Source organism: Flavobacterium sp. PLA-DH12, from assembly GCF_059511845.1.
In genome coordinates, this window is record NZ_JCAMPD010000001.1 from 173,015 (window position 1) to 230,685 (window position 57,671).

The 57,671-nt window shown below is 32.4% G+C and carries 50 protein-coding genes (1 of these 50 cut by a window edge); 13 read left to right on the forward strand and 37 right to left on the reverse strand.

Annotation, left to right across the window (positions count from 1 at the left end):
- Position 1: 1 nt before the first annotated feature.
- From hisG to AC5ZCW_RS00860, 3 genes are all read right to left on the reverse strand, one after another.
- On the reverse strand, positions 2-859 hold the full coding sequence (hisG, locus tag AC5ZCW_RS00850) for an ATP phosphoribosyltransferase (RefSeq protein WP_198855693.1): 858 nt from the start codon (positions 857-859) through the stop codon (positions 2-4).
- A gap of 314 nt (positions 860-1,173) precedes the next feature.
- Complete coding sequence (locus AC5ZCW_RS00855) at positions 1,174-2,574, reverse strand: sensor histidine kinase (RefSeq protein ID WP_343544140.1); 1,401 nt, start codon at positions 2,572-2,574, stop codon at positions 1,174-1,176.
- 4 nt (positions 2,575-2,578) lie between these two features.
- Positions 2,579-3,241 carry a response regulator transcription factor gene (locus AC5ZCW_RS00860; RefSeq protein WP_343544141.1) on the reverse strand — a complete coding sequence of 221 codons (663 nt, stop codon included), beginning with the start codon at positions 3,239-3,241 and terminating at the stop codon, positions 2,579-2,581.
- Between the two features lie 198 nt (positions 3,242-3,439).
- Between AC5ZCW_RS00860 and AC5ZCW_RS00865 the strand changes: the two genes are divergently transcribed.
- Complete coding sequence (locus AC5ZCW_RS00865) at positions 3,440-5,575, forward strand: LTA synthase family protein (RefSeq protein ID WP_496117284.1); 2,136 nt, start codon at positions 3,440-3,442, stop codon at positions 5,573-5,575.
- A 78-nt stretch (positions 5,576-5,653) separates the two neighbouring features.
- Here AC5ZCW_RS00865 and AC5ZCW_RS00870 read toward each other — a convergent pair whose 3' ends face one another.
- Positions 5,654-6,652 carry a zinc dependent phospholipase C family protein gene (locus AC5ZCW_RS00870; RefSeq protein WP_496117286.1) on the reverse strand — a complete coding sequence of 333 codons (999 nt, stop codon included), beginning with the start codon at positions 6,650-6,652 and terminating at the stop codon, positions 5,654-5,656.
- A 176-nt stretch (positions 6,653-6,828) separates the two neighbouring features.
- Here AC5ZCW_RS00870 and AC5ZCW_RS00875 point away from each other — a divergent pair, with 176 nt between their 5' ends.
- The gene (locus AC5ZCW_RS00875; RefSeq protein WP_496117288.1) at positions 6,829-7,779 is read left to right on the forward strand and encodes a hypothetical protein; all 951 of its coding nucleotides are present in this window, start codon (positions 6,829-6,831) and stop codon (positions 7,777-7,779) included.
- A gap of 153 nt (positions 7,780-7,932) precedes the next feature.
- Here the strand turns inward: AC5ZCW_RS00875 and AC5ZCW_RS00880 are convergent, their stop codons facing one another.
- The 20 genes from AC5ZCW_RS00880 to AC5ZCW_RS00975 form a co-directional block, all read right to left on the reverse strand.
- Positions 7,933-8,898: a YeiH family protein gene (locus AC5ZCW_RS00880; protein WP_496117290.1), complete on the reverse strand. Its 966-nt coding sequence runs from the start codon at positions 8,896-8,898 to the stop codon at positions 7,933-7,935.
- A 75-nt stretch (positions 8,899-8,973) separates the two neighbouring features.
- The gene (locus tag AC5ZCW_RS00885) at positions 8,974-9,870 is read right to left on the reverse strand and encodes a LysR family transcriptional regulator (RefSeq protein WP_496117292.1); all 897 of its coding nucleotides are present in this window, start codon (positions 9,868-9,870) and stop codon (positions 8,974-8,976) included.
- A gap of 17 nt (positions 9,871-9,887) precedes the next feature.
- Positions 9,888-10,229, reverse strand: a complete 342-nt coding sequence (locus AC5ZCW_RS00890) for a hypothetical protein (protein ID WP_496117294.1) — start codon at positions 10,227-10,229, stop codon at positions 9,888-9,890.
- A 295-nt stretch (positions 10,230-10,524) separates the two neighbouring features.
- A complete protein-coding gene (locus AC5ZCW_RS00895; protein WP_496117296.1) occupies positions 10,525-12,552 on the reverse strand; it encodes a hypothetical protein in 2,028 nt (675 codons plus the stop codon).
- A 109-nt stretch (positions 12,553-12,661) separates the two neighbouring features.
- Positions 12,662-13,408 carry a 3-oxoacyl-[acyl-carrier-protein] reductase gene (gene fabG, locus AC5ZCW_RS00900; RefSeq protein WP_111369193.1) on the reverse strand — a complete coding sequence of 249 codons (747 nt, stop codon included), beginning with the start codon at positions 13,406-13,408 and terminating at the stop codon, positions 12,662-12,664.
- 481 nt (positions 13,409-13,889) lie between these two features.
- Entirely contained in the window at positions 13,890-15,254 is a 1,365-nt protein-coding gene (locus AC5ZCW_RS00905; RefSeq protein WP_343544149.1) for a DUF4302 domain-containing protein, read from the reverse strand.
- A 12-nt stretch (positions 15,255-15,266) separates the two neighbouring features.
- Complete coding sequence (locus tag AC5ZCW_RS00910; RefSeq protein WP_343544150.1) at positions 15,267-16,127, reverse strand: substrate import-associated zinc metallohydrolase lipoprotein; 861 nt, start codon at positions 16,125-16,127, stop codon at positions 15,267-15,269.
- A gap of 19 nt (positions 16,128-16,146) precedes the next feature.
- Positions 16,147-17,625 carry a RagB/SusD family nutrient uptake outer membrane protein gene (locus AC5ZCW_RS00915; RefSeq protein ID WP_343544151.1) on the reverse strand — a complete coding sequence of 493 codons (1,479 nt, stop codon included), beginning with the start codon at positions 17,623-17,625 and terminating at the stop codon, positions 16,147-16,149.
- A 9-nt stretch (positions 17,626-17,634) separates the two neighbouring features.
- Positions 17,635-21,360: a SusC/RagA family TonB-linked outer membrane protein gene (locus AC5ZCW_RS00920; RefSeq protein WP_343544152.1), complete on the reverse strand. Its 3,726-nt coding sequence runs from the start codon at positions 21,358-21,360 to the stop codon at positions 17,635-17,637.
- 231 nt (positions 21,361-21,591) lie between these two features.
- On the reverse strand, positions 21,592-22,707 hold the full coding sequence (locus AC5ZCW_RS00925) for a FecR family protein (RefSeq protein WP_496117299.1): 1,116 nt from the start codon (positions 22,705-22,707) through the stop codon (positions 21,592-21,594).
- 90 nt (positions 22,708-22,797) lie between these two features.
- Entirely contained in the window at positions 22,798-23,403 is a 606-nt protein-coding gene (locus AC5ZCW_RS00930) for an RNA polymerase sigma factor (RefSeq protein ID WP_281632557.1), read from the reverse strand.
- A gap of 456 nt (positions 23,404-23,859) precedes the next feature.
- Positions 23,860-24,288, reverse strand: coding sequence for a hypothetical protein (locus AC5ZCW_RS00935; RefSeq protein ID WP_343544154.1), 429 nt, complete (start codon positions 24,286-24,288; stop codon positions 23,860-23,862).
- A gap of 142 nt (positions 24,289-24,430) precedes the next feature.
- Complete coding sequence (sucD, locus tag AC5ZCW_RS00940; RefSeq protein ID WP_057118027.1) at positions 24,431-25,303, reverse strand: succinate--CoA ligase subunit alpha; 873 nt, start codon at positions 25,301-25,303, stop codon at positions 24,431-24,433.
- Between the two features lie 86 nt (positions 25,304-25,389).
- A complete protein-coding gene (locus AC5ZCW_RS00945) occupies positions 25,390-25,752 on the reverse strand; it encodes a nuclear transport factor 2 family protein (RefSeq protein WP_281632555.1) in 363 nt (120 codons plus the stop codon).
- 1 nt (position 25,753) lies between these two features.
- The gene (locus AC5ZCW_RS00950; RefSeq protein ID WP_496117302.1) at positions 25,754-26,683 is read right to left on the reverse strand and encodes a UDP-3-O-(3-hydroxymyristoyl)glucosamine N-acyltransferase; all 930 of its coding nucleotides are present in this window, start codon (positions 26,681-26,683) and stop codon (positions 25,754-25,756) included.
- Positions 26,684-26,805: 122 nt separating this feature from the next.
- On the reverse strand, positions 26,806-27,372 hold the full coding sequence (gene efp, locus AC5ZCW_RS00955) for an elongation factor P (protein WP_095929274.1): 567 nt from the start codon (positions 27,370-27,372) through the stop codon (positions 26,806-26,808).
- 92 nt (positions 27,373-27,464) lie between these two features.
- Positions 27,465-28,250: an acyl-ACP--UDP-N-acetylglucosamine O-acyltransferase gene (gene lpxA / locus AC5ZCW_RS00960; protein ID WP_091497682.1), complete on the reverse strand. Its 786-nt coding sequence runs from the start codon at positions 28,248-28,250 to the stop codon at positions 27,465-27,467.
- 74 nt (positions 28,251-28,324) lie between these two features.
- The gene (locus AC5ZCW_RS00965; RefSeq protein WP_008464039.1) at positions 28,325-29,713 is read right to left on the reverse strand and encodes a bifunctional UDP-3-O-[3-hydroxymyristoyl] N-acetylglucosamine deacetylase/3-hydroxyacyl-ACP dehydratase; all 1,389 of its coding nucleotides are present in this window, start codon (positions 29,711-29,713) and stop codon (positions 28,325-28,327) included.
- Positions 29,706-30,749: a UDP-3-O-(3-hydroxymyristoyl)glucosamine N-acyltransferase gene (lpxD, locus tag AC5ZCW_RS00970; RefSeq protein WP_496117305.1), complete on the reverse strand. Its 1,044-nt coding sequence runs from the start codon at positions 30,747-30,749 to the stop codon at positions 29,706-29,708. The genes AC5ZCW_RS00965 and lpxD overlap by 8 nt, the downstream gene beginning before the upstream one ends.
- Before the next feature lie 39 nt (positions 30,750-30,788).
- Positions 30,789-32,018, reverse strand: a complete 1,230-nt coding sequence (locus AC5ZCW_RS00975) for an HD domain-containing protein (RefSeq protein ID WP_281632552.1) — start codon at positions 32,016-32,018, stop codon at positions 30,789-30,791.
- 224 nt (positions 32,019-32,242) lie between these two features.
- Between AC5ZCW_RS00975 and porX the strand changes: the two genes are divergently transcribed.
- The 4 genes from porX (at position 32,243) to AC5ZCW_RS00995 (ending at position 36,140) form a co-directional block, all read left to right on the forward strand.
- The gene (gene porX / locus AC5ZCW_RS00980) at positions 32,243-33,796 is read left to right on the forward strand and encodes a T9SS response regulator signal transducer PorX (RefSeq protein ID WP_496117307.1); all 1,554 of its coding nucleotides are present in this window, start codon (positions 32,243-32,245) and stop codon (positions 33,794-33,796) included.
- 175 nt (positions 33,797-33,971) lie between these two features.
- Positions 33,972-34,379 carry a tRNA (adenosine(37)-N6)-threonylcarbamoyltransferase complex ATPase subunit type 1 TsaE gene (gene tsaE, locus AC5ZCW_RS00985; protein ID WP_496117309.1) on the forward strand — a complete coding sequence of 136 codons (408 nt, stop codon included), beginning with the start codon at positions 33,972-33,974 and terminating at the stop codon, positions 34,377-34,379.
- 151 nt (positions 34,380-34,530) lie between these two features.
- Entirely contained in the window at positions 34,531-35,730 is a 1,200-nt protein-coding gene (locus AC5ZCW_RS00990; RefSeq protein WP_306155242.1) for an alanine dehydrogenase, read from the forward strand.
- A 35-nt stretch (positions 35,731-35,765) separates the two neighbouring features.
- Positions 35,766-36,140, forward strand: coding sequence for a DUF4258 domain-containing protein (locus AC5ZCW_RS00995; protein WP_343544159.1), 375 nt, complete (start codon positions 35,766-35,768; stop codon positions 36,138-36,140).
- Positions 36,141-36,281: 141 nt separating this feature from the next.
- Here AC5ZCW_RS00995 and AC5ZCW_RS01000 read toward each other — a convergent pair whose 3' ends face one another.
- The gene (locus AC5ZCW_RS01000) at positions 36,282-36,950 is read right to left on the reverse strand and encodes a uracil-DNA glycosylase (RefSeq protein ID WP_496117312.1); all 669 of its coding nucleotides are present in this window, start codon (positions 36,948-36,950) and stop codon (positions 36,282-36,284) included.
- Positions 36,951-37,063: 113 nt separating this feature from the next.
- Between AC5ZCW_RS01000 and AC5ZCW_RS01005 the strand changes: the two genes are divergently transcribed.
- Positions 37,064-39,229, forward strand: a complete 2,166-nt coding sequence (locus tag AC5ZCW_RS01005; protein ID WP_496117314.1) for an endonuclease MutS2 — start codon at positions 37,064-37,066, stop codon at positions 39,227-39,229.
- A gap of 286 nt (positions 39,230-39,515) precedes the next feature.
- A complete protein-coding gene (locus AC5ZCW_RS01010) occupies positions 39,516-39,929 on the forward strand; it encodes a thiol-disulfide oxidoreductase DCC family protein (RefSeq protein WP_496117316.1) in 414 nt (137 codons plus the stop codon).
- A gap of 274 nt (positions 39,930-40,203) precedes the next feature.
- Here AC5ZCW_RS01010 and ettA read toward each other — a convergent pair whose 3' ends face one another.
- Genes ettA through holA form a run of 3 tightly spaced genes read right to left on the reverse strand, consistent with a single transcriptional unit; the run spans position 40,204 to position 43,189 of the window.
- Entirely contained in the window at positions 40,204-41,895 is a 1,692-nt protein-coding gene (gene ettA / locus AC5ZCW_RS01015; protein WP_281632544.1) for an energy-dependent translational throttle protein EttA, read from the reverse strand.
- 46 nt (positions 41,896-41,941) lie between these two features.
- Complete coding sequence (locus AC5ZCW_RS01020; RefSeq protein WP_035643908.1) at positions 41,942-42,124, reverse strand: CAL67264 family membrane protein; 183 nt, start codon at positions 42,122-42,124, stop codon at positions 41,942-41,944.
- A 60-nt stretch (positions 42,125-42,184) separates the two neighbouring features.
- Positions 42,185-43,189, reverse strand: a complete 1,005-nt coding sequence (gene holA, locus AC5ZCW_RS01025) for a DNA polymerase III subunit delta (protein ID WP_281632543.1) — start codon at positions 43,187-43,189, stop codon at positions 42,185-42,187.
- Positions 43,190-43,257: 68 nt separating this feature from the next.
- Here holA and AC5ZCW_RS01030 point away from each other — a divergent pair, with 68 nt between their 5' ends.
- From AC5ZCW_RS01030 to AC5ZCW_RS01040, 3 genes are read left to right on the forward strand one after another with little or no spacing between them, the layout of a single operon-like run.
- On the forward strand, positions 43,258-43,710 hold the full coding sequence (locus AC5ZCW_RS01030) for a type I restriction enzyme HsdR N-terminal domain-containing protein (RefSeq protein ID WP_496117319.1): 453 nt from the start codon (positions 43,258-43,260) through the stop codon (positions 43,708-43,710).
- 22 nt (positions 43,711-43,732) lie between these two features.
- On the forward strand, positions 43,733-44,752 hold the full coding sequence (locus AC5ZCW_RS01035; protein ID WP_496117321.1) for a glycosyltransferase: 1,020 nt from the start codon (positions 43,733-43,735) through the stop codon (positions 44,750-44,752).
- A gap of 32 nt (positions 44,753-44,784) precedes the next feature.
- Positions 44,785-45,618 (forward strand): OmpA/MotB family protein, encoded by an 834-nt coding sequence (locus AC5ZCW_RS01040; protein WP_281632540.1) that lies wholly within the window; start codon positions 44,785-44,787, stop codon positions 45,616-45,618.
- Between the two features lie 187 nt (positions 45,619-45,805).
- Here AC5ZCW_RS01040 and AC5ZCW_RS01045 read toward each other — a convergent pair whose 3' ends face one another.
- The 3 genes from AC5ZCW_RS01045 to AC5ZCW_RS01055 all read right to left on the reverse strand — a co-directional run bounded on the left by AC5ZCW_RS01045 (position 45,806) and on the right by AC5ZCW_RS01055 (position 49,926).
- Positions 45,806-46,426: an L-threonylcarbamoyladenylate synthase gene (locus AC5ZCW_RS01045; protein WP_281632539.1), complete on the reverse strand. Its 621-nt coding sequence runs from the start codon at positions 46,424-46,426 to the stop codon at positions 45,806-45,808.
- An 83-nt stretch (positions 46,427-46,509) separates the two neighbouring features.
- Entirely contained in the window at positions 46,510-48,846 is a 2,337-nt protein-coding gene (locus AC5ZCW_RS01050) for an ATP-dependent helicase (RefSeq protein WP_496117338.1), read from the reverse strand.
- 312 nt (positions 48,847-49,158) lie between these two features.
- A complete protein-coding gene (locus AC5ZCW_RS01055) occupies positions 49,159-49,926 on the reverse strand; it encodes a sulfite exporter TauE/SafE family protein (RefSeq protein ID WP_496117340.1) in 768 nt (255 codons plus the stop codon).
- Positions 49,927-50,050: 124 nt separating this feature from the next.
- Between AC5ZCW_RS01055 and AC5ZCW_RS01060 the strand changes: the two genes are divergently transcribed.
- Positions 50,051-50,575, forward strand: a complete 525-nt coding sequence (locus tag AC5ZCW_RS01060; protein ID WP_343544169.1) for a DUF7935 family protein — start codon at positions 50,051-50,053, stop codon at positions 50,573-50,575.
- 71 nt (positions 50,576-50,646) lie between these two features.
- On the opposite strand, the gene AC5ZCW_RS01065 is transcribed toward AC5ZCW_RS01060, so the two are convergent.
- Positions 50,647-51,555 carry a patatin-like phospholipase family protein gene (locus AC5ZCW_RS01065; RefSeq protein WP_496117342.1) on the reverse strand — a complete coding sequence of 303 codons (909 nt, stop codon included), beginning with the start codon at positions 51,553-51,555 and terminating at the stop codon, positions 50,647-50,649.
- Between the two features lie 134 nt (positions 51,556-51,689).
- Entirely contained in the window at positions 51,690-53,750 is a 2,061-nt protein-coding gene (locus AC5ZCW_RS01070; protein ID WP_496117344.1) for a M1 family metallopeptidase, read from the reverse strand.
- 95 nt (positions 53,751-53,845) lie between these two features.
- On the opposite strand from AC5ZCW_RS01070, the gene AC5ZCW_RS01075 reads away from it, so the two are divergent.
- A complete protein-coding gene (locus tag AC5ZCW_RS01075) occupies positions 53,846-54,589 on the forward strand; it encodes a Dph6-related ATP pyrophosphatase (protein ID WP_496117345.1) in 744 nt (247 codons plus the stop codon).
- Positions 54,590-54,669: 80 nt separating this feature from the next.
- Here AC5ZCW_RS01075 and AC5ZCW_RS01080 read toward each other — a convergent pair whose 3' ends face one another.
- The 4 genes from AC5ZCW_RS01080 to AC5ZCW_RS01095 all read right to left on the reverse strand — a co-directional run.
- Entirely contained in the window at positions 54,670-55,071 is a 402-nt protein-coding gene (locus AC5ZCW_RS01080) for a DUF4348 domain-containing protein (protein ID WP_343544173.1), read from the reverse strand.
- The gene (locus tag AC5ZCW_RS01085) at positions 55,071-55,610 is read right to left on the reverse strand and encodes a DUF1697 domain-containing protein (RefSeq protein WP_343544174.1); all 540 of its coding nucleotides are present in this window, start codon (positions 55,608-55,610) and stop codon (positions 55,071-55,073) included. Before AC5ZCW_RS01085 ends, AC5ZCW_RS01080 begins: the two co-directional genes overlap by 1 nt.
- 31 nt (positions 55,611-55,641) lie before the next feature.
- Positions 55,642-57,408, reverse strand: coding sequence for a hypothetical protein (locus AC5ZCW_RS01090; RefSeq protein WP_496117346.1), 1,767 nt, complete (start codon positions 57,406-57,408; stop codon positions 55,642-55,644).
- 135 nt (positions 57,409-57,543) lie between these two features.
- Positions 57,544-57,671: the final stretch of a hypothetical protein gene (locus tag AC5ZCW_RS01095; RefSeq protein ID WP_496117347.1), read on the reverse strand. The gene runs 304 nt beyond the window's last position; 128 of the gene's 432 nt are visible here — the last part of the coding sequence; its start codon lies beyond the right edge, outside the window; it ends in the stop codon at positions 57,544-57,546.

Consider the following 57,671-nt stretch of genomic DNA (forward strand, 5'->3'; position numbering starts at 1 on the left):
TCTACAGAACCATTTTCTCGATTGGGCAAACTAGAATTCCTTCTGCTCCTACTTCTTTTAATTGGTCTATTACATCCCAAAAAGTATCTTTATCAATTACCGAGTGAACACTGCTCCAGCCTTCTTGAGCCAAAGGAAGAACTGTCAAACTTCTAAGAACTGGAAGGATTTTTCCAACAGCATCAATTTTATCATTTGGAACGTTCATTAAAATATATTTCGAATTTCTAGCTCTTAAAACTGCCTGAATTCTGAATTTTAAAGTATCTATGTGTTTTTGGATTTCAGGAGAAACTTTTGGAGAAACCGCTAAAACTGCCTCACTTTTCAAAATAACTTCAACTTCTTTTAAATTGTTCTTGAATAAAGTACTTCCGCTTGAAACAATATCAACAATCGCGTCAGCAAGACCAATGTTTGGCGCAATTTCTACAGAACCAGAAATCTGATGAATATCAACACTTAAACCAAATTTACTGAAATATTCGTTAACTGTATTTGGATAAGAAGTAGCAATACGAAGTCCAGCTAAATCCTGAACCGAATTGTATTCAAAAGTTTTAGGGACTGCCACAGAAACTTTACATTTTGAAAATCCTAGTTTCTGAACCACTTCAATTCCTTTTCCTTTCTCCACCAAAAGATTATCGCCAACAATGGCTAAATCTACTACTCCGTCAATCAAGTATTGAGGGATATCTGAATTTCTAAGGTATAAAACTTCAAGAGGAAAATTTGAAGCTTCAGCTTTTAATTGGTCGATTCCGTTATTAATTGAAATACCGCAGTCTTTTAGAATTTGAATGCTGTCTTCGTTTAAACGACCCGATTTTTGAATTGCAATTTTTAAAGTACTCATTTTTTTAGTTGTTTGTTGGATTAATAGTTTGAGTACAAAGAGAGCTTGAATTAAAAAACCCGTTTGATGTACTCAAACGGGTTTTAAAATATGATGATTTACACACATACCATTAACACATCGCTTGAGAGCAATAATGTAAATGATGATGATGTAATTGAATTGAAATCATGATTTGTTTTTATTTTTTTACTTCTTTGATTCGGTTGCAAATATACTAGATAAATTAATTAAAAAGCAATTTTTATTTTAACTTAACGATAGTTTATTGTTAAAAATCGCTACAGACAGCATTATGCTTAAGAATTTTAAAATTACTTTAACGAATTATCATATTCATCAAAAACTAATAAAACTTTGGTCCCTTTTCCTATTTCGCTTTCAATTTTAAATTTAATTCTAAGTAAATCGGTCATTCGTTTTACAATAAACAATCCAAGTCCAGTTCCTTTAATTTCTGCATGATTCAGCGAATCTGACCTGAAAAAAGGATTCAAAATTGAATCGAGATCTTTTTTTACAATTCCGATTCCTTGATCTGAAATATTACATATAATCTTATGGTTTTCTCTTGATATTGAGACCTTAACTTCACTATCTGGTTTTGAATATTTTACAGCATTTGAAATAATATTTCTGAGAATGGTTATGACTAAATAATTATCAGAATAGATATAAAACTCTTCTGAAGCTTCCAATATTACATTAATTCTTCCCGTTTTAATTTTCTCTGCATTCAATTTCAAAACATCCAAAACTGCTGCATTCAGATAAACATTTTCTTTATGAATATTTTGTTTTTGGTTCTCAAAACGAGCCATTAGAAGTAGCTGATCTACAAGCGAATTTAAGTGGTCGACTTCATTAATGCAGTAATTAATTTTTTCTTCGTACTCCTTGTTATCTCTAGGCTTACGTATTAATACTTCAAGTGTTCCTTTAATAACAGTAAGAGGAGTTCTTAACTCATGAGATGCATCCGAAGTGAATTGTTTTTCACGTTCAATTGCTTCTTCAATTCGATTCAAAAGACTATTAATTGTTTTAGAAAGTACAAATAGTTCGTCTCTTGTTTTAGGGATCGGAATTCGTGCTTTTAAATTGTCTTTTGTAATGATTTTAGAGGTCTGAATAATATTATTTATTGGTCTTATACTTCTTCCCGCATAAAATCTCGCTAAGAAAAACAAAATAATTAGAATAATAGGAAAGGTAATCAATAAAGCATCCATCAGATTATCCAAAACTTTTGAAGAATCAGAAAGCGACATTGCAATTATCAAATAACCCACTTTCTTAGATTGCACATGAAGCGGTACTTGTATCTGGCGGATTTTATTCCCTAATAATTTCGTATCAAAAGGATGAAAATGTTCTTTCCTTTCATGAAAAACGAGTTTCTCATTTTTTAAATTAGGAGATTTTTCGATAATTTTCTTGTTCAAATCCAAAAATTGGACAAAAATGGGATTTACATCGACTGAATTGTGTTCTCTTTCCTCCCATTCTTCGGCATCCATAAAAACAACAGCGCCTTTTTCTATTCTTAGCTCTTTTAAATGATCCTGAATTTCTATATTAAGATTTTCATCAATATGGTTGTAAACCGTTAGTTTGACAATAAAGTAAATAGCAGAAAAGACCGCCAAAACCAAAAGCCCCGTTCCCACAATATAATTTAAGGCAATTCTATTTTTAAAGGATAATGATGTCATCTTATTAATCATTGGCGATATATCCAATACCTCGAATCGTTTTTATATAATCTTCTTCAATTTTAAGGTTTAGCTTTTTTCGAATTGCATTCATAAAAACATCAATAACGCCAGTATCATATTCAAAATTGATTTCCCAAACATCACTCAAAATCTGATTTCTTGTGCAAACTTTCCCTTTATGTTCTATTAAATAAGCCAACAGCTCAAATTCGCGCTGAGTAAGTGAAATTTCTTCTTCTCCTTTTAATACAATATGCCTGGATAAGTCCATAGTAATGTTTCCAAGTATTAAGGTTTCAGTTTGCTTTTTATTTCTAAAGTGAACTTTAATACGTTCCACCAATTCCTCAAAACTAAAAGGCTTCTTGATATAATCGTTTGCACCAGCTTTTAACCCTTCTATAGTTTCCTGAACTGTATCTTTTGCAGTCAAAAAAATAATTGGTGTAGTCTGGTCTTTGACTCTAATAGCTTTGCAGAGATCAAGACCATTTATTTTTGGAAGCATCCAATCTAACAAAATCAGATCAAATTTTTGTTCCTGCACCAGTTCAAAACCTTTAGAACCATCGGCTGCAGTGGTAATTTGATAGCCTTCTTCCTGTAGACCTTGTTTTAGAAACTGGACGATACCTACTTCGTCTTCCACTATTAAAATATGCATTTATCGTATATTATTAAAATTCGAATTTCATTATCTATCATCAAAGATAAATAATTTAGTTCTGAGAAATAATCCAAACTCTAATAAATAAAAGAAGTAATATCTTAAGCAAATATTAAGTTAATGTTAAGTAAGGTAAAAGTTGAACTTAATCTGAGATTAATTATTCGAAAGTAATTTTGCAAAAAAATAAATCTGATGAATTTTTCAAAAAAACTTTCTCCTTTTTACAATCTTGGTTTACTTTACTTTATTGTTAGTTTCACCCTAAGAATAGTATTGCTTTTTCATCCGATCACCCAAAGCTCATTCACCTTTTCTGAAAGCTTAAAAATCTTCTCATTGGGTCTCCTTTCTGACTTTTTTGTATTTGTTTTAGCTTCAGCATTCTTGTGGCTTTATTTAATTTTTATTTCCAATTCAAAATACACCAAACCGTATGGATATATTATTCTCGGAGGTTTTGTAGCACTTCTAATCTATATCGCTTCTGGAAAAAGTATATTTGATGAATATGGTGGTGCTCTACCTAAGATTGTTTTGATTTTTGTTGGGATAAAAACACTACTATTTGCTCTTTTTCTTTTTCTTCCAAAGTATAAGAACAAAATAAGGTTCTGGCTTTTTGCCTTTGTAATCTTTCTATATGTTTTATTGATTCTTCAAAATGCTATAAGCGAGTTTTTCTTTTGGAATGAATTCGGTGTCAAATACAACTTCATAGCAGTTAATTATTTAATATACACAAATGAGGTTATCGGAAATATTATGCAATCGTATCCTGTAGTTCCTATATTTTCTGCTTTATTTATTGTAACAGGAATTATTACTTATTTTATCATCAAGAAATCAAGAAATTACATTGATGAGATTCCTAATTTTTCTGAGAAATTAAAAATCACTGCCTTATACGCTGTTCTATTTACTGTTTCTCTACTGGCTGTACCAGGCTTGGCAAAAACAGAAAATTCAAAAAACATCTTTGTTAATGAATTGCAATCTAATGGAATTTATAAATTCTATCTTGCTTTTCAGAACAACAAATTGGACTATTTTAAATTCTATAAAACGATTCCAAACGATAAAGCTTTTGCAATTTTAAGACAAGAAATACCTTCTATTTCAGGAAAAAACACTTTACGAGAAATAAAAGAAGATTCACTAGAGCAACGCAAAAATGTGGTTTTAATTACTATTGAAAGCTTAAGCGCCGATTTCATGAAAATGTATGGAAATGAACAAAATATCACTCCATTTCTAGACAGTCTTGCTCAAAAAAGTTTACTTTTTACTAATGTATATGCTGCAGGAAACAGAACAGTACGTGGTCTTGAGGCTGTGACTTTATGCCTTCCTCCAACAGCTGGTGAAAGCGTTGTGAAGAGAGAAGACAATAAAAATAAATTCTCAACTGGATCTGTTTTTCTTAAAAAAGGGTACAATGTAAAGTTCATGTACGGCGGAGATGCTTTTTTTGATAATATGCAAGATTTCTACTCCGGAAATGGTTATGAGATTATTGACAAGTCGAGCTTTGCTGAAAACGAAATTACATTTTCTAACGTTTGGGGAGTTTGTGATGAAGATATGTATAATAAAGCCATAAAAATCATGAATGCTGAAGCTAACCAAAATAAGCCTTTCTTCAATCATATCATGACAGTTAGCAATCACAGACCTTTTACATATCCTAACAATAAAATTGATATTCCTGGAAATATCAAATCACGTGATGGTGGTGTGAAATACACAGATTATGCACTTCGTCAGTTTTTTAATCAGGCTTCAAAACAGCCTTGGTTTAAGAATACTGTTTTCGTAATTGTAGCCGATCACTGTGCGTCGAGCGCAGGAAAAACTGAGCTTCCGTTAGACAAATACAGAATTCCAGCTTTGATATACACGCCAGATATGAAGCCTGAAAAATACACCAAACTGATGTCGCAAATTGATGTAATGCCAACTTTGTTTGGATTGCTAAATTTTGATTATCAAAGTAAATTCTTCGGTCGTGATATTTTTAAATCTGATTATCAGCCGAGAGCTTTTATAGCAACGTATCAAGATTTAGGGTTAATTAAAGATGGAGTTTTAACTATTTTATCTCCAAAACAACAGATAAAACAGTTTCAATTAAAACTAAATCCTACGCCTGGTATTGCTCCAGAATTCCAAATTCATTACGATGAAATTCCTTTAAAATCAGAAAACGAAAGTTTAATTGACCACACCATTTCTTATTACCAAGCAGCTTCGTATGTATTGAAAGAGAAAGAATACCAGCACAGCGGTTTAACAGGTAAAAATGATAAATTGTACGCAAAAGTTCGCTAAAACATAAATAATAAAAAAAGTCGCAAATTCAAGGAATTTGCGACTTTTTTTATTTATTTATTTCAAGAGATATAAAAACTAATCGTTTTGGTTTTTCATTCCAAATAAATCTCCTTTTTGGTATAATTTTAAATCATCCTGCAAAAATTGATAATTTCTTTGTGTAACAGCTGGTGAGTCTAAATCACTTAAATCAGGTTTACCTGCATTTATCCAAGCAGTATACCAAAAACTTGCCGTTGCAGCAATTGCTTTTCTCATTTGGCTTTCAACCATTCCGTTCAATTGTTCGTGTAATTTTCTAGCATATTCATCAGAGAATTTAGAAGTATTGTATTTTGTTTTTGCGATTTTACCTTCTGCATCCATTTCAAAAACTTTATTCTCTGGAGTTGCAACCCTTAATTTCTTATCAATATCCAATAAAGGTTGTGCTAAAGTATGAGTATCATTAATCATATCCCAAATTGCTTTGTGAACATTAGCATAATACTGCGCTTCAGGAACATTTAATTTGTAATTTTTAACGAACAATTCCGGCAATCTGCTTTCCCAAAGCGAGTGAATTCCTTTTTGATCAGTCAATTGCCCATCGTGATTTTTAGAAGTATGCAATGGCATATGAGCATCACCAATATAATGACCTAAATCTGCTGCAAGAAATAAGATTTCAGCTCTGTTTTTTTCTTTAAAAGCTTTAGTCAATTTCGCCATCATATCTTCAATATACCAAGGCAAAATTCCATTATCGCTTAAAAATTTAGCGTCATATTTTTGTTTTGCTTCTTCTAATGTCTGTGGATAAGTGTCAGCCGAACCAAAGTTTTCCATATCAAAATAATGCCTTGGCCCTTCTTCTTTATAATTTAAAGCATACTTACGGATATCTGGAACCGAAGCTTCTTGTGTAATAAAATCAATGTGATTGTAAAAAAAGATCTGTAATTGTTTTGGTAAAGCCATTACAGCTGCTTTGTTAATACGCTCATGGCCAACATTTCCCCATGAAAGCATAATAAACCCAATAACTAAAGCCCCGAAAGCGATTAGTTTTGGTCTCATTTGGATTTTCTTCATTTGTTTTTTTTATTAGAGGGAGCAAATTTAGTTTTAATTAAAGAATACGCAAAAAATACTGTAATTAAGATTTACAAAATTTAGATTTTTGAGATTTTTCGCTCTAATAACAACAGAAGCTCATATTAACAATAATTTTCTTTATACATTTGTTTTCATAAACAAATACACTTTTTATGCGCCAGATTGTTTTAAATCTCTCCCTGCTAATTTCTTCTTTTTGCTTTGCACAAGAAACTGATTTACAGTTAAAAAATATCAGTGACACTATATTGAATCCAAAACGAACCCTCAAGGTTTCTGATCCATTTGACAGTGCAAAAACGACGCAAAAATTGTTTCCTGGCAACTTGTATCATCTTTCTGATAAAAACACCTTTATAAGCTGGAAATGTAAATCTTGTAAATCCGCTCCTTTTCTAGACGTAAACGGCGTTGAAGGAGATCAGCTGTTTCCATATACTGAAGGTGTTGCGACAAGGCTTTTAGCAAATATTAACTATTCAGACTCAAAAGGCAATCAATTTAAAATATTGGCATTTAACCATTCTGTACATGATGAAGACGGACTCCAGACAGGACGTTTTTCTGGCGGATTATTAGGCTTGGCAAAATTTGCCAAAAATGGCAACTATTGGGAAATGAAATCTTTTCAGCCAGCAATTGCTGCATTTGGGGCCTTTGCGCACTGCCCAATTCCAAAATTGGTTGAAATTGGAGAAGACCAATATGCTATATCGCTTTTACATGCAAACGGTGGCGCAGGCGCTCCTTACAACAGTTATTTTTATATAATTGCAGGATTTGACGGAAAATACCAACCTTTAATGGAAGTAGACAATTACTCACTTACAAATAGTGCAAGTTCAGAATGGTCAAGTTCTTACACTGTGATTAAAGATAATAATAAAAAGTTTTTTAGAGATTTCAAAATTATTACAACAGGTTCGTACAAAAAAGCCAAAGGAACGGAAGATGATTTTGAAGTTGATTTACCCGCAGAACTTACAGAAATGGCAAAAACTAAAAAGCAGTTTAACTTTGTAATTGAGAGACATTATTCATTCAAAGGAAAATTTTATAAAATGATTGACAAACCAATTGTAAAATTCTCCAATGTAAAGTAATATAGTTATAAACTTTGAGTATAGTTTTACCGCAAAGAACGCAAAATTTATTTTATTCCTATTTTTTAGAAGTGAAAAGTTCGCAAAGCTAGATACATAAAAACTTTGCGTACCTTAGCGCGAAACCTTGCGCTCTTTGCGGTTAAAAAAACATTAGCCTAGGTAAACAATTGATACTAAAGCCAAAACTGCTATAAAAATCCAAAGAAAAACACCTTGAAGCAAAGGCTTCACTCCTACTGTTTTTAAAGTGGCAAAGTTTAAAGTTGCGCCAATTAGAAACAAAGTTATGGTTAAACCGATTTTTGCAATACCAACAAGATGTCCTGTAAAAACAGCTGTTGACGGAACGTAAGTATTTACAAGCATTGCTATAATAAACAAACCAATAAAATAAGGAATTTTGATTTTTGAATTCTTGCTTTTAAAAAGAAAAGCGGTCAAGATTGAAATTGGGATAATCCACAAAGCTCTCGCCAATTTTACTGTTGTAGCAACTTGCAGTGCTTCTGCTCCATATTTATTAGCAGCACCAACTACAGAACTAGTATCGTGAATCGCAATGGCACACCATAATCCAAAATCTTTTTGTGATAAGTCTAATTGATGCCCGATGAACGGAAAAACAAATAAGGCAATAGAATTCAATATAAAAATAACTCCCAAGGCAATTGAAGTCTGGTTTTCGTTTGATTTTATTACTGGTGAAATAGCTGCAATGGCACTTCCTCCACAGATTGCTGTTCCGCAAGAGATTAAATGAGACGTTTTTCTTTCTGTTTTAAGCCACCTTCCTAAAAGTAATCCGAAAAGTAAAGTGCTAAAAATTGAAAAAACAGTTAGAACAAATCCTTCTTTTCCTGCTGAAACTGCGCTATTAGCGTTCATTCCGAATCCTAAACCAACAACCGAAAACTGCAATAAAAACGTAATAGCTTTGTGATTGAATTCTACAAATGGATTCCCGAAAAGATTTACAATTAAAACGCCCAATAAAAGCGCAATTGGTGGAGAAATGATCGAAAATAAACATAATAGAATTACGGCAAGAAAAAGTACTTGCTGTACAGATTGATTAATTTCAAATAATTGTGCTGTGGTTTGTTCTTTTGTTTTCAAAATAAATGGGTATTGATATTATGTTGCAAAGTTCTGCCGTTTATATTGAAAACACCAATCGTAAATTACAATAGGCTATAACTTCAAGTTATAATGATTTGCTAAATTTTGAATAAATAGTTCTGATAAAGAATCTGATTTTCCTTGCAAGGTGATTATGTAAAAATATCTTTCTACAGATAATTTCTCTACATCCAATATAATCAATTCTTTGTTTTTCAACTCCTTACTTACAGCATGAATGGACATAAAAGCAAAACAATCTGAGTTTAATAAATATGATTTTATACTTTCTGTGCTTCCAAGCTGCATTTCGATTTGTAAATCTGAGAATTTTAAACCAGCTTTTTTTAAGGCAAATTCTATAACTTCAAGTGTTCCCGATCCGCGTTCCCGAGTTATGAATTTCATTGATTTTAAATCGTTTACCGAAATTTCATTTTGTTTCACTAAAGGATTATTGCTATTGCACACTAAAACCAATTCATCTTTTAAAAACGGAATGTATTTTATCGATTGATTTTTAGATTGTCCTTCTACAATTCCGATCTCAATTTCTTTATTGATTAAAGCATTTTCGATTTGCTCTGTATTTCCATTCAGCAAATTGACTTTTATGTCTTTTTGCTTTTGATGAAAACTAGCCAAAACTGGAGAAATAATATATTGCGAAATGGTTGTACTCGCACCTAGTCTAAGCAAACCTTGGCGTTCTGTATTAAACGAACTCATTTCGAAATCTATTTCGCGATAAATATCAAAAATACTTTTAGTATATTTTAAAAGGATTTTTCCAGCTGGGGTTAAAGCAATTTTAGAACCGTTTCGTTCGAAGAGTTTGGTTTTATAGGCTTCTTCTAATTCTTGGATATGTTTGGAAACTGCCGGCTGAGTAATATACAATTCTGTTGCCGCTTTAGTAAAGTTAAGGCGGAGCGCAACGGTATAGAAAACTTTTAGCCTGAAGTCCATATATTATTTTTATATAATTATTGCCAGTCTATCGGAAACATTCCCGATTCATTTAACAATAGCACTAATTTATATTTATCTGTTTTTTTGTCTTTTCTGTAAATATATACTTTTTTTGAAAATGCTCTTTTTACTAAGCTGTCTTCTTTTTGAACATCTATTTTATAAGAATTAAAATTTCCAAAATCAAATTCGGTTGCACTATCACTAACAGTCACCATACCTTTTGCATTCTCGTTAATTTTAGTAATTACAAAATGATAATCTTTTCTGTTTTCTCTTCTTACATTTATATAAATTAAAGAACAAATAACAATAAAAAACATTCCAAAGAAAATTAAAATCTTTTTCGGGGACATAGTGAAATCGTTTTTAAAATGACTTTCGATTTATATTTAGTCCCTAAGGGACAATTTAACTTGGTGTACATATTTTTTCTACCGACCTGAAACTCCTAGCGGAGTTTTTCATCATAAATAGCTCTATAAAAATGATTTCTCCTCCAATCCAAGATTCCTAACGAATTTTTATCTAACAAAATTGTTTGGCAAAATCCCATAAAAAAATCTCGTAGAGATTAAATATTGGTAAACAATCAACATTTCAAACATAATTTTGTCCCGTAGGGAACTTTATGTAATAATGTATATAAAACTACAAAAGTCCGTTATATTTTCTAACAAACCATTCCGTCGTTAATAAAGCTACAATTAAAATCAATAACCAAACCCAATCAATAATTGGAGTTTTGCTTGAGATATTTTTTTCGATTGATTTGTATTCTTTATTTTCCAAAAGTGTATTAATCAATTGATCAGCTTGATCTTCAAAGAACGCTTTTCCGCCAGTCTGTTGCGCTAATTGTTGCAATTTTTGTACATCTGGATTTACGAATTGCTTTTCGATATCAAAATCTAAGATTTCAAAATGGCTTGCGTATGAAGTATTTGAATTCAATTCTTTTACTGTAAAATTATATTTTCCAGCTGGAAGTCCTTCTAAATTGGCAGAAAAAGAATTACTTCCTTTCAGTAAATCGTAATTTTTAGTTTGCTTGGTTGCAGCATTTACAACAGTAATTGTAAGTCTGGCTTTTTCGTCAAACTCATAATTTTTATTGAAATATTGTGCATTGATAATAATCTCTTCTCCAGAGTTATAAAAACTTTCGTGTGTAACTACCAAAGATTTTTTTGAAGCCGATGATGCTAAATATTGAACGATTTTATCAATAAAAACATCATACTTTTCAAATGATTGATTATCAACGTGACTTTGCAAACGCCATTTCCAGCTGTTTTCTCCAATAAGAAAAGCAGTTCTTTTTCCTTGATTTTCGGCGAAAGCCAATAATGGAGCATTTGTCGAAACGTTTCTGATTTTTGACGAAAGTAAAACAGATACATTTCCGTTTGTACTTATGTTTCCGAACGGATTTTGTAAAGGCGGGAAATTTTCAAAACCAATATCGTCGATGGCAAAGAGATTAAAATCGGAGTGGAATTCGCTAAGGAAATCTTCTCGCTGATTACTCATTTTAAAAACCAGATTGTTTTGCTGCTGATTTAAAAAATTAAAATCGGTATTGTTTCCTGTTATAATAAAGCTATTTATTCCTTTTAATCTATTATTGTCAAATATCGGTTTAAAAACTGTTGTTGGTTGATATAAAACTAAAACAGAAACATCCTGTAAGTCACTAACCTGATTTGGTTTAACCAATATCACTTTACGCTGAGCATTAACTTCAATTGAACGTTTTAAGGCTGCAATATCTGGATGATTTATAGCCGAAACAATCGCAATGGTTGATTTTTGATCGATAATTTCAACTGCGAAATTTTTGATGTTGTTGTAGCTGTTTTTTTCTTTAGCTGAAGATTGAATGCTGGCTTTATAAATCTGAAATCCGATTTTATCTGCGGGCAACAATAAATTTAAAGAAGCTGTTTTCTTTGATGGCGAAAACGAAAGTTTTTCTTTTGCCACAACAGTATTTCCCTGCGAAATAGTAAATTCTGAATTAGCAGTTTTGTCGCCAGCATATTGCAGAAAAACTTCGACAGGAAATTTATTTTTATGAAAAGCGTATTTGTTTACGTTGAGCTGATTGATTTTTAAATCAAAAAAAGTAGTTGTATCTCCCACAACCAAAGGATAAACTTTATTGACAGGATCGAATCTATACACATAGTCGTTTCCTGTAGTTTGATTTCCGTCTGTAATAATTACTGTCGGGAAAATCAGATTTTTGTTGATGCTTTTTAAATTCTTTGCAGCTTCGTCTAAATTGGTTTGATTTCCTTTAAAATCAAATCTATCTGAAGTTTTAAAATCGTTGTCAAATTGATAAGACTGTATTTCAAATTTTTCTTTTAAAGCTGGATTTGAAACTAGTTTTTGATATAATTCGACTGCTTTTTTATCCGATTTTAAAGCTACAATTGAACTTGAGTTATCGACAACAATTGCCAAAGGCGTTTTGGTAATCTCTAAGGAGTTTTTAGAAATTATCGGATTAATCAATAAAACCAATAAACCGAAAATGGCTAAAAAACGTAAAAAAGCCAAAAGCACGATCACATTGGATTTACTTTTGGCTTTGAAAAAATATTGAAAGTACGATAAACCACCAGCAATTACTAAAGAAAGCAATAATAAAAGAATCGTGTTTGTCGTCATATTTATTTAGTATTCAGTACCAGTTTGCAGTAAGCAGATAAAAAATTGTATTCTGTTTCTAAGTCAGCTTAAAAAACTTAGTGCCTCAGAATCTTAGCAACTTAGAATCTTAGGTAAGCATTCCTCCGCAAACATTAAGAACTTGTCCTGTAATGTATCCGCTCATATCTGAAGCAAGGAATAAACAAGCATTTGCTACGTCTTCTGGAGTTCCTCCGCGTTTCAACGGAATACCTTCTCTCCATCCTTTTACTACATCTTCTGATAATTTAGCAGTCATTTCAGTTTCGATGAAACCTGGAGCGATTGCATTGCAACGAATGTTACGAGAACCTAACTCAAGAGCTACAGATTTTGTAAATCCTATTGCACCAGCTTTAGAAGCTGCATAGTTTGTCTGACCTGCGTTTCCAGAAACTCCAACAACAGAACTAATGTTAATAATAGATCCTGCTCTTTGTTTCAAGAAAGTTTTCTGAATCGCTTTTGTCATATTGAAAACCGATTTCAAATTGACATCAATTACTTGGTCAAAATCTGCCTCAGACATACGCATCAATAGGTTGTCTTTTGTAATTCCAGCATTATTGATTAAGATATCTACAGTTCCAAAATCTGCCAAAACAGCATCAACAAAGGTTTGAGCCTCGTTAAAATCTGCTGCGTTAGATTGGTATCCTTTCGCTTTTACTCCTAAACTATTTAATTCTGCTTCTAAAGCTTCCGCAGATGCAGCAGATGAGCTGTATGTAAAAGCAACGTTTGCTCCGTGTTTAGCAAAAACTTCAGCAATTCCTTTTCCAATTCCACGGCTTGCACCAGTAATAATTGCAACTTTTCCTTCTAGTAATTTCATATTAAGGTATTCGTTTTATTTTTTGAATTACAAATATAGATTATTTGAGCGTTTAATAAAATTTGTAATATTAAAATTTGGCCTAAGATTTTTTTAAGCACTAAAACAAAAAAACAGCTCATAAAAATGAGCTGTTCCCCCCAAAATAAAAAAACAAAACTAAAAAAGTTTAAATGTGATTTTGTTTCGTTATGGAATTACAATTATCAAAGGTATCAACTGTAATCTTTTGTATTTATTGATCTTTATCCTCCTTAATCTTATCAAAAACTACATAGCAAATTGCACCTATTATAGTGATATACAAGTAAATCCTTAAATATTCATAGAAGTACTGATTTGTAATAAGCAGCCCTATTCCCCAAAAAAAGATTGTAATAATTCTTGGATTTAAAACCTTTTTAATCATAATTAAAGATTAAGAAATTTGACGATTAAATTTAAAAGCAACTCAAAAACGAGTTGCTTTTAACAATAGATACTAATTTATAATATAGGTTGTTATTCTAAAACCACTATCTGAAGCGCTAGTAAAGGTGTAAATAACATTACTAAATGTAATCTTGAAATTTTCTTTTTTAACATATAGACCTTTCGGATTTGTAAATTCATCATCAATTTCTTTCAAGTAAGCTGGTGGCGTAATTCCTCCAGCCCAAAAATCATGACTAAGAATTATGGTTTTGTTTACCGCATCTTCTGTTGATTTTACCACATGAATTACAGAAGCTTTACCTCCATTGAAATTATAGCTAATATAAGTCTGATTTGCTGCTGTATTAAAATACATATAAATACTCGCAATAGACTGATTAGCTGGTAATGCTGCATTTGCTTTAGCTACCAAGCTTTTAAAATAATTACTTGTTGTAGGTGCAGTAGCTAAATTGGCAGGTATATAACCAAAATATTTATAAGGATTTCCTTTTCCGCTTAGTAGAAATTTATAATCATCTGTTAAGACTAAAGGCTTGTTAGAATATTTTATAGTTGCGCTTACCCCATTTGTACCTGTAGAAGTAAAACTACCATCTGCGTCATTGTACACAAAATTGCTTAGTTTTTGACCTCCCACTTCTAGAGCTGGATTCACGACAATACCTGTAGGCGTATAACCCACTCCCAATTCATAGCTAAATGAAAAACCTGCTTCTACAGAATTTGCTTCTGCAAAACGAGTAACTGGAGAAAAACTAAAATCAAATTGGTGTTTAGTAGTTCCGTCATTTGTCTCTAAAAGTCTAAATATTGGTCGTGTAGAAGAACCTATAACATTTGGTATCATGTCATAGTTTTTAGACAAATTATCCCAATCTGCTTTTGTTGCTTTTACAAAACGTATTTCTTGCTTATTTCTGTTGGCTTTAAAAACAATTTCACCATTTTCTTGTCCATAATACAAAAATTGAAAATCACCTAAATATCCCTTAGAGCGCAGTCCTGGTATAGGATAATTGTCTGATTCAGATAAAAGATGTATCCAGTTATTTGTAGTAAATGTTAAGCTTACTGTACTTCCTAATTGTATCTGATATTCGCTTTTACGAATTTCATCAGTATCCATGCTTTGATCAAAATCAGAAGCCATTTCAACCGTACCGTCAGCAGCAAATTTAAAAAAATGAGTATACCCCCCCAGAATTGTATTGTCTGTAAAATAAATTGCTTTCCATCCTTCTGGAGAAGAAAGCAATAATTGTTGCAGCTCATCCATTTGAGCATTTAGACGCTCAGTTGGTGTTTTATCAAATAGAGGTTCAGCTTCTGTACTGTCGTTATTACAGCCAGTTAATTGCAACATTAAAAAAGCTGCAAATAAGTATTTAATTATATTTTTTACTTTCATAATACGTTTTATTTAGTTATTAACTACTGCAGTTGTATTTTTCTCTGCTTCATCACGCAAAGCATAAAAATCCATATTGTAAGCCTCTTTAAAATATTTTACTACCAAAGCCTCTTTTGCTTTTATTGCCGCTACAGCAGTCGCGCTTTTAATGTTAGCTAAAAATTTCGCATACTCTGCTTTTGAGCTGATTAAGATCATCGCTGCTGTTTCTGCAAAATCTTCATTAATATTTAATCTTGCATAACTAGTTATAAAACCAATTTCATTGGAAACTGGAATTTCATAATTATACCAATCTGCCGTATAACCCGCTGGAGTAATTGCTGCCCAGGCTTTTTCATCAAATGGTTTATGCTGATTTAAAATGTGAATATATTCGTGCTGAATGGTATGTATAAATTCAGTAACACTGCTACGATCAGTTTTATCAATATAATCTGTTTCAAACAAAGTTACTCTCTGGCCTCCTTCAGCCAAACCAAGTGTTCTTGTTCCTACACTGTTTAAATTTACACCTCCAACCAAAACAATTTCTCTTGGCGCAATCTTTTTCACAAAATCAGCACCGCCAATTGTAGCATAACTTTTCAGCCAAATAGTCTGAACAATTTCTAATGCTGGCTTTACTTTATCTATTGTAGGAGGAAACAAAAATCTGCTGTTATCAACCGTATTTTGATTCCATTTGTATTGCACATTAATATTATATGGGTTTAAATAATTAGTATCTATCCAATTATCCAAAACAGTTTTTGTAGGCTGATTAAAATCTAACTGACTTTCGGTAGGCTGATCTTCATGAACACATGAAAATGAAAATACAGAAACCAATGCCAGAATAGCTATTTTATTATATTTTAAAAGTTTCATAAGAATTGATTTTTTTAGATTATCTAGGATTTAACTCAACACCTGTTGCCGATGCATGAAGAGGAATCTGCAAAGCGCGGCGCTTATCATCTTTCACTAAAATATTAGTTGGCTTATTATACGTCTCATGCGTTACCACTATATTGAAACGTTTTACATCAAACCATCTCATACCTTCATGCACAAAATCTCTACGTCTTGTTTCTGCAATAGCCTTAACATAAGAAGTTTGAACAGGCGTCATTGTATAGAATGGCGTGTACTCATCTGCAATAACAGGATATTTTGCTACAACTTTAGCCTCGGTTAGTTTATCTGTAGTTGCATTATAACCTGTAGTTCTTGTAGATAAGAAATACTCTAATTCGTCATTTGCTAAAGCAATTTGTCCTTTCATGACATGAGCTTCAATTCTATTTAAGAAAAACTCATCATTGCTTAATAAAACTTCGGCTGTAAAAGGTTCTCCAATTCCAGCAGTCACGTTTGTATATTTAAAATACTCATAAAACTTAGGCACATAAACTGTTATACTACTATTTGAAGAATAGAAGCTATACAACCATGTTTTATTAAAAAGACTGGTAGCTGATCCAAAAATCTCCGGATATCTTGCTGCAGAAAGGTAAAATCTATTTTGAGATTGCGATCTACGAACAATTGAATTTGGAGAAACAATTAATAAGTTAGTTTCTTCATTTATACTTGCATAAGCAATTCTTTGATTATCAAGAGCTAAAAGTTTATAAGCTGCATAATCTCTTAATTTTCCAACTGGTCTAGTCGCAAAATCATCTGATAAAGCAATTACTTTATCCCAATCTCCTTTAATCAGATAAAAACGGCTTGCAAAAGCTTTAGCAGCATTTTTATTAAAATGAAACTTTGGCTCTTTGTAATCATTTGTAACATACCTTAAGCCTTCTTCAATGTCTTTTTCAATAAATTCAAATACTTCCGCTACTGAATTACGTTTGTATTTTACAACTAATTCTTTTTCCGATTTTGTTATATACGGAATCCCAAGATCTGTCCCTGCTGTCGCTGGATTATAACGTTGTGACCAAAATGAAACCAGCATAAAATGAGAATAAGCTCTTGCTAATAATGCTTCTCCTTTTTGTGGATTTAAAGTTGCAGGATTTCCTAATTCTTCAATAGCCTCTAGTGCTTTGTTGGCATGAGCAATTGCTTTGTAGCATGCATCCCAATAATAAGCTTGAGTATCTATTTGAGAATTTTCGGTTTGCATTTCCCAGTTGTAATTCTGCTCGTTTTTCAAAATTGTTTCTGCTAGTTGGCTGTCAAAAACGTTATCAGACATTGTTTCAGCAATATCAAAGTAACTCATTAGCGGATATGCGCTTACTAACAATTCTGAGATTTTTTCTGGAGTATCTATTTCGGTTCTATTATCTGGCTTTTCAGAAAGAAAATCATCACAGCTTATAATACTTGTAAGTACTAAAAGAGATAAAGCTATTTTAAGTTTTTTCATATTTTTAAATTATAATGAAACATTTAAAGTAAAAGTATATTGAGAGGTAACTGGCAATGCAACTCCTCCAGAATTACGGAATTCAGGATCTTGACCATTTAGTCTTTTATCAGAATAAATTAACCAAGGGTTTACAGCAGAACCTTTTAATGTAAACGTGCTAAGTCCAAGTTTTTTCTTGAAATCCTTAGGGAATTCCCAGCTTAATGAAATATTTTTCAATCTCACAAAATCACCATCCGCAATACGAACATCAGAATAGTTATAAGTATTATAAGCTCTTGCTAATGTACGTGCTCCACCATAATTTGAGTTTAGACGTTTATCTGCAATTACAGGAATATTAGTGTATTGCTCATCTCCTGGATTAATCCAACGATTAGTAAAATCTTTTGTAAAAACTGTTAAATCATCATACGTACTATCATAAACTGGGTTTAAACGAACTTTGTTTCCTCCAGAACCAACAATAAACACATATAAAGACCAATTTTTATAAGTAAATGTATTTGCGAATCCTATTGATTTATTTGGTTCAATTGAGCCTTCATATTTCAAGTACTTTGTAACATCAATATTATCTTGGAAATCTGCACCTGTAATATTACTATCTGCACCATCTTGCATCTTGAAGGTCGGAAGACCTTCAAAATTTAAACCTGTAAATTGATAAGAATACAACGAGTTACGAGGATGTCCAACTGTATTTCCTCCATTAGCATCAACCAAATCAAAAGCAGTAGGCGTATTTTGCAATTTTGTAATCTTCTGATCGTAAACAGAAAAATTCAATGTCGTAGACCATTTAAAGTCTTTTGTATCAATATTTTTCGTTGTAAAACCAACCTCAATACCTTTAGTCTCCATATCAGCATTATTTCCTTGTCTGATTCTTTGTCCTCCAATTCCAGAAGTGATTACATAATCAACCAAATCAAATGCTTTACGTCTATAAACGTCTGTTGTAAGCTGTACTCTATTATTGAACATTCCTAAATCAAGTCCAATGTTGGTCTCAAATTGTTTTTCCCAAGTAAGGTCTCCATTCTGTAATTCCTCAATGTTAATTCCAGATTCTCTATCATCTAAATTAAAACGATCGGTAATATAACTTTTGTAGATAGCTAAAGAGTTTGTAGCCGGCCCTGCTGTAGCAGTTAAACCGTATGAAGCTCTTAGCGCTAATGTATTCACTGATTCTACATTCTTCATGAATTTTTCTTCAGCCACATTCCATTTCCCACTAAAAGTATAAGTTGGAAGCCATCTAGAAGAATCACTATTTCCTTGTCTGTTAGAACCATCATAACGACCTGTTACAGAAGCTGTATAACGACGATCGTAAGTATAACCCACTTTACCAAAGAAACCAACTGTTCTTTCTCTTTCTGCATTGAATCCGTAGTAAGAATCTCCTCCGTTGATAATTTTTTCAATTAATCTAGGATCTGTAAAAGCAGTTAAACCTCTGTCGTATTGTAAACCAGCCGCAGTAAAATTATCGCTGTTTCTATCTACAACTCTCATTTCTGTTCCGAATAAACCTTCTAATTCATGTTTATCATTGAATGTATTTCTATAATTTACACTATTTCTTAAATTATAAGAAGTCATGTCATTTGTGAACTTTCTAAGAAAACCACCATTTGGCAATACTGAAACCTTTGGCGCAGATAAATCAGTTGGATCTTGATATAAAAAGATATTATCATTACGAACCAGTGTATTTACACCATCTTCACCTTCAGGAGTACCTGCTTTGTAAGCTCCAACAACATTTGAAGCTTCCATAATTTTATGTTCACGGCTTGTATTGGCATAACGAGCAGAACCTGTTAAATTATAGTTCCAGTTTTTATTAATTTTATAATCCAAGTCCAATTGAAAACGAATATCTTTAACTTCAATTTCCATAAAGTTATTTTCTAATTCGTTGATGATATTCATCTTAGCCCAGTTATTTCTATAATATTCTAAATTTCCGTTTTCGTCATATGGTCTTAACGTTCTACTTGTATTTAAAACATAATTAAACGGATTGATATCAAAGTCACGTGTTACTTTTCCGAAAACGACGTCTTTTTCACTTTCGTAACTTCCAGGTGCACCCTGATCACGAACAGATGCTAAAGTAGAAAGTGTAATATTTAATTTGTCATTAACGTAAAATGTTCCTTTAATGTTTGAAGATATTTGTTTTACATCATCAGCAATTGTCCATCCCGGATCTGTATAATATCCTAAAGAAGCATAAAATGTATTATTTTTTCCTCCTCCAGAAAAACTTAAAGAGTGATTTTGGGTAATAGAAGGTCTAAATAAAACTTTAAACCAATCTGTATTTGCTAATTCATATTTTTTCAAAAAGTTATTTCTGCTTACAGGATCATTATTAACCAAATACCCTCCTGTTTCAGGATTGTAAGTATTAATGGCTCTACCCAAAATATTATAAACACCTCCGTATCTTCCATTTACTGTTGTAGGTAGGTCCAAATATCCTTTTGATTCCATTTCCTTTAGAATACTCATGGTTTCTTGAGAATTCAAAATATCATATTGGCTATAGTTAGGAACTGTTCTTACTGTTTGCTCTAAACCGTAGCTAATTTTTAATGGTGAATCTCTTCTTCCTTGTTTTGTTGTTACAACTACAACTCCATTTAACGATCTAGAACCATAGATTGAAGTAGCCGATGCATCTTTAAGAATTTCAATGCTTTGAATGTCGTTAGCATTTAATCCTGCAACAGAAGAACTTAATAAAGTCTCTGAATTCCCAGATGCCAAATCAGCAAATGACATATTGATGATATCTTCTTGAACCACCCCATCAATAACCCATAATGGTTTTGTATCTCCAAAAATTGAAGAAGAACCACGAACAGTAATTTTAGGAGCTGTACCAAAAGTACCTGTAACATTTTGTACTGTAACCCCTGCTGCTTTTCCTTCGATCATTCGGCTTACATCAACTACACCATCAATTTTTAATTCTGCACCAGAAATTTTACTAATTGCTCCAGTAAATGTTCTTTTTGAAGTTTTCTCGTAACCAGTTGTTACTACAACCTCTTTAAGATTTTGCCCTGCCTCTGTTAAAACAATGGTCGGAGTTGTATTATCAATTCCTATTTCTTTGGTTTCCATACCAACATAAGAAATAACTAAACGATCTACATTAGCAGGCATTTCAATAGAAAAATTTCCATCAAAATCGGTTAATACAGCAGTTTTTGTTCCTTTTGCCATTACAGTTGCACCTGGAAGAGGCGAACCTAATTGGTCTGTTACTTTTCCTTTAATGATTGGGCCAAAAGCCAAAACTTCAAACAGAGAGTCATGATTGTTTGCATAAGAAAACGAAGTTGCCGAATTCTTTTGAAGCACAATCTGATTGCTTACTTCTGAAAAAGTGATATTAAAAGGAACCAAGATTCTGCTAAGTACACTAGCCAAAGTCTCTTGATTTGCTTCTATACTAACCTTCTCACCAAGCTGAGGAAGTCTTGAGTTATAGGAAAATTTTACATGAGCAGATTTTTCAATTTTCGATAAAGCATTGTCTAAAGTTAAGTTTTCAACTATAATAGTAACTTTTGTATCTAATTTTTTCTGCCCATTTACATTATTTGCGAGAGTAACGCTTGAAAACACAAGCGCTAACACAAACTGAAACAGCGTTATTTTCATGATTTGGTGAAGTAATCGTTGCTTGACAACAGGTTTTTTCATAATTTTGGTTTGTTTTGATTAATACTATTCGAGTGTATTTTAAGAAACATCATAAATTACTCTTTACAGAGAGTGATTTATTCAGATTTAAGTGTCGATAATGTTACAGCATTCTCGGCACTTTTTTTTATATATTCATTTTTACATAGGCAGTTATAAATTATTTTTATTAGTTTTAATTAGTTAAGTTTTGGATTTTATTTGTTTTTATTTTTAATCGAATTAACAACTCTAGTTACAGCCAGAAGTCGTAATTACAATCTGATTTCCGTTCATTTCATAATTAGTATCGTTGCCAATACTTTTACAAATTATTTTCAGCTTTTCGGCTAGTGGTTGATCACTTAACGAAGTGGTTAATCGGCAGTCTTTCAATTTGTCGTGAGGAAAATCAATATCTACTAAATAAGCCTGCTCAATGGTTTGAAGAATTTGTGCTACAGGTATATCTGTAAATTCAAAACTCAATTGCTCAATGTTACGAACGCTGCTTACTAAAATTGGATCTTGGGTAATATTGGTAATTTTATTAAAAACCAATTCTTTACGAGCGAAACGCAATGCTTGATTTGGCAGAAGAACAATCTCTTCTTTTTCGGCACTTCGAACCAAATCATTAGACTTTACCTTAACTTTACCGGTGCGAACAAGAACTTCAACATTTTGTTGATCTGGATAAGCCTTTATTCTAAAACTTGTACCAACAACACGAGTTACAATTTCGTTAGCGTAAACAAAAAAAGGCTTTTTAGGATTTTTACTAATTTCAAAGAAACCTTCGCCGGATAAATACACCTTTCTTTCGTTTCCGGTAAAGATTTTAGGGTAACTTAATTTACTATTTGGCTGTAATAAGACGGAACTTCCATCTGATAAGGTAATAATCTGTGATTTTTCAGAATTGTTGGTTTGCTCTACTAAACCTTCATTATTATCCAGAATAAGTTCGTTATAAGTAACTACATTATCAGTAGTTGCTATATTATTTTTAAAAAACCAAACAGAAATCATACCAACTAAAACAGCTGCTGCAACACCGCTGATCCAATATCTCTGTATTTTAAGTTTTTTAATTTTTGAAGTGTTTTGAGAAAGTTTTTCTCTTTGTTCAATCTTTCGCCAAGTTTCCTGCAAGGCTTCATGAACTTCGTTTGAAGACAACTGAGATTTTGGAGCTCTCATTGCTAATAGGACAAGTCGTGCATCTTCAACAAGTTTTGCTCTCTGAAGATTTTCCAGTGTCCATTCCTCCCAGCCTTGCTCATCAACTTTAGATAAAATCCATAATTGAAAAGATTCATCAGCCAAGAAGTCCTCTATTTCGGTATAATTGTTACGTTTTTGCATCTTACTATTAAGGTTACAAAAACATAGAGGACAGTTTTTTTATTATATACTCACCTATTTAAGATTTTTTTTTGATTTTTTCTTAAATATTTAAAAAACCCCTGAAGATATAAGGACTAAAAGCGGAATACTGCCTTTCCATTCCTTGCGAAGACTCAGCAAACCGCGATGAAGAAGATTACTAGCTGATTGATAATTAACATCTAGTAAATCTGCTATTTGATCTACACTCAATCCTTGGTGGTAGCGCAGATACAAAGCCTCTTTCTGACGACCAGGAAGATCATTTAATAATTTATTTAAAAGAAGAACACGTTCGGCTGTGACTTCATCTTCAACCAAATCATTTTCTATAGAAAAATCAAAAAGAAATTCCAAAACATCTGTAGTTGTCGTTTTTCTAAACACATGATCTCTTTCGTGCAAACGCGCAATCCTCTTTCTAACGCTAGAAAGTAAATACGCCTTAACTATAACATTATCCTGTAGAGAATCACGATAAAGCCAAATATCAGCAAAAACATCCTGAATACAATCTTGCACCTTTTCCGCATACGGACAAAGTGAATTACCATAACTGATTAAGTCTTTATAGTATTTTTCAAAAAGTAAAGAAAATGATTTCTCATTACCGTTTTTTACATTATTCCATAGAATAAAATCATCTAAAATTTTATTTTTCAAAATTTGGCTCATATAAAAATACTTTAAGGCGTAAATATCAAATCATTTCAAGTAAAATCTTAAATGACTATTAATTACATTGGGTTAAATAGATCTTTAAAATTCTAATCTTTTTCAGAATTTAAATTGAGGCAAAAAACTTAAATTTAACAAAACATAAACAAGTATTTTACACTCACCACCTTCAATTCACATTTAAAAAGAATTAAATTTTAACAATATTTTTTGTTTTTGTGCGATAAATATAGAAAAGCAAATGATTAAAACCCAATATTTCTCTAAAATTCTCTTCTTTTTTCAAATTCATCAGTATTTATCTTGTTTTTTTAACTAAACTTAAAATTTACCATACTTTAAACTTTTATTAACATAATTGAATTTAAGGGTAGCATTTCAAAAAATATTATTGAAAATAAAAAAGCCTTACTGTTCCAGTAAGGCTTTTATTTCATTTTTTTTTTTTATTACTTAGAAAGCTACATTCCATCTTGGCAATCTTCCATTTTCATCTAAGAAATTTTGTAAAACTTGCCCTTCAACAGCCGTCGGAATTGCTTTTACATCTTCAGTAAAAGTTTCGTACCAAACTACTTCTAATCCTTCAATATTTTCTAATTTCATTTGAGCTGGCCAAGAATATTTTCTTCCTGTTTTAGCAAACTGATGTCCGTTTACGATTTTGTCGTAAAGTCCGCCGTTTTTACTTTTTAAAGTTCCATCATTCTGAACGGTTCCTGTAGAACCAACCATAATTAATTCTTTTGCATCACCTTCAACAGCGTATACCACAAATATTCCAGCACTTCCTTCTGGAGCATTGCAAGCTTCTTCTAAACTATCATTTACAGTAAAAGTAAAACTGTTTGTTGCTTTAAATTTTTCTAATTCTTTGTACATATTTTCTTTTTAAGCTTCTAAGATACTGAGGTTCTAAGATGCTAAGTTTTTTTCATTTACGCCTCAGCCTTTAAAATGTAAAAAAGTCTCAACAGGATATTGAGACTTTTTTTTTGGAATTTGTTATTTTGAATATTAGCAATTACCCTAATACTTCTTTTACTTTTTTACCAATTTCAGCTGGCGAATCAACAACGTGAATTCCGTTGTCTCTCATGATTTGTTTTTTAGCAGCAGCTGTATCGTCAGAACCACCAACAATTGCACCTGCGTGGCCCATTGTTCTACCAGCAGGAGCAGTTTCTCCAGCGATAAATCCAATAACTGGTTTACGGTTACCATCAGCTTTTACCCATCTTGCAGCATCTGCTTCAAGCTGACCTCCAATTTCACCAATCATGATGATAGCTTCAGTCTCTGGATCATTCATTAATAATTCAACAGCTTCTTTAGTTGTAGTACCAATAATTGGATCTCCACCAATTCCGATAGCTGTAGTGATTCCTAAACCTTGTTTTACAACTTGGTCAGCAGCTTCATAAGTTAAAGTTCCTGATTTAGAAACGATACCAACTGTACCTTTTTTGAAAACGAAACCTGGCATAATACCAACTTTAGCTTCTCCTGGAGTAATTACACCTGGGCAGTTTGGACCAATTAATCTTGAATTTCTTTCTTTAACATAATTATTTGCTTTAATCATATCTGCTACAGGAATTCCTTCTGTAATAGCAATAATTACTTTAATTCCAGCATCAGCAGCTTCCATAATTGCATCAGCAGCAAAAGCTGGCGGAACAAAAATGATAGAAGTATCAGCACCAGCTTGGTCAACAGCATCTTTTACTGTGTTAAAAACTGGACGATCTAAATGGCTAGTACCACCTTTTCCTGGAGTAACACCTCCAACAACATTAGTACCGTACTCAATCATTTGAGAAGCATGGAAAGTACCTTCGCTTCCTGTAAATCCCTGAACAATTATTTTGGAATCTTTATTAACTAAAACACTCATGATATATATTTTATGTAGTTTTTAAATTTGTGTTGCAAAAATAAGGTTTTGTAATGTATTTTGCCTCTTTTATTGTCAAAAAAATATTAAGAAAATTGACTCATTTGATAACCTCTATAAAGTTTATCATCTTTTATCTGCCAAATGGTAGCAAAATGTGCTAAAAGCATTTCTTCTCTTGGATTCTCGATTGTTTTTACAAAATGAGAGTAACGCACTGATACTAAATCATCTTCGCTAATAATATGGCTAATTCTAACTTTAGAGCGCACATAGGCACGGCTAAGCTCATTGGCCATTTCAATCATCGAATCATAATCCATCTGAATAAAACCTTTACTGCTGTTCCATTCAAGCGTAACATCAGGATGCAGATATGTTTTTAAAATTTCGCTATCAATTAATGCATCTGACTTATAAAATTTCTGAACAAATTCTTTAATAGACATATTACTTCAATTTACTTAAAATTTCAGGAATCTTCTTGATATTGGCAAGTTGTTTCAATTTTTCTCTGGATTCTTCAATCGGAGTACCAAAATATGATTTTCCACCTTCAACAGATTTAGTTACACCAGTCTGCCCCATTACAACTGCTTTTGAACCAATTGTAATACCGCTTGTAGTTCCTACCTGTCCCCACATTGTAACTTCATCTTCAATAATTACGCAACCAGCAATACCCGTCTGCGAAGCAATTAAACATTTTTTACCGATTACGGTATCATGCCCCACGTGCACTTGATTGTCCAGTTTTGTTCCCTCACCAATTGTAGTATCTCCAGTAACACCTTTATCAATTGTACAAAGTGCACCAATACCTACATTATCTTCAATAACCACTCTTCCCCCAGAAATCAATTGATCAAAACCTTCAGGACGTTTTTTATAATAAAAAGCATCAGCTCCTAAAATAGTTCCCGCATGAATAATTACGTTATCACCAATTATAGTGTGGTCATAAATAGAAACATTCGAATGAATTAGGCAATTTTTCCCAATTTTCACATGATTGCCTACAAAAGTATTTGGCTGAATCACAGTGCCCTCACCAATTTCTGCAGATGGTGCTATAGCAACATTAGCAAATTGAAACGGTTTAAAATGTTTTGTAAGAATATTAAAATCTCTAAACGGGTCATCAGAGATTAAAAGAGCTTTTCCTTCTGGACATTCTACTTCTTTATTTATCAAAACAATTGTAGCAGCCGATTGTAAAGCTTTATCATAATATTTCGGGTGGTCAACAAAAACAATATCTCCAGGCTCCACAACATGTATCTCGTTCATGCCTAAAACTTGAAAGTCTTTGTCTCCAATAAATTTGCAATCAAGCAAATTGGCAATTTCTTGTAAAGAATGACTCTTTGGAAATTTCATATAGTATAATTAGAAAATCTGTCAATTAGAAAATGAGTCAATTAGAATGTGAATATACAAAATTATGTCGACTCACTTAGCATCTAATTGACTCATTGTCAAATTTATCTTAATTAAAAAAACTACTCTTTTACACGCTCCATGTAAGAACCTGAAGCTGTATCGATTTTAATTTTATCACCTTCGTTGATAAACAAAGGAACATTTATGTTTGCTCCTGTCTCTACTGTAGCATTTTTAGTAGCGTTTGTTGCTGTATTTCCCTTTACACCTGGCTCGGCATAAGTAACTTCAAGAATTACAGATGCTGGCATATCTACTGATAATGGCAAATCTGTTTCTGTATTGATTTGCACCATTACGTTTGTTCCTTCTTTTAACAAATCTGGAGCATCCAAAATGTTTTTGTTTAAAGAAATTTGCTCAAACGTTTCAGCATTCATAAAGTGAAACTCATCACCTTCTGGATATAAATATTGAAATGTATGCGTTTCAACACGAATAACGTCAATTTTGTGACCTGCTGAAAAAGTATTATCTAATACTTTACCAGAAGTTAAACTTTTCAATTTTGTTCTTACGAAAGCCGGACCTTTTCCAGGTTTTACGTGAAGAAATTCAATGATTTTATAGATATCGTGATTAAATTTAATGCACAATCCGTTTCTAATATCTGATGTAGATGCCATTTGTATTTGTTTTATTTTTTTGTTTAATCGTTTAACCGTTTAACTGTTTCTTCGATTAAATGATTAAACAAATAAACAATTAAACTCAATTTTTAATAATTTCCTGAGTAACCTTTCATAATTCCTCGAGAAGAATTTCTAATAAAATCTAGAATTTCATCTCTTTCAGGAGTCGCTTCCATTTCAGCCTCAATAATACTTAAGGCTTGAGTTGTATTGTAATTCTTTTGGTATAAAATTCTATAAATTTCCTGGATTTCTCTAATTTTTTCAGTAGTAAATCCTCTTCTTCTTAAACCAACAGAATTAATTCCTACATAAGACAAAGGCTCTTTTGCTGCTTTTGTAAATGGCGGAACGTCTTTTCTAACCAAAGAACCTCCAGAAATCATAGCATGATCTCCAATATGAATAAATTGGTGAATTGCTGCCAAACCGCCAATAACCGCATGATTTCCAACAACTACGTGTCCAGCTAAAGCAACACCATTCACAATAATTGCATTGTTTCCAATCTCACAATCGTGTGCAATGTGCGCATATGCCATTACTAAACAATTATTACCAATAACAGTCTGACCTGAAGCAATTGTCCCTCTATTTATAGTAACACATTCTCTAATTGTACAATTATCACCGATAATAGCAAGAGAATCTTCACCTCCGAATTTTAAGTCTTGTGGCACCGCAGAAATTACAGCTCCTGGAAAAATATTGCAATTTTTACCAATTCGAGCTCCTTCCATAATGGTCACGTTTGAACCAATCCAAGTACCATCACCAATAACAACATTATTGTGAATTGTTGTAAATGGCTCTATTACAACGTTTTTAGCGATTTTCGCGCCTGGATGAACATATGCTAATGGTTGATTCATCTGTATGTTTTATATTTTTAATTAAAATATTCTAATTTGAAGCAACAAACCTAAACAATAAATTTGATAATTTATTATTGTTTTCTTGCTATTTGTGCCATTAATTCTGCTTCAGTTACTAATTTACCATTTGCATAAGCATTAGCCTGCATATGGCAAATCCCTCTTCTGATTGGAGAAATTAACTCACATTTAAAGATTAAAGTATCACCTGGCAACACTTTGTGTTTAAATTTAACATTGTCAATTTTCATGAAATATGTCAAATAATTTTCAGGATCTGGAACTGTACTTAAAACCAAAATACCTCCTGTTTGTGCCATTGCTTCAACAATTAATACGCCTGGCATAACTGGAGCTTCTGGAAAGTGACCTACAAAGAAATTCTCATTCATAGTAACATTTTTCAATCCTACTACATGACGATCAGACATTTCAATAATTCTGTCAATCAACAAGAACGGAGGTCTGTGAGGAAGCATAGACATGATTTTATGAATATCCATCAATGGCTCTTGATGTAAATCATAAGTAGGAACATGATTTCTCTGCTCTATTTTAATAATTTTTGCTAATTTCTTTGCAAATTGAGTATTTACAAAATGCCCTGGTTTGTTAGCAATAATTTTTCCTTGAATACGAACTCCAATTAAAGATAAATCTCCAATTACATCAAGCAATTTGTGTCTTGCTGCTTCGTTTGGATAATGCAAAGTCAAGTTGTCTAAAACACCATTTGGTTTTACAGAAATCTCTTCTTTACCAAATGCTTTCTTTAGATTTTCCATAGTAGATTCAGAAATTTCTTTGTCTACATAAACGATTGCATTGTTTAAATCTCCACCTTTAATAAGTCCGTGCTCTAATAAAGACTCTAATTCGTGTAAGAAACTAAAAGTTCTAGAACTTGCAATTTCAGATTTAAAATCTGCTAAACTTTTAAGGGTAGCATTTTGAGTACCTAAAACTTTTGTACCAAAATCTACCATTGTTGTAACCTGATATTCATCGCTAGGCATTACAAGAATTTCGCTTCCTGTTGCTTCGTCTGTAAAAGAGATTACTTCTTTTACTACGTAAACATTACGTTGTGCGTCTTGCTCTTCGATACCAGCTTTTTCAATAGCTTCAACAAAATATTTTGATGAACCGTCCATAATTGGAAGTTCTGAGGCATTCAATTCAATAATAATATTATCCAAATCGCATCCAACTACTGCAGCTAAAACGTGCTCTGGTGTCTGAATTTTTACACCAAGTTTCTCAAGATTTGTACCTCTTTGAGTATTAACAACATAATTAGCATCAGCCTCAATGACTGGTTGACCTTGCAAATCTACTCTTACAAAAGTGAAACCATTATTAACGGGTGCAGGTTTAAAAGTCATTGTAACTTCTTTTCCAGTGTGTAAACCAACTCCTGTTAGCGAAATTTCATTTTTGATGGTCTTCTGTTTAACCATTATTTCCATTTTTTGGGTTTATTATTTGTTTCTTTAATTCTTCAACTTCAGCCACAATCTTAGGCAGATTTTTAAAATGAACATACGATTTATTAAAATCTGTATATCCTAGAGATGGAGTTCCTTGCAAAACTTCATCATCTTTAATGTTTCTAGCGACACCCGATTGGGCTTGAAGCCTAACATTATTCCCTATTATTAAGTGACCTGCAATACCAACTTGTCCACCAATCATACAGTTTTCGCCAATTTTTGTAGAACCTGCAACACCGCTTTGCGCAGCTATTACAGTGTTTTTTCCTATTTCTACATTATGGGCAATCTGAATCTGATTGTCTAATTTAACTCCTTTTCTAATAATTGTAGAACCAAGAGTTGCTCTGTCAATTGTAGTATTGGCACCAATATCTACATTATCTTCAATAATAACGTTTCCAATTTGTGGAACTTTACTGTACTCTCCATTTTCATTTGGAGCAAAACCAAAACCATCTGCACCTATAATAACTCCAGAATGAACAGTACAATTATTACCAATTACAGTTTCAGAATAGATTTTTGCACCAGCAAATATGAACACATTATCGCCAATAACAACATTATCGCCAATAAAACTATTTGGATAAATTTTTACATTATTACCCAAAACTACATTTTGTCCGATATAGCTAAAACTACCCAAATATAAATTCTCACCGTACTTTGTTCCTTCAGAAATAAAAGACTGAGGCTCGATACCGTTTTTATTTAATTTTACCTGATTATAGAAATGCAAAAGCTTAGAAAACGCTGCGTAAGCATCTTCTACCTTTATAAGTGTAGTATTAATTTCCTGTTCCGGAATAAAGCTATCATTAACAATTGTTACTGTCGCTTTTGTAGTATATATATAATTGATATACTTTGGGTTAGCCAAAAAAGTAAGAGATCCTTCCTCTCCTTCTTCGATTTTAGAAAGCTTAGAAACTTCTGCATTGGGATTCCCAACAACTTCTCCTTCTAAAATTCCTGCTATTTGTTCTGCTGTAAATTTCATCGCGACAAAAATATAAAAAATAGATTTTAAATGTTAATTTTATATAAGTTGTTTTGGAAAACAGATATAATATTTTGTGACCAATTTAGATAACGATTTCAAATTCAGCTGGTCAGAAGCTTCAACAACATCTTCAATTGTTTTATCTTTTTTCAAAATACGAATAGGTTCTGCTTCCTTACTATATGCCTGATTTTTTATTTTACCTCTAAAAATAAAATAGCCAGCGTCTACTGCCGAAATTTGGTGCGCTTCTGCAAACTCTTCTTTTAAAGATTGTGATTCTTCCATCGGAATTTTTTCTGCACTTAGCTTAATTTTCAGCAAATCTCTATTGATGATCATTTTACTTAAAGTAGAAAGTATAAAATCACTATGTTTCTGCCAAGCCTTTAGAGCGCTTATAATATCAAAATCATCCAATTGAGAGAATAAATCTAATTTCTCAGCATCAAAATCTTCGAGCGTAATTTTATTTTGCATGAAATACATCAGAGGTTCACTGCAAGGCAATTTAATGCCTTTTAAAGTCAGTTCTTTTGCTCTCTTCAGCACCTTCATTAAAATTAACTCGGCTACTAAACTTGTTTTATGCAAATAAGCTTGCCAGTACATTAATCTTCTAGAAAGCAGAAATTTCTCGACAGAATAAATTCCTTTTTCTTCAATTACCAAAACATCATTTTCTACGTTCATCATCTGAATCAATCGTTCAGAATTTACGTTTCCTTCCGCAACACCTGTATAAAAACTATCGCGTTTCAAATAATCCATTCGATCCATATCCAACTGACTAGAAATCAATTGCAACATGAATTTTCTATGATATTCTCCTTTAAAAACCTGAATTGCCAAACTTAATCTTCCATCAAACTCTTCATTCAGCTGATTCATAAACAGTAATGAAATTGCTTCGTGATGCACATCTTCAACAATACTTTTTTCCATTGCATGCGAAAATGGCCCATGTCCTATATCATGAAGCAAAATTGCAATTAGAAGTGCATTTTCTTCTTCGTCAGAAATAACAACATCTTTAAAACGAAGCGTATCAATTGCTTTCTTCATCAAATGCATACATCCTAAGGCATGATGAAAACGAGTATGATTTGCTCCAGGATACACCAAATAAGACAATCCCATTTGAGAAATACGACGAAGACGTTGAAAATATGGATGCTGAATTAAATCGTAAACCAACTCGTTCGGAATCGTTATAAAACCATATATAGGATCGTTGAATATTTTAAGTTTGTTGATCTGAGTCACTACTGAGTTATTTTTTTAGGTCAACAAATATAAGTAAATAAGTATAAAGAGATTGGTGTTTTTTATTTAAAAATCATAAACAGAATCATCATGATTATCAATAAAATACACTTAAAAATGTTAAAATACAAATCAAAATCGTGCGCCAACTTTGGTAATTTTATACTATTTTTAATACTTTTTAAGTTCTATAACTTTAAATTGCAGTAAAATTAAATTGATTTATGGATAAGATAAAAATACTTTGGGTCGACGATGAAATCGATCTTTTAAAGCCTCACATATTATTTCTAGAAAAAAAGAATTACGAAGTTACAACTTGCAATAACGGCCTTGATGCAATTGCCCTATTTGAAGAAGATAACTTTGATATTGTTTTTTTGGATGAAAACATGCCAGGAATGAGTGGTTTGGAAACGCTTTCTGAAATGAAAGAAAAAAAATCAGCTATTCCGATGATTATGATTACGAAAAGCGAGGAAGAATATATTATGGAAGAAGCCATTGGTTCTAAAATCGCTGATTACTTGATTAAACCTGTAAATCCGAATCAGATTCTGTTGAGTTTGAAGAAAAATCTAGATGATTCGAGATTGATTACAGAAAAAACAACCTTAGATTATCAAAAAGAATTCAGAAAAATTTCGATGGAATTAGCCATGGTTAATTCTTACGAAGACTGGATTGAATTGTATAAAAAATTACTTTTTTGGGAATTGAAACTAGAAGACATCAACGACACAGCGATGATTGAAATTCTTGAATCCCAAAAAGTAGAAGCAAATTCACAATTCGGAAAATTTATAGAAAGAAATTACGAAGACTGGTTTGCGCCAAAGGCTGACAAACCTATACAGTCTAATACTTTATTCAAAGAATTAGTCGTTCCAGAAATCAAAAAGAAAGACAAACCAATTCTTTTTGTTATAATTGACAATCTTCGTTACGACCAATGGAAATCTTTTGAAAGTGTAATATCAAATTATTATAAGCTAGAAAAAGAAGTACCTTACTACTCTATTCTTCCAACTGCTACACAATATGCTAGAAATTCGATTTTCTCTGGCTTAATGCCTTTAGAAATGGAAAAACAATTTCCCGAATATTGGAAAAACGACGTCGAAGATGGCGGAAAAAACCTTTATGAAGCAGAATTTCTATCTGCTCAATTAAAAAGATTAGGTTTAAATATTAAGGAAGATTATTTTAAAATCACCAATTATGCTGGCGGAAAAAAGTTAGCAGAAAACTTTAAAGCATTAAAAGGAAACGACTTGGTAACGGTAGTTTACAACTTTGTTGATATGCTTTCTCACGCTAAAACTGAAATGGAAGTCGTAAAAGAATTGGCTTCAGACGATAAAGCGTATCGTTCTCTAACATTAAGCTGGTTTAAAAATTCTCCATTATTAGAAATTATTCAGCAGGCACAACTTTTAGGCTTCAAATTGATTTTAACAACAGACCACGGGACAATAAATGTAAAAAATCCGTCTAAGGTTGTGGGAGACAAAAATACCAGTTTAAATTTACGCTATAAAACTGGACGTAGTTTAACATACGAACAGAAAGATGTATATGTCGTAAAAGAGCCAAAAACAATTGGTTTGCCAGCTATAAACATGAGCAGTTCGTTTATTTTTGCCAAAAACGATTTTTTCTTAGCGTATGTAAATAACTACAATCACTATGTGAGTTATTACAAAAACACGTATCAGCACGGCGGAATTTCTTTAGAAGAAATGATTATTCCGTTTCTAGTATTTAACCCGAAATAAACGTTTACAGTCTCAGTTTTCAGTTTCAGCGGTGAAGACAATTAAATAAAAATATTTTTTGCCATAGATTAAAAAGATTATCACTGATTAAAAAATCCTTTTTAATCTTTTTAATCTGTGGCATTAAAAATAATTCGCGAAAATTTTCGAAATTCGTGGCAAAAAATAAATAACAATGAACATCGTTTTTTCATTAGATCAAATTCAAGAAGTTGCTGAGCAGATTATAGCTTCAAATCCTAATAAAATTATCCTTTTTAATGGAGAGATGGGAGTTGGAAAAACCACCCTAATCAAACAGCTGTGCAAAAGCCTTGGAGTTACTGATGCAACTAGCAGCCCTACTTTTTCTTTAGTAAACGAATATGAAATTTCAAGCGGAAAAAAAGTTTATCATTTTGACTTTTACAGAATAAAACAAGAAACCGAAGCACTAGATATGGGAGTTGATGATTATCTATATTCTGGAAATTGGTGTTTTATTGAATGGTCTGAAAGAATTGCAAATTTAATTCCTGAAGAACACTCTACTATAAACATTGAATTACTTTCTGACGGAAAAAGAGAATTAGAATTAGTTTAAAGCTTTTAATAGAAGATCTAAAAATGAAAAATCTGTTCTTTATTGACAGTTATTATTGTTTCTTAACTTTCGACTTACAGTATTAGCAGAATTTTTACACTAATTTTAAAACTTTTTACGTAATTTGTACTCTTAATTTTTTGCGCAATCCATGTCAATCACGTTAACTCCATTTACAAAACAACAATTAATACCGCAGGAAGAAAAACTTGAGGTTGGTCGTTTTAAAAGAGAACTTTTTATAGGAATTCCTAAAGAAACAAGTTATCAGGAACGTCGTATCTGTCTTACGCCCGATGCCGTCAATTCCTTAACTTATGAAGGTCACCGTGTTATGATTGAATCTGGCGCTGGAGAAAGTTCGAGTTATACAGACAAGGAATACGCCGATGCCGGTGCAGAAATCACAAAAGATACTAAGAGAGTTTTTGGCTGTCCGTTTCTATTAAAAGTAGAACCGCCAACTTTAGCAGAAATTGAAATGATTAATCCCGAAACGGTTATCATTTCGGCTATTCAGCTTAAAACCAAAAAGAAAGAATACTTCGAAGCCTTAGCAAAAAAGAAAATCACTGCCTTAGCTTTCGAATATATTAAAGACGAAGACGGATCTTATCCTGCAGTAAAATCCCTGAGCGAAATTGCAGGAACTGCTTCGATTCTTATTGCAGCCGAATTGATGATTACAGACGAATTTGGAAAAGGGCTTTTATTCGGAAATATTACTGGCGTCCCTCCTACTGAAGTTGTAATTCTTGGTGCTGGAACTGTAGGCGAATTTGCAGCAAAAACTGCAATTGGATTAGGTGCCAACGTCAAGGTTTTTGATAACTCAATTACAAAACTGCGTCGTTTACAAAATAATTTAAATCAAAGAATTTTTACTTCTACTATACAGCAAAAAGGCTTGCTAAAAGCTTTAAGACGTTGCGATGTCGCGATTGGAGCAATGCGAGGTAAAGAACGTTGCCCAATTGTTGTGAACGAAACAATGGTAGAACACATGAAAAAAGGTGCTGTAATTGTTGATGTCAGTATCGATACAGGTGGTTGTTTCGAAACATCTGAAGTTACTACTCATGAAAAACCAACATTCATAAAAAACAATGTTTTGCACTATTGCGTACCAAATATTCCTTCAAGATATTCCAAAACTGCTTCATTATCAATCAGTAATATTTTAACTCCTTACTTACATCAGATAGCCGAAGATGGTGGTATTGAAAGTGCAATTCGATGCAACAAAGGCCTTAAAAATGGAATATATCTATATCACGGAATCTTAACAAATAAAGCAATTGGCGACTGGTTCGATTTACCAGATAACGATATAAATTTACTTGTTTTCTAAAGGAACTTTAACGTACCTTTGCAAAAAAATATTTCATGAAGTTCGCTTATCGTTTTGCATATTATTTGATTGGTCTCGTAATGGGATGTTTTATTGTATCAGGATTTTTCATCGGAAAAGACACGCGATGCAATTATTTTCCAAATGCCAGAGTTTTAAACAATCTTAGAACAAAACCTTTTCAATATTCTCCAAAAGCTGTTCAGACTTTAAATGAAAAATGGGTTGATACAGCAGACGTCAAAAATACATTAACTTACGGAGATGTTGATTTTGACCAAAGTAATGTTCCATTCAAAAAAGGGAAACTCTATATTATTGAAGGAAAAACAGTAAAAAATCAAGAAATCATTCTAAAAGTGGTGAATTACGAAAACAAAGCCGTTTTAGAGGAAATTGTAAAAAAATAAAAACTAAATCTTTTGTTTCTCGCAGATTCTGCAGATTCAAAAGATTTTTTTTAGCAACAAATATTTCCGGCAAAGCCACAAAGACACAAAGTTTTCCCCTTTGCCCCTTAGCAACTCAGAATCTTAGCAACTTTAAAAAAACTACCATTCAATTTCTTTCAATCCTTTAGATTTAAGAAATGAATTTGTTTGACTAAAATGTTTATTTCCAAACCATTTTCCTTGATTAGCACTCATTGGCGATGGATGGCCTGATTCTAAAATATAATGTTTTGACCTGTCGATTTTTGATCCTTTTTTCTGAGCAAAGTTTCCCCATAAAAGAAAAACAACATTTTCCTTCTGATCAGAAATAGCTTTTATAACAGCATCGGTAAATAGATTCCATTTTAAGTGTTTATGACTATTTGGACTGTCTTTACGAACGGTCAAAGAAGCATTAAGAAGCAAAACGCCTTGCTGAGCCCATTTTTGAAGATTACCAGATGTTGGCATAAAAACGGAATCAAAATCACTATTTATTTCTCTAAAAATATTTCGCAATGAAGGCGGTATCTTAATATCATCATTTACAGAAAAGCTTAATCCATTGGCTTCTCCTTCTCCATGGTAAGGATCTTGTCCAATAATAACAACCTTTACAGCATCAAAACCACAATTGTTAAAAGCTGAAAAAATTAATTCTGCAGGAGGATAACAAGTGTGGGTTTTATATTCAACATCAAGCGCCGCCATCAATTCTTGAAAATACGGTTTTTCTGTTTCGTCCTTTAAAACTCTCTGCCAGTCTTGAGCTAAATTAATTTTCATTTTATAAATTTTATTTACAAATAAAGCAAAGTTTTATTCAAACTCCCAACTATTAGTGCTATTTAGTTTTTAAAACTTTGTAACTTTGAAATCTTTACAACTTACGTTATATAATGGTATCTATTACAGAAAAAACATTACAAGATTTACAATTTCCAGCGGTGCTTGAAACCATTTCTGATGGTTGCAATACCGATATTGGAAAAGAAAAGGCTTTACAAATAAAACCATTTAGAGATAAAGAAGAATTAATGCAAGCGCTGATGCAAACATCAGAGTATGTATCTTCTTTTCAAAACAATAACGCCATTCCGAATCACGGATTTGACGCCATAACGCATGAAATTAAATTTCTTGCAATCGAAGACAGTTTTCTTGAAGTAGGAAGTTTTAGAAAAATCGCTAATCTTTCTGCAACTACAAATGTCTTATTGAATTTCCTTAAAAAGTTTGACGATTATTATCCAAACTTAAATGCAAGAGCTTCAAGAGTAGAATTGACCAAAGACATCATAACCGCAATTGATGCCATTGTAGACAAATATGGAGAAATTAAAGACAATGCCTCTCCTGCTCTAGCTGGAATTAGACAAAACATGAACCTGGTTCGCGGAAAAGTGAATCAAAGTTTCGGTACGGCTTTAACTCAATACAATAGCTTAGGTTATTTGGACGACATCAAAGAAAGTTTTGTACAAAACCGTAGAGTTTTGGCAGTTCTAGCAATGTATCGTCGTAAAGTAAAAGGTTCAATTTTAGGAAGTTCAAAAACTGGAAGTATTGCTTATATCGAACCTGAAGCTACTTTGAAATATTCTAGAGAATTAGCCAATTTAGAATATGAAGAGAAAGAAGAAATTACAAGAATTTTAAAAAATCTATCGAATGTAATTCGTCCCTATCTTCCTTTATTAGTTGAATATCAAGACTTTTTAAGTGATATTGATGTTGTTGCAGGTAAAGCTAAATACGCAAATCGAATTAACGGAATTCTCCCAACAATTACAGAAGAAAGAAGATTATTCTTTAGAGAAGCATATCATCCGATTTTATATTTGAACAACAAACAGAAAAAAGAAGTTACGCATCCGCAAACCATCGAATTAAAACAGGAAAACAGAATTATTGTAATTTCTGGGCCAAATGCTGGAGGTAAAACCATTTCCTTAAAAACGGTAGGATTATTACAATTGATGTTGCAATCGGGGATTTTGATTCCGGTTCACGAAAGAAGTGAAACTTTCTTGTTTGATAGAATCTTAACTGACATTGGCGACAATCAATCTATTGAAAATCACCTAAGTACATATAGTTATCGATTAAAAAACATGAATTACTTTTTAAAGAAATGTAATAGAAAAACCATGTTTTTAATTGACGAGTTTGGTACAGGTTCTGATCCTGAATTAGGAGGAGCATTGGCTGAAATTTTCTTAGAAGAATTTTATCACCGTGAAGCATTCGGAATTATCACAACACATTATTCTAATTTGAAAATTTTAGCAAACGAATTGCCTTATGCTACAAATGCAAATATGATGTTCGACGAAAAATCTCTTGAACCAATGTATAAATTAGCTTTGGGACAAGCAGGAAGTTCATTTACTTTTGAGGTTGCTCAAAAAAATGGAATTCCGTTTGGATTGATCAATCGTGCAAAAAAGAAAATCGAAGTTGGAAAAGTTCGTTTTGACAAAACCATTGCAACACTTCAGAAAGAGCGTTCGAAGTTGGAAAAAACTTCTTTGAATTTAAAGGAAGAAGAAACTCGTGCTCGTGAGGAAAGTAAAAAGATGGAAAACATCAATACGAAAATTCAACAGAAATTAGAAAGCTATCAGGAATTATATGATAGCAATCAAAAGATAATTTACATTGGACAAAAAATTGATGATATTGCCGAAAAGTATTTCAACAACAAAAACAAAAAAGAACTAATTGGTGAGTTTTTGAAAATTGTTGAAATTGAAAATTCGAAACGAAAAAAAGCAACTCCGAAAGAAGTCAAGGCAAAAGTTGAAAAACAAAAAGAAATTATTGCTGAAGTACAAGTAAAAGTTGAAGAAATTCGAAAAGAGAAAAAAGAGAAAAAACTTAAACCAGTTGTAGAAAAACCAAAACCAATTTTAAAAGTTGGAGACAGAGTAAGAATGCTTGACGGAAGATCTGTCGGAAGTATCGATTCTATCGAAAAAAATAAAGCTACAGTAAATTATGGCATTTTTACTTCGAAAGTAAGTTTGGATGAATTGGAATTGGTAGAAGCAGTTAAGAAATAATTTTTTTCGGTCTCAGTGGCGGTTTTCAGCCCTTAAAAAATGGCAAAAAAATTTCAAAACCAAAATAAAGCGATTTAAGAAACGATTTTCATTTTTACACAAAAGAAGATTCTTAATTTTTAAAAATAGATTTAAACCAATTTACTGACGTTGTTTTTAATTTATAAAATTTATTAAAAACAAAAAATCAATAGACATTTTAAATACAAGTAAAAAACGTATTAATTCCTGTTTTATTGATTTCAATTAAAAATTGAAACATAAAACTTGAAACACAAATTATAAAATGGAAAGTCTTCCAAAAAATAAAAAAATAGTTCTTTTTGACGGAGTTTGCAATCTCTGCAGTTCTGCTGTACAGTTTATTATAAAACATGATAAAAAGGACATTTTTAGATTTGTCGCATTGCAATCAGAAAAAGGAATTTCAATATGCAAACACTTAGGAATCAGTTTTTCTAAAATGGATAGTATTATTTTGTATGATCCTGGAACAGCATATTTTTACAAATCTTCGGCAGTAATCGAAATTGCTAAAAATTTTGGCGGTTTGTGGAAGCTAACTCCTATTTTTAGAATTGTACCCATTTTTATGAGTGACAGGATTTATGATTATGTTGCAAAAAACAGATACAATTGGTACGGCAAAAAAGAAAGTTGCATGATTCCAACTCCGGAAGTGAAATCTAAGTTTTTGTAGAAAATTCCAATGTAAAAATTCCAAATTCCAAAAAGCAAAACTTCAGTGAACACAATATTGTCATTTCGACGAAGGAGACCCGAGCGATAGCGAACGGATGAAATAAATCTTCGTGAGAAACTCGACAAAGATTAGATTCTTGTTGCGGAGTTACTTGCGAAGATTTCTCCTTCGTCGAAATGACAAACTTAATGCAAAAACATACAAAATAGAAAAATCCCAAATTCACAATAATTGGAATTTGGGATTTTTTATTTGAAATTTATTAGAAAAATTATCTAATTAATTTTCTGTATTTCAAACGTTTCGGAGTTAAATCACCGCCAAGACGTTTCTTTTTGTTTTCTTCGTAATCAGAGAAACTTCCTTCAAAGAAATAAACTTCAGAATCTCCTTCAAACGCTAAGATGTGCGTACAAATTCTATCTAAGAACCATCTGTCGTGAGAAATAATTACGGCACAACCAGCAAAATTTTCCAAACCTTCTTCAAGTGCACGAAGTGTATTTACGTCAAGGTCGTTTGTTGGCTCATCCAGTAAAAGTACATTTCCTTCTTCTTTCAAAGTCATGGCTAAGTGTAAACGGTTACGTTCTCCACCAGAAAGCATTGACACTTTTTTGTTTTGCTCACCACCACCAAAGTTGAAACGTGATAAGTAAGCTCTTGAGTTAACTTGTTTTCCTCCCATCATAATCAATTCCTGACCATCAGCAAAGTTTTCCCAGATTGATTTATTCGGATCAATATTAGAGTGTGACTGATCTACATAAGCAATTTTCACAGTATCACCAACAGAAAATTCTCCACTATCTGTAGCTTGCTCACCCATAATCATTTTGAAAATAGTCGATTTACCAGCACCGTTTGGTCCAATAATCCCAACAATTCCCGCTTGTGGCAAAGTAAAGTTCAAATTATCATACAATAATTTATCACCAAAAGCTTTGGCAACATTTTTAGCTTCAATAACATTTGTTCCTAAACGAGGACCATTCGGGATATAGATTTCTAATTTCTCGTCTAGTTGTTTTTGATCTTCATTCAATAATTTGTCGTAGTTCTGCAAACGTGCTTTTTGTTTTGTCTGACGACCTTTTGCTCCTTGACGAACCCACTCTAACTCACGCTCTAAAGTTTTTCTACGTTTAGAAGCCACTTTTTCTTCCTGCGCTAAACGATTTGATTTTTGATCTAACCAAGAAGAATAATTTCCTTTCCATGGAATACCTTCTCCTCTATCCAATTCAAGAATCCAACCAGCAACATTATCAAGGAAATATCTATCGTGTGTTACAGCAATTACAGTTCCAGCATATTGAGCTAGATGCTGCTCTAACCAAAGAACTGATTCAGCATCAAGGTGGTTGGTAGGCTCATCAAGTAACAATACATCAGGCTGTTGCAATAACAAACGACATAAAGCTACACGACGGCGCTCACCTCCTGAAAGGTTTTTAATTGGCGTATCACCTTCTGGTGTACGCAAAGCATCCATTGCAATTTCTAATTTGGTATCTATTTCCCAAGCACCAAGAGCATCAATTTTGTCTTGTAAAGCTGCCTGACGATCCATCAATTTATCCATTTTATCTGGATCTGAGTAGTTCTCTTCAAGACCGAATAAATCATTAATTTGATTGTACTCCTCTAAAACTGCCATAGTCTCAGCTGCTCCTTCACGAACAATTTCGATAACTGTTTTAGAATCATCAAGAATTGGCTCTTGCTCCAAGTATCCAACTGTATAGCCTGGCTGAAATACTACATCTCCCTGATAATTTTTATCAACTCCTGCAATAATTTTCAAAAGTGAAGATTTTCCAGAACCATTAAGTCCCAAAATACCAATTTTAGCTCCGTAAAAGAAACTCAAATAAATATTCTTAAGAACTGGTTTGTCTGCTCCTTGATAGGTTTTACTCAATTTCTGCATTGAGAAAATTACTTTCTTATCGTCTGACATTTTTTATTTTTTATTATAATTATTTATTTTTCTGAATTTCAAAATTCTAAACTCTTCCTTTCAAAGCATTGAACACCCAAGCATTTGCAAAAAAACCAACTCCAACAGCAGCAAATCCCCAGCCTGAAACATCACTGTACCTAAAGATTCCAAGACCTATAAGCAACAACCCCATAAGCACCATTATTAAAGTAGCCCATCCTAAAATGGTATTTTTATTCATTCCCATAGTTTTATAAATATTTTAATGCAAGATTTAAAAAAGGCAAATATCGTGAATTTTAACGGCTTAATTAAAAATTTTATACAGCATTTCTTTTAACAAATCTGACTGAGGCAAAGCATTCGCTCCCACACCTTTACTCTTAACATCAATATCTCGTAAAGCCCCAACAATCTGACTCACCTTTCTCATCGGATAATTTTTTACTGCCAAATCGTACTCTTTCAAGAAATATGGATTTACCCCAAGTGCAGATGCGACATTTTTTGGATTTTTATCTTTTAATCCGTGGTATTTTAAAAGCTGAACAAAAAAGCCGAAAACCAAACCAGTCGTCATTACCAAAGGATATTCTTTAGGATTGTGGGCAAAATTTTCTGCAATCTTATACGCCTTCAATTGATTGCGCTCACCTATTGCTTTTCGAAGTTCAAATACGTTATAATCCTTGCTAAAACCGATATTTTCTTCAATATGATCTGCTGTAATCATGGTTCCTTGCGGTAAAATAATCTGCAGTTTTTCAAGTTCGTTATTAATTTTACTTAAATCGGTACCCAAAAATTCCACTAGCATAGCATTTGCTTTTGGATCAATAGTATATTTTTTCCCAGCCAAAACTCGTTTAATCCAATCACCAACTTGATTTTCGTATAATTTTTTGCTTTCGTAAACAACACCTTTTTGTGCTAATAATTTGGTAACTTTTTTACGTTTATCTAGTGTTTTATATTTATAGCAAAAAACCAAAACGGTTGTTTGCATCGGATTATCTACATAAGATTCAATTTTATCAATTGTTCTCGATAAATCTTGCGCTTCTTTCACAATAACAACCTGACGTTCAGCCATCATAGGATAGCGCTTGGCCGTTGAAACAATATCATCTACAGAAACATCTCTTCCATATAAAACTGTCTGATTAAAACCTTTCTCTTCTTCAGCTAATACATTCTGTTCAATGTATTCAGACAATTTATCTATATAATAAGGTTCTTCACCCATTAAAAAATAAATCGGTTTAATATCTCCGGCTTTAATATCGTTAACAATTTTTACTACTTCGTCCATTTATACTTGTTTCAAGTTTAAAGTTTCAAGTTACTTTGAAACAAAAAACTATTTTATATTTTTGCTTTATGCTTAAACTTAATTTCCCTGCTTATACTTTCCGATTCAAAAATAGCGAAAATAAAGTGTCTATTTTTGATGAAATCAGGAAAAAATTTATAATTCTTACGCCAGAAGAATGGGTTCGTCAACACGTTGTTCATTTTTTGATGCATGAAAAAAAATATCCAAAATCGCTTATTAATGTAGAAAAAGTTTTGACCGTCAACGGATTACGAAAACGTTATGATGTAGTTGTCTTTAACCCTGATGGTTCTATACATATATTAGTAGAGTGCAAAGCACCTGAGGTTAAAATCTCACAGGCAACTTTTGATCAAATTGCTCGTTATAATATGACAATGCAGGCACGGTTTTTGAATGTAACAAACGGACTAAACCATTTTTATTGTCAAATGGATTTTGAAAACGAAAAATATGAGTTTTTAAGAAGCCTTCCTGACTATAAAGAAAATCATTAAAACAATAAATAACTAAGTACTTTTGGATAAAATAGCAGTTGTCATTTTAAATTGGAACGGAGTAAAATTGCTTGAGCAGTTTTTACCATCTGTTATTCAGTTTTCAGAAGGAGCGGCAATTTATGTTGCTGACAATGATTCTACGGATGATTCTGTCGCATTTGTTACAGAACGCTTTCCAACCGTAAAAATTGTAAAAAATTCAGGCAATCATGGTTTTGCAAAAGGCTATAATGACGCCTTACAACATATTGATGCAGAAATTTACGCTTTAGTAAATTCAGATATAGAAGTAACCAAAAATTGGCTGAAACCAATTCTTGATACTTTCGAAAAAGAAAAACAAACTGCCATTATTCAGCCTAAAATTCTTGATTTTAAAAAGAAAGAATATTTTGAATATGCTGGAGCAGCAGGTGGTTTTATAGACAAATACGGATTTCCTTTCTGTAGAGGAAGAATATTTGAAACCATCGAAAAAGATAATGGTCAATATGACGACAACATCGAATTGTTCTGGGCTTCGGGCGCTTGTTTCTTTATACGAAAAAATATTTATCACGAATTAGGAGGTTTTGACGAAAGCTTCTTTGCACATCAGGAAGAAATAGATTTATGCTGGAGAGCCTCAAATGAAGGACATATTATAAAGTATAATTCTCAATCTGTAGTTTACCATGTTGGAGGCGCAACATTACAACAAGGAAATCCAAAGAAGACCTATTTGAATTTTAGAAATTCATTATTGATGATGGTTAAAAATCTACCGAAAAGAGGACTATTCTGGATAATCTTTTTTCGCATGGTTTTGGATGGTATTGCAGGTATCCGTTTTCTTACACAGGGTAAAATTAAGCACACTATTGCTATTTTAAAGGCGCATTTTTCATTTTATTGCCTATCTTTAAAATATCTCAGAAAACGAAAAGATTTTCAAATACAGCAGTACTATTCGGTAAAAAGCATCGTTTTCCTTTATTACATCAAGAAATTGACCTTATTTAAAGAAATCTTTAACAGTATTCAAAATATTAAAAACTAAATTTGTAATCAAGTCTAATTAAAATTAAATTTATGAGAAAAATAGTTATCGCACTATCAGTATTAATGGCCCTAACATCATGTGTTTCTAAAAAGAAATATGCCGAGTTGGAAGCTAAAAACAAAGAGACTCAAGATTTGTTAAACTCATGTACTGTAAAATTAAATACGTGCTTAGAAGAAAAAGCTGGATTAGCTGCTACAGCAGAAAGCTACAAACAACATAATCAAGATTTAATCAATAGTTCTAAAGATTTAACTATCTTAACTACTAAAGGTGCTGAAAACCTTGAAAAATCTCTTGAAAGTTTAAAAGAAAAAGATTTGAAAATCTCTAGACTTCAAGATGCTTTAACTAAAAAAGACAGTGTTACTTTAGCATTAGTTACAAGCTTAAAAGGAGCTGTTGGAATCAACGATCCAGACATCGAAATCAATGTTGAAAAAGGAGTTGTATTTATCTCTATCGCTGATAAATTATTATTCAAAAGTGGTAGCTATGACGTAAGTGACAAAGCTAAATCTGTTTTAGCTAAAGTGGCTAAAGTTGTAAACGATAAACCTGATTTTGAGTGTATGGTTGAAGGACACACAGATGACGTTCCTTACAAAAGCAACGGAATTATCTTAGACAACTGGGATTTAAGTGTTAAACGTTCTACTTCTATCGTTCGTGTATTAACAAACGATCTTGGTGTTAACCCAGCTAAATTAATTGCTGCTGGTAGAAGCTCTTACGTACCATTAGTTGCTAACGATTCTCCTGAGAACAAAGCTCGTAACAGAAGAACTCGTATCGTAGTTATGCCAAAAATCGATCAATTCTATGATATGATTGAAAAAGAAATGAAAAAACAAGCTAAATAATTCTTGTTTAACATACTATAAAAACAGAAAAAGCAGGTCAATCGACCTGCTTTTATGTATCCTTAATTTTTTTTTAATAACCAATTAAATATAATTAAGAATAGCATTATCTTTAAGTAACTAACTAAATTTTAACATAATAAAGTTACTCATAATTTTCATACTTTTATACTTTTAGTGTATTTTTTTACAAAATACCAATATCCCCTTTACCTTCTCTGACTATAACTGGCTCATGTTCAGAAAGATCTATAATTGTTGATCCGACATTATCTCCGTAACCGCCATCGATTACCATATCAACAAGATGCTGCCATTTTTCAAAAATTAATTCTGGATCTGTAGTATATTCTATTACATCATCTTCATCGCGTATCGAAGTCGAAACAACAGGATTTCCTAACTGACGAACAATCTCTAAAATAATATTATTATCAGGAACACGAATACCAACAGTAGTTTTCTTTTTAAACTCTTTTGGCAAATTATTGTTTCCTGGCAAAATGAAAGTATAAGGTCCAGGTAGCGCCCTTTTTAATATCTTAAACGTTGATGTATCTATCTGACGCACATAATCTGATAAATTACTCAAATCGTGGCAGATAAAGGAGAAATTTGCTTTCTCTAATTTTACTCCCTTAATCTTAGCAATTTTTTCTAAAGCTCTAGAATTGGTAATATCACAACCCAAACCATAAACAGTATCTGTCGGATAAATTACCAAACCTCCATTCTGAAGCACTTTTACAACTTTTGCAATTGCAGCTTCACTAGGTTTATCTGGGTATATTTTTATAAATTCTGCCATGATTTTTTAGTTTATTTTGTTTCAAGTTTCAAGTTTCAGGTTGCCTCTTATAACGTGAAACCTGAAACTTGGAACAATATTTTTTATCCTACGACATCTAATTTAGCAAATCTTAACAACAATTTCTTAATTCCTCCCACTTCAAATTTAATTTCTGCTTTTCGGTCTGCTCCAACGCCTTCAAGATTAATCACTTCACCTTTTCCAAAACGCTCATGCATAACGACATTTCCAACAGTAAGTTTACTGTCAAATAAATTCGAATTTCCATTGCTTGGCGCATTTCCAGAAACTGGTTTTAGTTTTCTAATATTTAAATCTGGTTTAGGACTATTATCTGTAACATGTTTTGGAGGAGTTCCTCCTACTGGTTTTGCTAATCTTAATTTTGATTTATCTACATCACCAAAAATATCACCATCGATTGGAGATTTATAGCGATAATTAGTTTCAGCTGGCGTTAAATATTCTAAAAATTGACCGTCAATTTCTTCAATAAAACGAGATGGTTCACTATCTGTTAGTTTTCCCCAACGATAACGAGATTGAGCATAAGTCAAATAAGCCTGATGTTCTGCACGAGTTAAAGCCACATAAAATAATCGACGTTCTTCTTCTAACTCACTTCTAGTACTCATACTCATAGCACTTGGAAACAAATCCTCTTCCATTCCCACAATAAATACGTGCGGAAACTCCAATCCTTTTGCTAAGTGAATAGTCATCAAAGCTACACGGTCTTCATCATTCGTATCTTTATCCAAATCGGTTGCTAGAGCTACATCTTCCATAAATTCAGAAAGCGCACCTCTTGCTCCGTCAATTTCTCTCTGTCCTTCAGTAAAATCTTTAATACCGTTTAAAAGTTCTTCGATATTCTGAATTTTTGCCATTCCTTCAGGAGTTGCATCTTTCTTCAATTCTTGAACTAATCCAGTCTTTTTTGCAACGTGATCTGTCAAATAAAAAGCATCTTGATTCTGATCGATAACCTGAAAACTCTGAATCATCGTTACAAAATCTTTCAGTTTATTTTTAGTACCAGCATTCAGTTTCAAATCGATTTTATCAATATTAACCATTACTTCCCAAATCGAACGTTTGTAATGATTTGCAGCAATAGTCAACTTTTCAACCGTTGTATCTCCAATTCCACGAGCTGGATAGTTAATTACACGAATCAAAGCTTCCTCATCTTTCGGATTCAGAACCAAACGCAAATAACATAAAACGTCTTTAATTTCTTTACGCTGATAGAATGACAATCCACCATAAATTCTATACGGAATATCACGTTTTCTCAATGCATCCTCCATCGCACGCGACTGTGCATTGGTTCTATATAAAATCGCAAAAGAGCCATTATGAAGCTGATTTTGCATTTTCTGTTCAAAAATGGTACTTGCTACAAAACGGCCTTCTTCGGCATCAGTCAAACTGCGGTGCACTTTTATCTTCGGACCAAAATCATTAGCCGTCCAAACCACTTTATCCAGTTTGGTTTTATTATGCTCCATAACCGTATTTGCGGCTTCCACAATGTTACGCGTCGAACGGTAATTCTGCTCTAAACGGTACATTACCACCCCTTCATAATCTTTTTGGAAATTCAGGATGTTATTGATGTTCGCTCCACGAAAAGCATAAATACTCTGCGCATCATCTCCAACCACACAAATATTCTGAAATTTATCAGACAAAGCCCTAACAATCAAATATTGAGAATGGTTCGTATCTTGGTACTCATCAACCAGAATATAACGGAAACGGTTTTGATATTTCGCCAAAACCTCTGGAAAACGAGTTAACAATTCATTGGTTTTCAACAATAAATCATCAAAATCCATTGCACCCGCTTTGAAACAGCGCTCCACATACTGTTGATAGATTTCTCCCAACCTAGGCTTTTTAGCCATTGCATCTGCCTCCTGCAATTCAGGATTGTTAAAATAAGCTTTTACCGTAATCAAGCTGTTCTTATAACTAGATATACGTCCTAAAACCTGTTTTGGTTTATAAACATCACGATCCAGCTGCATTTCTTTAATAATCGAAGAAATTAAACGTGCCGAATCCTGAGAATCATAAATCGTAAAATTAGAAGGATATCCTAAAAGCTCCGATTCTGCACGAAGAATACGAGCAAATATCGAGTGAAAAGTTCCCATCCAAAGATTTTTTGCTTCAGATGCTCCGACAATATCCGAAATCCTGTGCTTCATTTCTCTTGCCGCTTTATTAGTAAAAGTCAGCGACAAAATATTAAATGCATCAATTCCCTGATGCATCAAATAAGCAATTCTAATCGTTAAAACACGGGTCTTTCCCGAACCTGCACCAGCAATAATAATCATTGGCCCGTCTTTCTGTAAAACAGGCGCTCTCTGCGCTTCGTTGAGCTGGTCAATATATTTCTGCATGTAATTTATCTCCTTTTAGGCAAAAATAAGAATTTAAAGAGAAAGTTCCTAAGATGCTTTTGAAAGGTTCTAAATTGCTAAGTTTCTAAGATGCTAAGTTTTATTCTGAAGCCAAGCAATTGGCATTTTATTAAACATGGTTTCCCGCTTTCGGCTATATCTCTCCGCTCCGCTACGAGGATACCGCCTCAATCGGGGCTAAATTCAAACATTTTTTTTGAGATGCTAAGATGCTAAGTTTCTGAGATTCTAAGTTTTTTTTAGACAAAAGAGAGAAAACTCAGCAACTTAGCATCTTAGAACCTTAGTAATTTACTTAAAAAACACATCATAAGCAAATCGGATTAAAGTTCCGACAACCACAATCAAAAAGAAAATTCTAATAAATCCGTTGCCTTTGTTTATAGCTAATTTCGCTCCAAGCCAACCTCCAAGTCCGTTGCTGATTGCCATCGGAATTGCGATAGCCCAAATAATTTTTCCTTTTATAATAAACAGACAAATCGACCCGAAATTTGTTGCCAGATTTACCATTTTAGCATTCGCAGAAGCATGTAGAAAATCAAAACCTAAAAGTGCAATGAAAGCAACGACAAAGAAACTTCCTGCTCCTGGGCCAATAAATCCATCGTAAAATCCCACAATTATACTAATTACGACAGCATACATTATTTGCGTCGTCGCAGAATGGTCTTTGGCAACATGTTGTCCGAAATTTTTCTTGGCGTAAGTATATATGAACAGTAAAGATAAAACTACCAATAAAAGCGGTTTCATAAAATCATTGCTGACCAAAGTCAAAATTGTAGATCCCAAAAAAGCTGACGGAACCGCCAAGCACATCATAATAATCAAGAGCTTCCATTGAATAATAACTTTCTTTAAATATTGAAAAGCAGCAAAAGCTGTACCGCTGAAAGCAGGAATCTTTAATGTTCCAATAACTGTCGAAACTGGAAGATTTGGTAATAAAATTAATCCCATCGGCGTCTGGATTAATCCGCCGCCGCCAACAATTGCATCAATAAAACCAGCAGCAAAAGCTGCTAAACAAAGAAAAAGTATTATGTATGAATCCATTAAGAATATATTTCGGTCGCAATAAAAAACAAGGTGCAAAAATACGGCTTCCTTTTTGTTTATTACCACAAATTTAAAGTTGATTTTTAACCAAAAAGTATATTTTTGCTTAAAAATTATTTCAATGGATTTCAACAAAATAATAGAACTTGCGAGTTATACTTTACCAGCCTTAGTTACAGGAGTTGTAGCTTATCGTTTCTTTGAACTACACATTAAAAACAACGATAGAAAACGTGCTTTTTTACTAAACAAACAAGCTCATAAAGAATCTCTTCCTGTTCGTTTACAGGCATATGAGCGTATGACTTTATTTTTAGAACGTATTAATTTGACAAAATTATTAATTAGAATTGCTCCAATTTCGCAAAACAAAAATGATTACGAAAATTACTTAATTGACCTAATTGAGCAGGAATTCGAACATAATTTAACTCAGCAAATATATATGTCTGAAGAGTGTTGGACTATCATTGCAACTGCTAAAAATGCAACAATCCAAATGATTCGTAAAGCTGCTATGAGCGATAAAGTGGACAATGCGGATAAACTTCGCGAAGTAATCTTAAATGATTTATTAGAAAAGCAATCGCCAAGTAACGCCGCTTTGAGTTTTATAAAGTCTGAAGTTGCAGAACTTTGGTACTAAATAATATTGCAGATTTTAGATTTAGAACATCCAATCTAAAATCTGCAATCTAAAATCTGTAATCTAAAATCTTAAATCAATATCTTATTATCACTCATTGCTTCAGACTTATTCTGAGCATACTCGTAACCTTGCTGCCACCATTCTTTCATTACCTCCTTATTAAAAATCAAGGCATTATCGGTTAATTTTATAGGGGTGTAATATAAATTTAGTTTTACATTTTTATTATTTGCCATAAGTTTTCCTATAGCAATATCATGTTTTTCCACTTGATCTAAAGCGATTCGAAATAAATCGATCATTAATGAAAACGGATTTTTACCAATTACAGTTTTTGTTGTATTTACCTCTGTTTCAAGCACAATTACATCTATTTCTGTAGCCCCTCTGTTAATTGCTTCACGAATTGGAACTAAGCTTGAAAATCCGCCATCACCATATTCGCAGTTGTTTTTTTCGACCAAACTCATAAAAGGAACATAATTACTCGATATCCAAGACCATTCGCAAAATTCTTCGTAACTACAATCTTTTACCAATTTATATTCAGATTCGTTTTTAGTAAAATTGGTCACCGTAACAATAACGTCGGTTTTAAGCTTTTTGAGTTTATTAAAATCTGAAAGAGAAAAATTATTCTGGATATATTTTCTCAGTCCTTTACTTTCTCCAAAAGTACGTTTCCCTTTAAAAAACTGACGCAATACATTAAAGTGATTAATAGTAACAATATCAACGCCATCCTTATTTTTCACTACAAACGGACAAATATTAAAAATGCTCGACATCGTAACATTGGTATATACAGAATGAATTTTTTTAATATGACCGAGAGCTAAATGCGGAATCAATAAACTTCCAGTAGAAGTTCCTATAAACAAATCGTATTCATGTTTTTTCTCTTCTATTAAATACTGGGCAACACCGCCGGCAAAAGCGCCTTTACTGCCACCTCCTGAAATAACCAATGCTCTCATAAATTGTAATGTAGGTTTTATTTTTGGGATATTTTTTTGGACTCAATAAGAGGAAAGAAGCAAGATGCAAGATTATTTTTAAAATCCTTTTCTGCTAATCTTGCATCTTGCTTCTTCCTACTTTCCACTCTAATTTACTCTTTCAACAAACGATTCAACTGGAACTGTTCATCGGGTGTCAAATTAGGTAAAATTCTATTAAAAGAAGCACGCATTTCAGGATTTTTTAACAGAAGTCTTATTGTATCTCTACCAAATTTCGAAAACTGCCACATATGATGCGTAGTTGCACCAACTAAATTACTCAAAACCTGATCGTTAATAATTTTAAAAGCAATCAGTTTTTCTAACGCATTTTGCCTAGTTGTAGCTTCGTATTTTGTTGATGAAAATGCAATCAGTTCATTTACCAAAACATCTTTTTCATTAGTATAATTTGATGTAGACAAAGCAAGAGAAAGCCACAAAGTTCTTAGATTATAATCATTGAAGCCGATCCAGTTTTTTGATTTATCCAAATATTCTGTTCTATGATCGGGAAAATTTCTCCACAACCAATAAAGCGCTATTTCCTGCGTCTGATACGATTTATCATCCAAAAGAGTTTCATAATTTACTCTAAAATCTTCTGGAATTTTAGTCAAAGAACCTGCCAGATTCTGACGTACTTTGATGTTATTAGTCTGCATTGCCAAAAGCAAAAGAGCTTTTTTGTCTTCATATTTCTCATTTTCCAATTGATCAACAACAGCTTCTTTCACAGATTGATACACATCTGATTCTAAAGTGCTTTTTAAAATACCTGTTTTTCCGGCTAAAGGCGTTTTTTTCAATTTATCAATTTCTAATCGCTTTTGAATTGTTTTGTTTTTGCTCAATAATGCATTTGCAGTCGGTGTATCAAAAGCTGTCGATTCCAACCAAGTTTTCTGAAACTTATCCAGATCAAAATCGGAAACTTTTTTTATTTCGTCGAAGAAATTCTGTGTGTTTACGTTTTGATACGCGTATTTTTTCAAGTAATTTCTAATTGCTTTTTTGAAAGCTTTATCTCCAATAGATTCATGCAAAACAAATAATGCCCAAGCCCCTTTTTCGTAAAAGGTAAGAGAACTCGCTTTTGCATTTAAAACGGGAATTGTATCTGTACGAGAAGCAAATTTAATCTGCTGTGCTGTATCGTATAATTTGGAGTAAAAATAATCTTCTCCATAAATATCTTTCTCTGCCAGCAAAGCAAAATAGGTTGCAAACCCTTCTTGAAGCCAATGATGCGTACTGCTTTCGGCAGTAATAAGATCTCCAAACCAATGATGCGCTAATTCGTGCGCATCGACATTGGTATAATTTCGGTCACAAAAACCTATTGAATCTACTACATAACGCGTTGCAAAAAGAGTTGAAGTGGTGTTTTCCATTCCAGCATACAAAAAGTCTCTTACCGGAATTTGTCTGTTGATTTTCCAAGGATATTTTACGCCAATTTCTCTTTCAAGGAAATCAAAAATTCTTTTAGAATATCGGTAAGTTGACTCAAAACGATCTGCATCTTTGGGTTCATAATAATATTCTAATGGAACTCTGCTTTTGGATTTAAATTCTTTTTTATCAAATTTCCCAATAGCCAACATTAATAGATACGAACTCATTGGTTTTTCCATTTCAAACTGCCAGTGATTCAGATTTCCGTTTGTTGACTTTTCTTTTAAAACTCCGTTAGAAACTACTTGATAATCTTTATCATATGAAATTCCTAAATTGAAAATCAATTTTTCGTTTACATCATCAAAACTTGGAAACCAATTGCTTGTATATCTCCCCTGTCCTTGTGTCCAGATTTGTATTTCGTCATCATCCATATCAACAAAATACAATGCCTGTTTTGGCTTTGCTGTATAATTAAAACTCAAATGATTCTGCCCTTTTTTAAACGGGAACACCAATTTTAACTCCTTATTAGTATTGATAAACATGATTTCATTATCATTAATTTTTACATTCGAGAACCCCATGTTTTTAGCGTCAAGCGAAATAGTATCACAATCTTTTAAAATCTCAAATTGAAAATCGACAGTTCCAGAAACTAGTTTGTCTTTTGGATTTAATGATAGTTGTCCAGAAACCGATTTAAAGTCAACATATTGAGTTTGCTGCGCAAAAAGAAAACTGGTGAATAATAAAAAAATGTATTTCATTGAAACGGATTTTAAAGGCAAAATCCCAAAGTTACAAAGGTTTCCTTTACAAATAGAACGAATTTTGTAAGTTTACCATATAAAACAGTCAAATCGTGTCTACACCTCAAAAAGCCTTATTTAACTGGAGCAGCGGAAAAGATTCTGCTCTTGCCCTATATAAAACATTACAAAATAGTGAGTTTCAAATCGAATGTTTACTGACAAGTGTAAACCAACAATATCAGCGAATTTCAATGCACGGGATCCGGGTTGAATTATTGCAAGAACAGGCAGAAAATATCGGAATTCCATTAAAAATTCTGGAAGTACCCGAAATGCCGACAATGGAAGTATATGAACAAGTGATGACCGAAACGCTAACCGAACTAAAGCAAAAAGGTATAACACATTCTATTTTTGGAGATATTTTTCTGGAAGATTTACGCCAATATCGTGAAAATCAATTAGCAAAAATCGGATTAACAGGCGTTTTTCCGATTTGGAAAATCCCAACTCATGATTTAATTCAAGAATTCATTTCGCTTGGATTTAAAACAATTGTGGTTTGTGTAAACGAAAAGTATCTGGATAAAAGTTTTGTTGGCAGAATAATCGATCAGGATTTTATAAATAATTTGCCTGAAAATGTTGATGTCTGCGGAGAAAATGGCGAATTTCACACCTTTACGTTTGATGGTCCAATATTCTCAAAACCTATTGATTTTGAAATTGGCGAAATTGTCTATAGAAAATATGAGAAGCCACAAAAAAAAGATTCATCCAATACAGCCTGCGATACTAATGATGAAACTGCCTTCGATTTTGGATTCTGGTATTGTGATTTAATTAAAAAGTAAAATGAAATTTTTATTTAAATTCATAAAGCCAAAAAAGAACAAAAAATGACTTTTCCAGCTATGCAAAAATGGATTCGAGATTAAGTTGATTGATCAACCCAAGTTTTCAAGAACCACTTACCATCTTTTAATTCGAAGATATAATCAATATATATTCCATTATCTAGTCCACGCTCTTCAAGAGTGACTTTGCTTTTCTTTATCGATAAAGTTCTTTTTAAATATTTTTCGTCTCCTTTTCTATTCAAAGTAAGCACTTTGTAATTCTCTTTTGTCTGCGTATAATCCACCAATTCGAGATCGTCATTATTTGCTCTGTATTTTAGAGGAAAAATCACTCTGCTCACTTGAAACTTCGGATCAGCATTGAATTTACTAAAAAAAGTATTGAAATCTTCGGGAGCTGTTTTTGCGTTTTGAGCAAAAACAGCAGTATTTAAAGCCATTGTTAGAACAAAAACTAATACGAAATACCTTTTCATTATTCTTCATACATTTTAAGCAAGTTCGTAACTGTGTTCCAGTTTCGAATTGTTGCTATTACATTCAATTTTTTCTCGATATATTTTTGGTCAAAACGAGTTTTTCCGGCACCAACAGCATATTTAATGAAAATTCTGTTTTCGTCAATACTCGCTTCGTCTGGCTTAAACTGACTTATCTTTAAATCGTTTATGTTTTCTTTTTTTAGAGTTGTTGAAACAAAAGCAACATATAGTTTTTTCAGGTCAGCATCTTTTTCTTTCAAGAATGCATTATTAACAAAACACGACTCTAAATTTTCTTTGGTAATCATAACAACTGGAACTTCATGACCAAAAACCTTGAATATTTCCTGTTTGATCATAAACCCAACTTTTGAAGCTTCTTCTTCGCTATCTACAAAAACATTTCCAGATTGCAAATACGTTCTTACGTTTTGAAAACCAAGATTTTCCAGCATTGCTTTCAAAGCTTCCATTTTCATCATATTATGCCCAGAAACATTGATTCCGCGTAAAAGCGCTAAATGTGTTTTCATTTTTTATAATTTTTATGCAAAGATAAAAACACTATTCATCTTCTTCACTGATTTCAATACCAAACTTTACTAAAAAGTCGTTAAACTTTTGTTTGTACTTTCTTTGTGCCTCTTCTACAATTTCGTCTGCATCGTCGTTAGAATCAATTGCTGTCAAGTTAAACTCTTCTTTGACCCATTCACGAAACTCTTCCTTATTTTCACTTTCTTCATAATATTCTTCATCTTGATAAAAATACGCTTTATCAAAGTCAACAGAAATTTCAGTATCAAGAGTCAGAAGCTGAATCAATTTCTTAGTGTTTTCTGCCACAATATGAACTCCGCCTTCGTCTCCAAAAACTACAATTGGACAATTATTCAAATCTTCATCAATAAGCCAATATGCATACGAACTTCCTGAACCGTTTGCACCTGCAAACTCAATAAAACTATTATAAAATTCTTCTTCTTTAGACCATGTTTTTATACCTGTTTTATCTTCAGTTATGGTAAGTCCAAAACATTCCGAATACGTTTCTACACCATATTCCTGCTCGAATTCATACAATTTCACTAAATCTTCTGGGAGTTTGTAATTGCCAAATTGAGAAGCATATTCTTCCAATGAAAACCTATTATCAAAATCAGCATATTCTGTTTCATTTTCTTCGTCATCCTCCTCAACAACTTCAGCCGTCAATATTTCAAAAGTTTTCATGACAGCATTTTTTACGCAGAAAAATTCAATTCCTGGAGCATTTTCGTCATTCATCCATTGGTATTTTGGATCTCCAGTTTCATCGAGATATTCCAGAATAATCATAATTTCGGCATCTTCATGACACCATAAAGCACGCATTCTGATATTAAAGCCATTCGAGATTTCTTCTGAAATCTGACTGTATTTTTTCCCTTCATAATCAAAAGTAATAAACAGATAAGTTGTTCCTGAGATATGCCTTACAATCTTACCATTTTCTTTCAGTTCTTCATTTTCAGATAAAACTTCAATCATATTAATAAACTGATTACGAAAATCGGCATACATATACTTTTCTTTTTTATCGTAATCTAAGATTGAAACCCCTTCTTTAAAGATTTCCAGATAATTATTGCCTAATATTTCTTCATTATAATCTGAATTTTCAACAAAAGAATCTTCTACAATATCTGATAATTTATGAGTTGAAGGCAGATAATTCTCAACGGTAATAATAGATCCGTCAGTATCTTGCACATTACTGCAAATTAGCACATCAGGTCTGCTCGCACTTATAATTGCCTGAACGTCTGTAAAACGCTCAAAATGAAACAGCATATCATCAGTGTAAATTAGCCAAGCAGTAAGATCTCCTTTTACAAAAAGTTCTCCGTGATTGTATTCGCCAGCAAGCGTGTCGCATTGCAAACCACCACCTAAATAATGAACACTTCCGAACAGATTAATGTTAACAGTCGTAGTTTTTCCTAAAACGATTAAAGCCGGAGAATTATCAGTATCAAAAGAACTGATCAATTTTGAAACCGTTAGATTTCCTTTAAAAATAAAGCCTAAAATAAAAACATTAGGATGTTCTTCGGTACTGAAATCCATCTCAAACAAATCCATTTCGACATCATTTTCTGCTAACAGAAATATCGGATTTTCTTCGTAATCAGGAAAACGCCAAGTATCTTCAAAAACATTATAGATTTTCTGATTGTTGAAATCGGTAAGATCACCAATGATATTATGCGCTTCATGTCGGTTAATTACTTTAAAAGTAATTCCAGAAAATACCATTGTTCCAAAAGGAACTTTTTCTTCTTTAATCATAACGGAGGCTTATATTTTAAACAGTAAAACAAATCTAGTAATTATCTTTTTTATTAAAACAATACTGACGTTAAATAAAAAACTCCGTTATAAACGGAGTCTCCAAATTATCTGAATTAGTAAGCATTCAAAAAATTATTTCTTTTTCTCATATACTAGTCTTGGGCCATCGCAAAAACTCCACGTTCCATACAAATTTCCGAAACTATTAATGATATATAAGTTTTCTTTTGTCTTGGAAGTACAAGATGCTACTATATCAC

Bases quoted from the DNA above. Each gene is read 5' to 3' on its own strand.
- hisG (WP_198855693.1), bottom strand. From the start codon at position 859: ATGAGTACTTTAAAAATTGCAATTCAAAAATCGGGTCGTTTAAACGAA.
- AC5ZCW_RS00855 (WP_343544140.1), bottom strand. From the start codon at position 2,574: ATGACATCATTATCCTTTAAAAATAGAATTGCCTTAAATTATATTGTG.
- AC5ZCW_RS00860 (WP_343544141.1), bottom strand. From the start codon at position 3,241: ATGCATATTTTAATAGTGGAAGACGAAGTAGGTATCGTCCAGTTTCTA.
- AC5ZCW_RS00865 (WP_496117284.1), top strand. From the start codon at position 3,440: ATGAATTTTTCAAAAAAACTTTCTCCTTTTTACAATCTTGGTTTACTT.
- AC5ZCW_RS00870 (WP_496117286.1), bottom strand. From the start codon at position 6,652: ATGAAGAAAATCCAAATGAGACCAAAACTAATCGCTTTCGGGGCTTTA.
- AC5ZCW_RS00875 (WP_496117288.1), top strand. From the start codon at position 6,829: ATGCGCCAGATTGTTTTAAATCTCTCCCTGCTAATTTCTTCTTTTTGC.
- AC5ZCW_RS00885 (WP_496117292.1), bottom strand. From the start codon at position 9,870: ATGGACTTCAGGCTAAAAGTTTTCTATACCGTTGCGCTCCGCCTTAAC.
- AC5ZCW_RS00890 (WP_496117294.1), bottom strand. From the start codon at position 10,229: ATGTCCCCGAAAAAGATTTTAATTTTCTTTGGAATGTTTTTTATTGTT.
- AC5ZCW_RS00895 (WP_496117296.1), bottom strand. From the start codon at position 12,552: ATGACGACAAACACGATTCTTTTATTATTGCTTTCTTTAGTAATTGCT.
- fabG (WP_111369193.1), bottom strand. From the start codon at position 13,408: ATGAAATTACTAGAAGGAAAAGTTGCAATTATTACTGGTGCAAGCCGT.
- AC5ZCW_RS00905 (WP_343544149.1), bottom strand. From the start codon at position 15,254: ATGAAAGTAAAAAATATAATTAAATACTTATTTGCAGCTTTTTTAATG.
- AC5ZCW_RS00910 (WP_343544150.1), bottom strand. From the start codon at position 16,127: ATGAAACTTTTAAAATATAATAAAATAGCTATTCTGGCATTGGTTTCT.
- AC5ZCW_RS00915 (WP_343544151.1), bottom strand. From the start codon at position 17,625: ATGAAAAAACTTAAAATAGCTTTATCTCTTTTAGTACTTACAAGTATT.
- AC5ZCW_RS00920 (WP_343544152.1), bottom strand. From the start codon at position 21,360: ATGAAAAAACCTGTTGTCAAGCAACGATTACTTCACCAAATCATGAAA.
- AC5ZCW_RS00925 (WP_496117299.1), bottom strand. From the start codon at position 22,707: ATGCAAAAACGTAACAATTATACCGAAATAGAGGACTTCTTGGCTGAT.
- AC5ZCW_RS00930 (WP_281632557.1), bottom strand. From the start codon at position 23,403: ATGAGCCAAATTTTGAAAAATAAAATTTTAGATGATTTTATTCTATGG.
- AC5ZCW_RS00935 (WP_343544154.1), bottom strand. From the start codon at position 24,288: ATGTACAAAGAATTAGAAAAATTTAAAGCAACAAACAGTTTTACTTTT.
- sucD (WP_057118027.1), bottom strand. From the start codon at position 25,303: ATGAGTGTTTTAGTTAATAAAGATTCCAAAATAATTGTTCAGGGATTT.
- AC5ZCW_RS00945 (WP_281632555.1), bottom strand. From the start codon at position 25,752: ATGTCTATTAAAGAATTTGTTCAGAAATTTTATAAGTCAGATGCATTA.
- AC5ZCW_RS00950 (WP_496117302.1), bottom strand. From the start codon at position 26,683: ATGAAATTTCCAAAGAGTCATTCTTTACAAGAAATTGCCAATTTGCTT.
- efp (WP_095929274.1), bottom strand. From the start codon at position 27,372: ATGGCATCTACATCAGATATTAGAAACGGATTGTGCATTAAATTTAAT.
- lpxA (WP_091497682.1), bottom strand. From the start codon at position 28,250: ATGAATCAACCATTAGCATATGTTCATCCAGGCGCGAAAATCGCTAAA.
- AC5ZCW_RS00965 (WP_008464039.1), bottom strand. From the start codon at position 29,713: ATGGTTAAACAGAAGACCATCAAAAATGAAATTTCGCTAACAGGAGTT.
- lpxD (WP_496117305.1), bottom strand. From the start codon at position 30,749: ATGAAATTTACAGCAGAACAAATAGCAGGAATTTTAGAAGGAGAAGTT.
- porX (WP_496117307.1), top strand. From the start codon at position 32,243: ATGGATAAGATAAAAATACTTTGGGTCGACGATGAAATCGATCTTTTA.
- tsaE (WP_496117309.1), top strand. From the start codon at position 33,972: ATGAACATCGTTTTTTCATTAGATCAAATTCAAGAAGTTGCTGAGCAG.
- AC5ZCW_RS00990 (WP_306155242.1), top strand. From the start codon at position 34,531: ATGTCAATCACGTTAACTCCATTTACAAAACAACAATTAATACCGCAG.
- AC5ZCW_RS00995 (WP_343544159.1), top strand. From the start codon at position 35,766: ATGAAGTTCGCTTATCGTTTTGCATATTATTTGATTGGTCTCGTAATG.
- AC5ZCW_RS01000 (WP_496117312.1), bottom strand. From the start codon at position 36,950: ATGAAAATTAATTTAGCTCAAGACTGGCAGAGAGTTTTAAAGGACGAA.
- AC5ZCW_RS01005 (WP_496117314.1), top strand. From the start codon at position 37,064: ATGGTATCTATTACAGAAAAAACATTACAAGATTTACAATTTCCAGCG.
- AC5ZCW_RS01010 (WP_496117316.1), top strand. From the start codon at position 39,516: ATGGAAAGTCTTCCAAAAAATAAAAAAATAGTTCTTTTTGACGGAGTT.
- ettA (WP_281632544.1), bottom strand. From the start codon at position 41,895: ATGTCAGACGATAAGAAAGTAATTTTCTCAATGCAGAAATTGAGTAAA.
- AC5ZCW_RS01020 (WP_035643908.1), bottom strand. From the start codon at position 42,124: ATGGGAATGAATAAAAATACCATTTTAGGATGGGCTACTTTAATAATG.
- holA (WP_281632543.1), bottom strand. From the start codon at position 43,189: ATGGACGAAGTAGTAAAAATTGTTAACGATATTAAAGCCGGAGATATT.
- AC5ZCW_RS01030 (WP_496117319.1), top strand. From the start codon at position 43,258: ATGCTTAAACTTAATTTCCCTGCTTATACTTTCCGATTCAAAAATAGC.
- AC5ZCW_RS01040 (WP_281632540.1), top strand. From the start codon at position 44,785: ATGAGAAAAATAGTTATCGCACTATCAGTATTAATGGCCCTAACATCA.
- AC5ZCW_RS01045 (WP_281632539.1), bottom strand. From the start codon at position 46,426: ATGGCAGAATTTATAAAAATATACCCAGATAAACCTAGTGAAGCTGCA.
- AC5ZCW_RS01050 (WP_496117338.1), bottom strand. From the start codon at position 48,846: ATGCAGAAATATATTGACCAGCTCAACGAAGCGCAGAGAGCGCCTGTT.
- AC5ZCW_RS01055 (WP_496117340.1), bottom strand. From the start codon at position 49,926: ATGGATTCATACATAATACTTTTTCTTTGTTTAGCAGCTTTTGCTGCT.
- AC5ZCW_RS01060 (WP_343544169.1), top strand. From the start codon at position 50,051: ATGGATTTCAACAAAATAATAGAACTTGCGAGTTATACTTTACCAGCC.
- AC5ZCW_RS01065 (WP_496117342.1), bottom strand. From the start codon at position 51,555: ATGAGAGCATTGGTTATTTCAGGAGGTGGCAGTAAAGGCGCTTTTGCC.
- AC5ZCW_RS01070 (WP_496117344.1), bottom strand. From the start codon at position 53,750: ATGAAATACATTTTTTTATTATTCACCAGTTTTCTTTTTGCGCAGCAA.
- AC5ZCW_RS01080 (WP_343544173.1), bottom strand. From the start codon at position 55,071: ATGAAAAGGTATTTCGTATTAGTTTTTGTTCTAACAATGGCTTTAAAT.
- AC5ZCW_RS01085 (WP_343544174.1), bottom strand. From the start codon at position 55,610: ATGAAAACACATTTAGCGCTTTTACGCGGAATCAATGTTTCTGGGCAT.
- AC5ZCW_RS01090 (WP_496117346.1), bottom strand. From the start codon at position 57,408: ATGATTAAAGAAGAAAAAGTTCCTTTTGGAACAATGGTATTTTCTGGA.